The following is a 54,890-nucleotide window of genomic DNA, read 5'->3' on the forward strand; positions in this document are numbered from 1 at the left end:
CCCTGCTGGACACCTACCTGCCCGACCCGGAGGACCGCGCGGCGGCCTTCGCGGCGGTGGAGAACATCCCCTCGATCCGCGAGAAGGCGGAGTTCTGCTTCCGGTGGATGGACTCGGTGGAGAAGCTGGACCGACTGGAGTCCAGGGCCGACCGCCGCCGCTTCCTGCTCAACCTGGTCTGTTTCGCGGCCTGCATCGAGGGCCTGTTCTTCTACGGCGCCTTCGCCTACGTGTACTGGTTCCGCAGCCGGGGCCTGCTGCACGGTCTGGCCACCGGCACCAACTGGGTGTTCCGCGACGAGACCATGCACATGTCCTTCGCCTTCGACGTGGTCGACACCGTCCGCAAGGAGGAGCCGGACCTCTTCGACGACGAACTCCGGCGGCAGGTCACGGACATGCTGCGCGAGGCCGTCGAGGCCGAGCTGCAGTTCGCCCGCGACCTGTGCGGCGACGGACTGCCCGGCATGAACACCGAGTCCATGCGCCAGTACCTGGAGTGCGTCGCCGACCAGCGCCTGGTCCGCCTCGGCTTCGCCCCGGTGTACGGCTCGGAGAACCCCTTCTCCTTCATGGAACTCCAGGGCGTCCAGGAGCTGACCAACTTCTTCGAGCGGCGGCCGTCGGCGTACCAGGTGGCGGTCGAGGGCACCGTCGATCTCGACGAGGACTTCTGACGGCGCCCGTGTGGTAAGCCTGCGGGGTGATCGGTCGTCTTCCGCTCGACCAGCAACTCGACGCCCTGCGGGGGGTGTTGTCCCGCAACAGCGTGCTGACCCAGGTGCTGGAGCGGGGCGCGGCGATGGGGCTGCCCGGCTGGTATCTCACCGCCGGGTGCCTCTTCCAGACCGTCTGGAACGTCGTCACCGGACGGCCGCCCACCGAGGGCATCAAGGACTACGACGTCTTCTACTTCGACGCCGTCGACCTGTCCTGGGAGGCCGAGGACGCCGTGATCAGGGCCGGCCGGGAGGTCTTCGCCGGCCTCCCGGCCGAGGTCGAACTCCGCAACGAGGCGCGCGTGCACCTGTGGTACGAGCAGAAGTTCGGGGTGCCGTGTGCGCCGTACGAGTCCAGTGAGGCGGCGATCGACAGCTTCGCCGCGACCACGTGCTGTCTGGGCGTGCGGCTGGAGGCCGGCGGACGGTGGCGGGTGTACGCGCCGCACGGGCTGTCGGACGTGTTCGGTCTGGTCCTGCGCCCCAACCCGGTGCTCGCGCCGCGCTCGGTCTACACGGCCAAGGCCGCCCGGTGGCGGAAGCAGTGGCCGGAACTGACCGTCCTGGACTGGCCCATGGACCGTCCATAGAGCCTCCATCGCCCGTCCATGGACTTGCTATGGAGCGGCAAAGTTCTTCCGGCGCCTCTGTTCCGCTCTCGCGCATCCCGGCTACGTTCTGGCCGTCCTGTCATGTCCACACAACATCAGCGCAGGACACCTAAGTGTCATGCCCATGACGGTTCGCGCACCGCCGCCGCTACGCGCGTCACAGGCCTGCCACCCGCGTCGAGAACCCCACTCCAACGACGGAGGCAGTACCCCCATGCGTGAGAAGCCCCGCCGGAGTCTGCGAAGACTCCTGACCGCAGCCCTCCCCGCCCTCGCCCTCGGCGTCGCCGGACTCGTGGCCGCCCCGACCGTCCACGCCCAGCCCCAGGCCGGCGCCCCCCGCACCCGGACCGCGCAGAACGCCAAGGCGCTCACCTCCCCGGACCGCCAGACCTTCCACTCGACCGGCAGGGCCGGCCAGAAGGTGCCCACCACGCACCTGTGCGCCACCGCCGCCCCCGGTCACGCGGCCTGCTTCGCCCAGCGCCGTACCGACATCAGGCAGCGGCTGGCCTCCGCGGTGGCCGCCGCCGCGCCCTCGGGCCTCAGCCCGGCCAACCTGCACAGCGCCTACAACCTGCCCTCCACGGGCGGGTCGGGCCTGACGGTCGCCGTCGTCGACGCCTACAACGACCCGAACGCCGAGTCGGACCTGGCCACCTACCGCTCCACCTACGGCCTGTCGTCCTGCACCAAGGCCAACGGCTGCTTCAAGCAGGTCAGCCAGACCGGTTCGACGACCTCGCTGCCCACCAACGACAGCGGCTGGGCCGGAGAGGAGGCGCTCGACCTCGACATGGTCAGCGCCGTCTGCCCGAACTGCAACATCATCCTCGTCGAGGCCAACTCGGCCACCGACTCCGACCTCGGCACCGCCGAGAACGAGGCCGTCGCGCTGGGCGCCAAGTTCGTCTCCAACAGCTGGGGCGGCAGCGAGTCCTCGTCCCAGACCGGCGAGGACACCTCGTACTTCAAGCACCCGGGTGTCGCGATCACCGTCTCCGCCGGCGACTCGGGCTACGGCGCCGAGTACCCCGCGACCTCCCAGTACGTGACCGCGGTCGGCGGCACGGCCCTGTCCACCTCGTCCAACTCCCGCGGCTGGACCGAGTCGGTGTGGAAGACCAGCTCCACCGAGGGCACCGGTTCGGGCTGCTCGGCGTACGACCCGAAGCCGAGCTGGCAGACCGACACCGGCTGCTCCAAGCGCATGGAGGCCGACGTCTCCGCCGTCGCCGACCCGGCCACCGGTGTGGCGGTCTACGACACCTACGGCGGCTCCGGATGGGCGGTCTACGGCGGCACCAGCGCCTCCGCGCCGATCATCGCCGGCGTGTACGCCCTGGCCGGCGCGCCCGGTTCGGGCGACTACCCGGCGAAGTACCCCTACAGCCACACCAGCAACCTGTACGACGTCACCAGCGGCAGCAACGGCTCCTGCTCCACGTCGTACTTCTGCACGGCGGCCACCGGCTACGACGGCCCGACCGGCTGGGGCACCCCCAACGGCACCACCGCCTTCACCAGCGGCAGCACCTCCGGCAACACCGTGACCGTCACCAACCCGGGCAGCCAGTCGACCACCACCGGCGGCTCGGTCAGCCTGCAGATCAGCGCGAGCGACAGCGCGGGGGCCACGCTGACCTACAGCGCCTCCGGCCTGCCGACGGGGCTGTCCATCAACAGCTCCACCGGCCTGATCTCCGGTACGGCGTCCACCGCGGGCACCTACCAGGTCACCGTGACCGCGAAGGACTCCACCGGCGCCTCCGGCTCGGCCTCCTTCACCTGGGCCGTCGGCTCCTCCGGCTCCACGTGCACCTCGGCCCAGCTGCTCGGCAACCCCGGCTTCGAGTCGGGCAACACCACCTGGACCGCGTCCAGCGGGGTCATCACCAACTCCACCGGTGAGAGCGCGCACGCGGGCTCGTACTACGCCTGGCTGGACGGCTACGGCTCCAGCCACACCGACACGCTCTCGCAGTCGGTGACCGTGCCCAGCGGCTGCAAGGCCACCTTCACCTTCTACCTGCACATCGACACCGCGGAGACCGGCAGCACCGCCTACGACAAGCTGACGGTCAGCGCCGGTTCGACCACTCTGGCGACGTACTCGAACCTCAACGCCGCCTCCGGCTACGCGCAGAAGTCCTTCGATCTGAGCTCGTACGCGGGCTCCACCGTCACCCTGAAGTTCAGCGGTGTCGAGGACTCCTCGCTCCAGACGAGCTTCGTGCTCGACGACACCGCCGTCACCACGAGCTGAGCACCGCCCGACCCCGGAGCCCCGGACGCCGCCTTCGCGACCGGGGCTCCGGCCTGCCCGGGAGTGGATCCGAACATGTGGGTGACACGTCAAAGGGGAGAGGAGGCCCCCCATGCGTCGATCGATCCCCCACACGACCCTCGCCGTCACCGCGCTCGCCCTCGCCCTCGCCGGCTGCGGCGGCCAGACCGACAGCGGCAAGGGCGGCGACAGCGGCACCGTGTCGCCCTCCCCCACGTCCGCTCCTCCCAGTACCACGCCCACCCCCTCGGCGAGTACCACCGGATGCGCGCCCGCCGCCACGCTGGACGCCGAAGACAGCGGCCGTACGGTCTGTCTGTCGGTGGGCGACACGATCCGGATCAGCCTGGACGGGACGACCAAGAGGCCCTGGAAACCGGTCACCGTCAGCGGTTCCGGGCTGCAGGCCGTCAACAGCGGCTTCGTGCTGCAGCCGGGCGACGCGAGCGCCGCGTTCAAGGCGGTGGCCGACGGCAGGACCCGGCTTCAGTCCACGCGGCCGCTGTGCGCCACGCAGTCCGGCCGGGTCTCGTGCCTGGGCATTCAGGAGTGGTGGGTCACCGTCCTGGTGAAGTAGCGCGGGCGCGCCTCACGCGGCCCCGGTCCGGCGCCCTCCGCCCGGCGCGCGCGGTCGGCCTCGCGGATCTGCCGGTCGGCACGACGGTCGCGCGCGATGCCGAGCACGGACGGCAGGACCAGGAGAACGAGGATTGCGAGAACGGTCAGCATGCCGATCAGTCCTTCGATGTGTGCCGTATCCATAGACACCACTGTCGCGCCGTTGACTCCTTACCAACAGTGGCAGGACTGCCGTAGGCCCTCGAAATACTGCCAATGACGAGGCACACTGGAGGCATGCTGCAGAACGTTGCCGCCGTCGTGCTGGACGGTGTGAACCCCTTCGAACTGGCCGTCGTCTGCGAGGTGTTCGGCACCGACCGCAGTGACGACGGGCTGCCCGTGTACGACTTCGCGGTCGCCTCGGCCGAGGGACCGGTCCTCGGCACGCGCGCCGGCTTCTCCATGCACGTCGAGCACGGGCTGGAGCGGCTGGAGGAGGCGGACCTGATCGCCGTGCCGGCCGGGGCGCGCTTCGAGACGCGCGAATTCCCGCCGGAGCTGCTCGACGCGCTGCGCCGGGCCGTGGACCGCGGTGCCCGGGTGCTCAGCGTCTGCTCCGGCGTCTTCGTGCTGGCCGCGGCCGGACTGCTGGACGGCCGGCGCTGCACCGTGCACTGGCACCACGCGGACGAGCTGGCACAGGCCTACCCCCGGCTGACCGTCGAGCCCGACGTCCTCTACGTCGACGAGGACCCGGTGATCACCTCGGCGGGGACGGCCGCCGGTATCGACGCCTGTCTGCACCTCGTGCGCAAGGAGCAGGGCCCGGAGGTCGCCAACAAGATCGCCCGGCGGATGGTCGTGCCGCCGCACCGCGACGGCGGACAGGCCCAGTACATCGAGCGTCCGCTGCCGAAGAAGTCGTGCGACACCGTCGGCGAGGTCCTGGCGTGGATGGAGCGGCACCTCGACGAGGAGGTCACCGTGGAGCAGCTCGCCGAGCGCGCCCACATGTCGCCGCGCACCTTCGCCCGCCGCTTCCAGCAGGAGACGGGGACGACCCCCTACCGCTGGATCCTGCGCCAGCGCGTGCTGCTGGCCCAGCGGCTGCTGGAAGCGACGGACGAGACGGTGGACGCGATCGCCGGACGGACGGGGTTCGGCAACGCGGCCGCGCTGCGCCACCAGTTCGTCCAGGCGATCGGGACCACCCCGAACGCCTACCGGCGCACCTTCAGAGGACCCGAGGCGGCCGCCTGACCCCGCTCAGCGCGCCACGGGCCGCAGCCTCAGCCCGCGTGGACGCAGCGTGATGCCGATGCGGGTCCGGGCGTCGGAGTCCGGCGCCTGCTCCAGCCGGAAGGCACGGGCCACCTCCGCGGTGACGAGCGTCAGCTCGGCCATCGAGAAGTGGTCCGCCGGGCACTTGCGGTTGCCCACGCTGAACGGGCTCATCGCGTACTTCGGCACCTCGGCGGAGCGCCCGGGCAGCCAGCGGTCGGGGTCGAACTCCTCGTGCCGCTCGAACGACCGCGCGTCGCGCTGGATCGCATACGGGCTGTACACGATGTCGGCACCGGCCGGAATTCGGTATCCGCCCAGCTCGGTGTCGGTCACCGCGCGCCGGGTCAATATCCATACCGACGGATGCAGCCGCATTGTCTCGACCACCACATTCGCGGTGTACGTCAGCTTCCGTACGTCCTCGAATGCGATCGGCCCCTCGCCGGCGACGCTATTCGCCTCGTTCCGGATCTTGTCGGCCAGATCGGGGTGCTCGGTGAGCACCAGGAGCAGTGACATGACCATCGAGCCGATGGATTCGTCGCCGGCGGTGAGCATGGCGACGACCTGGTCGTGGATCTCCTGCTCCCCGATCGGCTCACCATTCTCGTCGCACGCTTCCAGCAAAGCCGTGAGCAAATCGTCCGGCTTTTGACCGGATGCCCTGCGCTCGGCGACGATCTCGTCCACCAGGAGGTGCAGATCGGCCAGCGCCCGGTTGAATTCGCGGTTGGCCGGAAGCGGCACCCGATAAAGCGGTCCGAGAGGTACGACCATGCGTTGGTACATACCTCGGAACAGGGTGGCGAGCGCACGGGAGATGCGTTCGGCGCGGATTTCGTTGCATGTGTCGTGCATCAGACAGCGCACCGAGATCCGCACGGCCAGCCGGAACGCCTCGGCGGTGGCGTCGACCGTCCCGCCGGAGCGCCAGCGGGCCACCAGCGCGCGGACCTCCTCCTCCATGACGGGGCCGTAGCGGGGGATGGCGTCGAGCCGGAACGCCGGCTGGACGGTGCGCCGCTGGCGCCGGTGCAGCGGCCCGTTGGCGGTGGCCACGCCCTCCTTTCCGAGCAGGCTCTCCAGGGACTCCCACAGCGGTCCGGCGATGATGTAGTCGGGGCTGAGGGCGAGCGCTCCGGTGAGTTCGGGGGCGGTGACGGCGTACACCGTCTTGGGGCCGAGCCGCAGGCGTACCACGTCTCCGTGGTCGCGCAGTCCGGTCAGGAAGGCCAGCGGGTCGCGGACCAGCTTCCAGCCGTGGCCGAGCAGCGGCATCGCGCCGTCGGCGAGCGGCGGCTCGACCGGCTCGGTTTCCGCGAGTATCCGCGGTTCGGGCGGGACGGACTCGACGGTCATTTCTCACCTGCCGCTTCGTTGTTGACGTACGGGGGCGTGGACCGGTCGTCCCAGCTGTCGACCATGTAACGGCCGGACTCGTGGTGGAACCAGTAGACGGTGGAGAACCAGTTGCGCATATTGCCGACGCAGGCCCGTACGGCGATACTCAGTTCTTTTCCGCGCACGGTGCCGTCGGCGAGGTCGTCGGCGAAACGCAGGGCGTGGCGTTCGACGAATACGAATTCGTTGATGCATTTCTCCACGCGCCGCCGCACTTCGGCTATCGCCTCTTCCAGAGTCAGCCCCTCGTGTTTGATGAGACTGATTCCGAGATTGTGGACCTCGTCGCCCGCTATTTCCTTGGGCAGCGAGCACAGGTCGTTGTACCAGGCGGCGAATTCCTGACTCAACAGGGCCGCCCGCCGATATGCCGGATGTTTCCGTACGGCGTCCGGGAGTTCGGACCCGGCGGCGGCCTCCAACAGGTCGGTCCAGATCCAGTGCGCGAAGGTGAGCCGGCGGAGTTCGAGGTACTCCTCGACCGTCGGGACGATTCCCTCCGTGCGGTTGCGGAACTCGCGGTCGTACGCCTCGACGACCGCGTGGAAGTGCCGCGCGAAGCGTGCGTTCCAGGTGCCCGGCAGGAACGAGTACAGGCGCACCATGCTGTCCGCGAAGGCCGCGACCAGCGGGTCCTGATGGCGCAGGTACTCCTGCGGGGAGTCGAGCGCCGCGTGCAGGCCGTGCGTGAGCCGGCGCCAGGCGTCCGGCCGGCGGTGGACGATGTCCCGGTCGTGACGGTCGTCCCAGACGAAGAACCACGCGCTGTAGTCGGCTATCGCCTGAAGGACCTCGTCCGGGGCGCCGAGGTAGTACCCCGCCATGAGGTCGGTGTAGCAAAGTCGGTCGGCATATTCCTCCACCTTGTCCGCAGGCATGAGCCGTTTTCGCAGCAGCCAGGTGCGCGTTGTCTCCTGGAGCCGAGGCCAATACGGGTGCAGTTGTCGGGGAAACGCTGCCTCGATCACCGGAAGGGAGAGTGATGGTGGGACCGCGGTCGGCGTCGCGGTCGACGTGGTGCTGTGTGGGAAAGCAGGCACGAACAAGCCCCTCTCAGCCGCCAGTTACGCACGCCCTCCCGCTGTGCCGGGCGTGCGCCGTTGCGTATCCCCGCACTGACTATTCAGCACCACAACTGACCGATCTGGGAACGCATTTGCTTCATTCACTACCCCCCGTGCCGGGATTCTCCCCTTGCGCGACTTGTTTCCGTTCGATAGAGGCACACCTCCGCCGGTCGGAGGTGCGACGGACACACGAACGGCGCCTGTTGGCGGTGAGGCTTGTGAACAGGCGCCGTGCGCAAGGGGATTGTGAGCCGTCAGTCGTTCGCGACCACCGGGTAGCGGGGCTCGTTCTCGGCCATCTGCCGCAGCGCGTCCTTGCGTTCGCGCTTGGAGAGGCGGTCGATGTAGAGGTAGCCGTACAGATGGTCGGTCTCGTGCTGCAAACAGCGAGCGAAGTAGCCGGTGCCGCGCACCTTGATCGGGTTGCCCTTCTCGTCCTGCCCGGTCACCTCGGCGTAGTCCGGCCGGGCGAGCGGCGCGTACGCGGTCGGCACGGACAGGCAGCCCTCGTTGCTGTCGTCCAGCCGGCGCCTGTCCGCGGGCAGGTCGACCAGCTTGGGGTTGCACACGACACCGACGTGCCGCTGTCCCTCGTCGTCCCCGCAGTCGTAGACGAAGACCTTCAGGTCGACGCCGATCTGGTTGGCGGCCAGGCCCACGCCCTCGGCGGTGCGCTGCGAGGCGAACATGTCCGCGACCAGCTGCTGCAGCTCCTCGCCGAAGTCGGTGACGTCCTTGCACTCCTTGTGCAGCACCGGGTTCCCGACGACCGTGATGGGCCGCGAGGTCCCGGCCTCGCGCCAGGCGGTCTCCCGCTCCTCGCAGTCCTGGGTGTCGATGACGAAACCCTCGTCGTCCACGGGGAGCACGCCCGCGTGCTGCTGATCGGTGTCCTGCTGCGCCATGCCGACGATGCCTTCCTCAAAACAGGGGTTCACTGCTGATACAGGGTACGTGGACGCGCCCCTCCAGGGGTGCGGGGAACTGCGCGACCAGCCACGTCCCGACCGGCACTCGGCAACGGCGCTAACAGACCTCCTCGAGATCCCGCCAGTCCCTCGACTCCGGACTGTCGGCGACCCACCCGTCCAGCAACCCCCGTACCAGTGAAGCCGGCGCGGCCACCCCGCACTCCCGCTCGGGCACCCACAACTGCCCGTCGGTCCGATGCCCCAGCGGCCCGGGATGCCCCGGCTCACTGTGGTCGTGCGGGTCGAGATGCTCCCCGTCGCCCTCGTCCGAGGGCATACGGGACTCACTGCACATCCGGCACAGCAACCGCACCGACGAGGACCAGTCCTCGGCGGCGAACCCCGCGTCCGCGGCCAGCTGCTCCAACGCGTCCCGGTCGGCCTCGGTCGCGGCCTCCAGCAGCACCACCCAGGTCGGTACCGGCGAGGGCGCCCACAGCTCGATCTCGTCGAAGACGGGGTAGGCGTGCCCGGCCGCCGTGGTGCGCTCGCCGTGGGGCACGCCGTCGTGCAGGACGACCTCGCCCCAGCGCCGGCCGGACGACGGCAGCGGAATCGACAGCACCTCGATGCGGGCGGGGTCCAGCCGCCGCCCCCACACCACCTCGGCCTCGCCCTCCGGCGACAGCCGCACGGCGGCGCTGCCGAGCTCCATCCCGACGGGCTCGCCGCCCGCCGTGACCGCACCCGGCACCCGCAGCCCGTAGGCCTGCCAGGCCCGCCGGGCCAGCGGCCAGTCCTGCAGGGCGGTGGCCGCGATGCCGACGTTCCACCAGTCGGGCGCGCCGGTCTCCCGGTCGAGCAGGGCGACGGCGCGCAGGCCGGCGGCGCGGGCCTGCTCCCAGTCGTGGCGGAACTTGTGCAGCAGGGCGAGGTTGAACCAGGACTCCGACAGCCAGGGCTCCAGATCGGCGGCGCGCGTCAGCAGCGCGCCCGCGTCCTCGTACCGGCCGTCGCCGATGAGCGTGAACGCGCGATCGGTGGCCTGCCGCCAGGAGGCGGAGGGCCGGTGTCGTCCCTTGCCGAAGATCCTCACGATTCCCGCCTGCCAGTTTTGTGGAGTGGGCCGGCCCGGAGTCTGCCCCCGGACACCCTCTCATTCGCATCCAACCATGTGGGGCTGGAAGGGCGCTCATTACCCATGGGTTACCCAGCCGAGGGGAGCGTCAGACAGTCCCTTGCCAGGACCCGGGCCAGGGATTCGACCACCTCGGGCGCGTAGTCCCCGGCCGTGGCCAGCCGCAGCTCCTCCAGTGCCCGCAGGGGTCCGCCGGGGCCGGTGTCGCGCACCTTCTCGTCGTAGGCGTTCACGGCCCGGACGATCCGCGCGGCGACCGGTTGCTCCCGGTAGGGGTCGGCCTGCCGCTCCACCACCACGGCGACCGCGGAGTCCACCCCGGTCTGCCGTACGACGGCACCGCCGAGCAGGGCTATCCGCCGCTGTTCGGTTCCGGGGAGGTCGGCGGTGGCGCCCGCGGGGACCGGGTCGACCAGGCTGAGCTGGCCGATGTCGTGCATGAGGGCCGCGGACTCCAGCACGGCCAGCTCGGGCCGGGTCAGCCCCAGCTCGCGGCCGACGGCCCGGCTGAGCTCGGCCACGCGTCGGGCGTGCCCGGCGGGGGTGTAGCCGGCGATCTCGGTGGCGCGGGCCAGGGAGGCGATGGTCTGGCGGTAGGTGGTGCGCACCGCCGCGTACCGCTTGAAGGACAGCTGGGTCAGCAGCAGGGGCAGCGAGAAGACCGGCAGCGCCCACAGTCCGACGACGGCCACCGCGAGCGCCATCACCGCGCCGGTCGCGCCCACGGCGGAGCCGATGCCGAGCAGTCCGCGCAGCTCGTCCCGGAGCAGGGGGCCGAAGGGCCAGCCGGTGCGGGAGTGCGCGAGGGCGGCGGCGAGCACGCAGTCGCACAGGGCGGTGAGGGTGAGGAGCGCGAGCAGGGCGAGGGCGTAGGCGGGGCCGCCCCACTGCTCGAACAGGCCCTGGTCGTAGAGGGGCTGGAAGCAGACGGCGGTGAAGCCGACGGTCAGCACGCGGCGGGCGAGATGGTCCGTCGTCGGCCCCCGGCCGCGCGCGGTGTGGGGCACGCTGCCGAGCAGGGAGGCGGCGAGGACGACGCTCACGACCTGGGTGACGCCGTGGTGGGAGGGCTCCCCGGCGTCCGCGCCGAGCAGCGCGTACGACAGGGCGCCGGCGGCCCCGAGCGGCGCGGCCTCCCGCACCCGGGCGCCGGTCCAGCGGCCGAGCTCGCCGACGCAGACGAGCAGGCCGAAGGCGAGGGCGGTGGAGCGTTCCTCCAGGCCGGTCCAGAGGGTGACGGCCAGGGAGACGCCGGCGAGGAGGGCGGCGGCACCGTGGATGAGCGCCTTCACGGGCGGGATCCGGAGCGGTCGGCGGTCTGCTGTGCCGGGACGAACGGGGCCGGTTCCTCCCCGGCGGTGACCACCGGATGCCATCCCTCCCGCCCCAGTGCCCGTACCAGCGCCGTCACCATCCGCGGGTCGAACTGCGCCCCGGCGCAGCGCCGCAGTTCCTCCAGCGCGGCCGGCACCGGCCGGGCCCGCCGGTAGGAGCGGGTGGAGGTCATGGCGTCGAAGGCGTCGGCGACCGCGACGACCCGGGCGGACTCCGGGATCTGGGCGCCCATGAGGCCGTAAGGGTAGCCGCTGCCGTCCAGCCGTTCGTGGTGATGGAGCACGGCCGCCCGGGCCTCCCCCAGGAACCCGATCCCGCGCACCATCTCGTGCCCGTACTCGGGATGCAGCTCGATGACCCGGCGTTCCTCCGGGGTCAGCGGCCCGTCCTTGCGCAACAGCCGGGTGGGGACGCCGAGTTTGCCCACGTCGTGCAGGATGCCGGCGAAGCGGAGCACCTCGACGCGCTCGTCGTCCAGGCCCAGCTCCCGCGCGATCATCATCGACGCCTGGCCGACCCGCTCGCTGTGTCCGCGGGTGTAGCCGTCCTTGATGTCGACGGCCTGGACGAGCGCCCGGATGGTCGCCTGGTGCGCGGCCCGCTCCCGGTGATACTGCGCGAACACCCACCAGGACACGCACATCGGCAGCAGCACGAGCAGCGCGGCGACCGGGCCGTACGGGCTGCGCCACAGCACGGCCATCATCAGTCCGGCCAGTCCGTGCACGGCGACGGGGGCGAGGGAGCGGACGAACAGCCCGCGCCAGGCCCGTCGCGCCGGGACGCGTTCGCCGAGCGCGCGGATGCCGCCGTCCAGGACCGTCAGCACCAGGCAGAAGGCGAGGACCGCGGCACCGGCCGGCACGAGGGCGTAGGGGAAGTCGCAGCCGGCGACCGCGTCCCGGCCGCCCAGCGCCCCGTGCACCGAGCTCGCGGCCCAGACGCCGAGCATGAGGTGCGCCGCGCGCCAGATCCGCCGCAGCGCGTACGGCCGTTGCTCGACCCGGGACGACAGCGCCCCCGGCAGCGGGACCAGCGCGGCGGCGGCCGGCGGCAGCAGGAAGGCACCGGCGAGGAGCACGGGGTAGAAGGTGCCGGCGAAGCGCCAGCGGGCGGCGGCCCGCTCGCACCCCGCGTACACGACGGCGAGCAGGACGACGGCCGACCAGGGCGGCGCGGGCGTCCGCGGCAGCGGGGCCGCACAGAGCAGGGCGCCGAGGACGACGCAGGCGACATACGCACGTGCCCGCGCCGGAATCGCCTCCATCACGCCCCTCCCCGGCCGAGACTGCTCTGCCCGACGAGCCTAGGGCGGGGCAGGGGAATGCGTGGGCTTATGAAAGGGTGATTAGCACGTTCGAGTGACCGAACACTTTTATGCAGCGCGTCAGTTCGAGACGGACACGGCCGTGCACCGGCTCACGCCGAGGACCGTCACGACTCCTGGGGAGTCGCCGGGGCCGCCGTCACGTCGTGCCCGGGGACCGCCTGGCCGGAGCGGATCAGATCGATCCGCCCCATCACCTTGGCGCGCAGGTCGGTCGGCACGTCGTCATGCCCGCAGCAGCGCTTGACGAGCTTCTTCACGGCCTGCTCCAGGCCGTACTTCTCCAGGCACGGCGAGCACTCCTTGAAGTGTCGCTTGAACTTGTCGCGATCGACTTCCGGCATCTCGCTGTCGAGAAACTCGTACAGGTGGTCGAGGACCTCACTGCAGTCCGTCTCGTGCGGCTCTCCGCAGCTCATGAGCCCGAGCCTTTCGCTTCGTTCGACTCTCCGGCGCCGGCCGGGACCAGCCCGCGCTCACGGGCGTAGTCCTCGAGCATGCCGCGCAGTTGACGGCGGCCCCGGTGCAGCCGGGACATCACCGTACCGATGGGTGTCCCCATGATGTCCGCGATCTCCTTGTACGCAAAGCCCTCTACGTCGGCGAGGTAGACGGCGATGCGGAACTCCTCGGGGATCGCCTGGAGTGCTTCCTTCACGTCCGAGTCCGGCAGGTGGTCCAGCGCCTGCGACTCCGCGGAGCGCAGACCCGTCGACATGTGCGACTCGGCGCGGGCGAGCTGCCAGTCCTCGATCTCCTCCGCCGCACTGCGCTGGGGCTCGCGCTGCTTCTTGCGGTAGGAGTTGATGAAGGTGTTCGTGAGAATCCGGTACAGCCACGCCTTGAGGTTGGTGCCCTCACGGAACTGGTGGAAGGACGCGTACGCCTTGGCATACGTCTCCTGCACCAGGTCCTCCGCGTCGGCCGGGTTGCGCGTCATGCGCAGGGCGGCCGAGTACATCTGGTCGAGGAATTCGAGCGCGTCCCGCTCGAAGCGCGCGCTGCGCTCCGAGGTCGACTCCGCGCTGACGCCCTGGCCCTCGGGCTGCTCCGCCTGGCCGTTGTCGGTCCCTGCGTCGATCCCAGTGACCGGACCCACCTCCTCAAAGTTCCGGGCAGCACCGAGACCGGTACCACCGGAATTGGAGGATAGACGACTACCCGTCCCCGCCGCCCCCCGAACAGGGGTCGTCTTGGCCGCGTGCAGCACCGTCCAGTCCAGGTCAGCGCTGCGATCACGGCTCGGGCAGATGGTCGAACCCATGCGGCGGACTTCCTCTCCGACGACGATCGGTGCTGGTGGTTCAGCACTTCTGTCCGCCACAACAGAGGCCGGGGCCGCAACATTCCCGGCCTCTTACCCGAGTGACCCGGCCCACTCCACCACCGCGTCCGTGACGAGCGCCACGGCCTGCTCCTGCGTGATGTCCGCCCTCTTCGGCACGGCGAAGCCGTGATCGCCGTGCGGGACCTCGACCAGTCGGTAGTCGCCGTCGGGGAACTCCTCCGGCCTGCCGAAGGGGTCGTTCCCGCCCTGGACGACGAGGGTGGGCACCCCGGCGCCGAGCAGTTCCGCAGCCCGGGACTTCTCCGGTCGCCCGGGCGGGTGGAGCGGGAAGCTCAGCGCCAGAACGGCACGGGCGCCGAGCTCGACGGCCGTACGGCAGGCCACCCGGGCTCCGGCGCTGCGTCCGCCGGAGATCACCGGCGGCCCGGCCTTCACCAGCGCGGGCCATACGCCCCGCCATCCGATGTCGAGCGTCTTCGGCGCCGGCGCCACCTTCTTGCCTGCCACCCGCCAGGGCTGCTCCACGAGGGCGACGCTCACTCCGTGGGCCGGGAGGGCCGCGGCCAGCGCCCGCAGGTCCCGGGCCTCGATGCCGCCGCCCGCTCCGTGGCTGACGGCCAGCACGAGCCGGGCGCGGTCCGCTGGGTGCCAGGTGATGCGGGCGTCGCCCGCCTCCGTAGCGATGATCTCGGTCGTCACGTCAGAAGAGTGTGCCCTCTTCGGGGCCCTCCAGCTCCTTCAGCAGCTCCGGGCCGTTGTTGCGGACGTTGCTGACGGCCGTGGAGACCGGGTAGGCGCGCATCAGGCCCGGCGGGGGCGGGGTCAGGAGGCCGCGCAGTTCCTCGGGGTCCGTGCGGGAGGGGTCGAGCCAGCCGTCCCAGCGGTCCGGGGTGAGCATCAGGGGCATGCGCGGGTGGATCTCGGCCAGGGACCGCGGGCCCTCGGCCGGGGAGACGGCCAGGGGCGTGGTCTCGGCCTCCGTGGTGATCACCGAGCAGGTGACCCACCAGGCCTGGGGGTGGTCGTCGGGGAGGGTCTTGTCGCGCCAGAACTCGTACAGGCCGGCCATCGCGAAGACCGAGCCGTCGGCCGGCAGCACGAAGTACGGCTGCTTGCGCGGCCGCTTCCTGCGGCCCTCGACCTCCAGGTCCCGCTCCTGCTCACCGGTGACCCACTCGTAGTAGCCGTCGGCGGGGACGATGCAGCGGCGGGAGGAGAAGGCCCGCCTGTACGACGGCTTCTCGTGGACGGTCTCCGCGCGGGCGTTGATCATCCGCGCGGCGCCCTCGGGCGACTTGGACCAGGACGGCACGAGGCCCCACTTGAGCCGGCGCAGCTGGCGCACCGGGCGCGGGTCCTCCACGTCCTTGAGCGGGCGGTCCAGGACGGCGTAGACCTCCTTGGTGGGAGCCACGTTGTAGTCCGGCGCGAACGTCTCCTCGGGCTCCTCCGACTTCTCTATCTCGAAGATCCCGGCGAGATCCTCCGGCCGCCGACTCGCCGCATACCGTCCGCACACCTCGAAACCACCCCTTCGACCTGCCTCACCGGCGTCCCGCCCCTGCCACCTTACGGAAGAGCGAGCCCCGGTCGGCCCGACTTCCGGCTGCCCGCAGTTCGGCCAATCCACCACACCGCCCGCTCCGGATTACACCCGGATCGCCGATCACGCGGAGCGGGAGGAACGAGATGGAGCGGACGTCGACGGACGCCCGGCACGGCTCACAGGGCAGGTCAGGGCATCGGGGGCGGACGGCCGTGGTGGGTTCCGGCGTGGGCGGGACTGACCGCGGCCCACATCCTGGGCCGCAGCCGTCACGTCACCCTGTACGAGGCCGACGACCGGCTCGGCGGCCACGCGCACACCCATGAGCTGGTCTCGCCGCACGACGGCCGGATGCACCGCTTGGACTCCGGGTTCATCGTGCACAACCGCCGTACCTACCCGCGCCTGCTGCGGCTCTTCGACGAACTCGGCGTCGCCACGCAGGTGTCCCGGGTTCCAGCCAGACCCGTAGGCCGACGTCCAGCCGGGTCCCCCTGCGGGGCAGCACCCGGGCGCGGCAGCGGGCGACGCCGGGCAGCTGGGCCGCGCGGGCCGACAGGGCGCCGGCCAGCGTCCGGGGACGCACCGTGGCACCCGGCGACGGCAGGGCGAGCGGACGGGCACGGCCGGAGTGCAGCTGCGCGAGGGCCCAGCACACGAACAGAACGGTCGACACGGTCGCCGCGGTCATGACGACCGGCGCCCACCACCCCTCACCGCGCAGCCGCGCCAACCCGGCCCGGTCCGGCAGGACGGGACCCCTCCCGGCGACGGGCCACCACGACGGCAACCGGGACGCGACGCCGGGATCCCCGCCGGCGAGCCAGAGCCCCGCACCGAGCAGCCCGACCCCCACCACACCGAGCACCACCCGGTGGACGACACCCCGGGACCACACCAACACCGATCACCTCCGGACACGACAGCGGGGACGGGTGCGTCGAGTGGCCGGGGGTCCGGTGCCGGGTTCGGGGGGCGCCAGACCGGGGCCGGGGTGACCTTGACGCGCAGTCGGGGGGTGCGGTGCAGGCTGGAGGCGGTCAGGGCGTCCTGGGCCGCGGCCGTGACGGCGGCGCGTGCCGCCTCGCGGTCGCCGAAGGCGAGGGTCGCCCGGACCGTCAGGCGTCGGCGTCGGGCCCGTACCCGCACGGCGGCAACGCCGTCGACGGCCGCCACCGCGTCGCGGACCAGGACCGCCGTCGCCGAGCGGTCCACCGCCACGGCCACGCGGGCCGCGGGAGTGCCGACGGTCCACTGGTGACGGCGGCCGGGTGCGAGGGCCAGCAGGATCATCCACGCGCCCGCGAGAGCGATCAGCGCGTCTGACGCGGCCACGGCCGGGTCACCGGGGCCGTGGGCCGACAGCCAGTGCACGGCACCGGTGCGCCAGGCGGCCGCCGGCCGGTCCGCGAGGTGCACCCGGAACAGGTCGAAGGCGAGCGCACCGCAGCTCACGGCGGCGACCCAGGCCAGGAGGGCGACCGGCACCCGGCGCCGCGACCACCACCGCCGGGGCGTACGAAGCCCACCGGGCACCGGAAGGTCCGCCCGCGCCGGAGAAGGGGCCGATGCCGTGAGTGCCGTGACGCCGACGCGCGGCAGCGGTACGTCCAGGCCCGTCAGCAGGCGGGTCCGCTCGGTGACGTGGGACTGCACGTCCCGCACGGTGTCGGCCAGCGGGGCCGGATAGGGCAGCGTCAGCTTGAGGGACACCTCGGCGCTCGTGCCCCGTACGGACGCCGCCGAGCCGACCACCCGGCCGGCCCGCGCCTCGGTGCCGCACGCTCGGCGATCCTGCGCACCGCCCGCTCCGAGACGGTGGTGGTCCCCCGTTCCGCGGCCGCGGTCATCGGCGGCTCCGCTCGAAGGCGTCCCGGACGTCCCGGACGCCGCCGCCCTCGGCCCACCGGCCCAGCGCCCACCCGAGGCCGCCGAGCGCGGCCACGAGCAGGAAGGCGCCGAACCCGCCGAAGCAGCCGGCGAACGCGAGGGCCATGCCCGCGATCATCCCCGTGAACGCTGTGCTCATCTCTCATCCCCTTTCACGGACCGGCCCGCCGCTACTCCACGCGGGCCGCGGCCGTGGTCTCGGACTCCTCCTCCTCGGGCAGCCGGACGTCGTTGACGGTGATGTTGACCTCGACGACATCCAGCCCGGTGATCCGCTCGACCGCGGAGATGACGTTCTCCCGCACGTCCCTGGAGACGTCCGTGATGGCGACGCCGTACTCGACGACGAGGTCGAGGTCGATGGCGGTCTGCCGCTCGCCCACCTCGACCTTGACGCCGCGGCCGATGTTGGGGCGCCCGCCGGGGACGCGGTCGCGCACCGCGCCGATGGTGCGGGAGAGGCCGCCGCCCATGTCGTGGACGCCGGGGATCTCGCGGGCCGCGATGCCCGCCACCTTCACGACGACCACGTCGGCGATCGACGTCCGGCCGCGGTCGGCGGCCGGCTGGTCGGCCCCGGTCACGCCGCCGGACACGGCCGTCGTCCTCGTCTGCGCCCCGCCCGTGCGCGGCGTGGACACGTCCTTGGCGGTGAGTGCGGTCTGGGGGGTCTGTGTGGTCATGGCGCGTTCCTTTCCTGGCCGTCTCTCTGTCTCGCTTCCTTGGACCCGCCGCGGCCGGCCCTGTGACGCGGGGAACCGAAAAAAGGGCCGGGCGCCACCGCGCGGGTGGTGCCCGGCCCCTGAGGAGGCGTCAGCTGGAGGGCATCAGGACGGAGTCGATGATGTGGACGGTGGCGTTGGCGGTCTTGACGTTGCCGCAGACGACCTTGGCGGAGCCGTTGACGGTGTAGGAGTCACCGGAGCCGGAGGTGGTGAGCTTGGACTTCTCCAGCGTCTCGTAGGAGCCCTTCTCCAGGTCCGCGGGGGTGAGCTGCTTGCCGACGACGTGGTAGGTGAGGATCTTCGTCAGCTGGGCCTTGTCGTTGAGGACCTTGTCGAGGGTGGCCTTGGGGATCTTCGCGAAGGCGTCGTTGGTCGGGGCGAACACCGTGATGTTCTCGGCGTTGTTGAGGGTGTCGACCAGGCCGGCCTTCTTCACCGCGGTCACCAGGGTGGACAGGGCGGGGTTGTTGGAGGCGGCGGTGGCCACCGGGTCCTGGGCCATGCCGTCGAAGGAACCGGCGCCGTCCTTCGGGACGGCCGAGCAGGCCGCTCCGAAGGGCTTGTCCGCCGAGGTGGTGCTGCCCGCGCCGGTCATGCCGTCGCTCGACGCGGAGGCCGAGGCGGACGCCTTCGGCGAGGAGTCGGACTTGGCGGAGTCGCTGCCGCTGTCGGAGCAGGCGCTCAGGGCGAACGGCAGGACGGCCGCGGCGGCCAGGGTGACGGCGGTACGGCGGATACGGGTGTTCATCATGATTCTCCTGTCGGGTTCCACGGCGGGAGCCGCGGTCGTACGGGGATCGGGAAAGGTGGCTGGAGGAACGGGTCAGTCGACGGTCACGACCACGGAGTGCCATCCACTGGCGCCGTCGGGGACGGTCCGGGTGCGTCTGTCGGTCTGCAGTCGTCCGGTGCGGTCGGTGGCGCGCACGGTGAGGGTGTGGCTCCCCTTGGTCGCCTCCCAGGGGAGGGACCACTGGCGCCAGGTGTCGCGGCTGTCCTCGGCGGCCAGGCGGGCCCGCTGCCAGGGCCCGTCGTCGACGCGGACCTCGACCTTGTCGATGCCGCGGTGCTGGGCCCAGGCGACCCCGGCGACCATGACCGTGCCGGCGGAGGGGCGGGCGAAGGGTCTGGGGGTGTCGATCCGGGACTGCGTCTTGACCGGCGCCCGGCGGGCCCAGCCGCGCCTGACCCAGTAGGGGTCGTAGGCGTCGAACGTGGTGAGTTCGACGTCCTCGATCCACTTGCAGGCGGATACGAAGCCGTAGAGGCCGGGCACCACCATGCGGACGGGGAAGCCGTGGGCGAAGGGCAGCGGCTCGCCGTTCATGCCGACGGCCAGGAGGGCGTCGCGGCCGTCCATGACGTCCTCGACGGGGCTGCCGATGGTCATGCCGTCCACCGAGCGGGCCACCAGCTGGTCGGCCGGCCCACCCCGGGAGGGCGGTCGCACCCCGCACTCGGCCAGCAGATCGGCCAGGCGTACGCCGATCCAGCGGGCGTTGCCGACGTAGGGGCCGCCGACCTCGTTCGACACGCAGGTGAGCGTGATGTCCCGTTCGATCAGCTCGCGCCGGAGCAGGTCGTCGTAGGTGAGCGCGCGGGGCCGGGTGACGCCCTTGCCGTGGATGCGCAGCCGCCAGGCGGTGGCGTCGATCTTCGGCACCACCAGGGCGGTGTCGACCCGGTAGAAGGAGTCGTTCGGCGTGGTGAAGGGGCTGACTCCGGGAACCCGCAGCCCCGCGCGGGCGGGTACGGCGGCCGCCGGGGAGGCGGGGGCGGGCAGCGTGACGTTCCGGCGGGAGGCCACCGCGTCCCGGCCCGCCGCACCGCCGAGCGACCGGCCCAGCGCACCGGCTCCGGCCGAGGCGAGGGCGGCGGCCGTCGCGGTGATGACGAACCCGCGCCGGTCCCACCCGGCGTCGCCGGGTGCTGCTTCCCGCTCGGTCGCGGCCGGACGCCGGGGCGCGAGGCGGCCCGCGAGGACGTGGAGCACCACCGCGCCGACGACGGCGCCGACGACCGAGGGCAGGGCGTCCGCCGCGCCGCCGGTGTCGGGGCGGCTCGTCGCCGCGGCCGCCCCGACCGCGCCGAACAGCAGCACACCGAGGGCGGCGGTGCGGCGGGCGCGCAGTGCGGCAATTCCCAGCAGCAGCGCGAAGACCGTCAGCACCGCGAGAATTCCCAGTTGCAGAACGAGTTTGTCGTCGGTGCCGAAATGACGGACCGCCCAGTCCTTCACGGCGGTGGGCGTGCGGTCGATCGCCGCGCCGCCCACCGCCACCACGGGACCGGCCTGCGGCCGGACCAGCCCCGCCACAGCCTCGGCGAACGCGAGCGCCGCGAAGCCCGCCAGCACACCGCTGAGGGCTCCCAGGGCCACCGCGGCGGCCCGGATCCGGCGTTCCTTCTCGTTCTCGGTCACGTGGGGAATCCGGCCCCCGAGCCCGGCCGGATTGGCCGTACGCACGATGGAATGAATTCTTTTTCCCGACCAATCCGAGCCCGGTCCGGCTACGGATAGAACGGAAATAACGCGGACTTTCGCTCCGAGAGATCGCTCCGCCCCGCTTCCGCCCGCGGTGGGCATCCGCAGGGGGTCCGCGCGCGGAAGTGCTCCGTAACAACGGGGGCCCGGCGCTGTCCAACCTTCGGAAGAACGGACGAGAGGAGAGGCCCCGTGGCGGGGTCCCGCACCCAGAGCACACCAGCGGCCGGCCGGGCGGGCACGGACGACGCCCTGCTGGCGGTCCGCGCCGCGGAAGGCGACGAGGACGCCTTCGCCCGGCTGGTGCGGCGGCACGCCCCGGCGCTGCTGCGGCTGGCCACCGGTCTGCTCGGCAACCGGGCCGAGGCGGAGGACGCCGTGCAGGACGCCTTCCTCAACGCCTGGCGGAGGCTGCCCGAGTTCCAGGGCCGCTCCGCGTTCGGCACCTGGATGTACCGGATCGTCACCAACCGCTGCCTGAACGTGCTGCGGGCCCGCAGGCCCGTGACCCCGCTGGACGCGGCGGGCGACCTGCCCGCCGCCGAGCACACCGCGTCCCCGGCCCGCATCACCGAGGCCCGCGAGGCGGTCCGGGAGCTGCGCGAGGCCCTCGGCCGGCTGTCGCCCGAACAGCGGGCCTGCTGGGTGCTGCGGGAACTGGACGGCCGCTCCTACGAGTTCATCGCGGACACGGTCGGAATCAGCCAGGATGCCGTCCGGGCCCGGGTCTTCCGCGCACGCCGTTGTCTGACACAAGCACTGGGGGCCTGGCGATGACCTCTCACACCGACCCGCCGAACAGCGCCGTCACCCCGGGAGACGACGACGAACTCCTGCCGTGCGGACGGCTGTTGTCGCACACCTGGCGCGCCTGGGAGGAACGGACCGGCGACGCCCACGCGCGGTCCTGCCCGTACTGCCGGGAGGCCGTGGGGGAACTCGACCGGCTGGAGTCCGCGGTGCGCGGCCTGCGCGACGACACGGCGGACGCCGCCGGGGACGCCGAGCCGCTGACCCGGCGCGTCATGGACGTCGTACGCCTCGAACTGCGTCCCGGCAAGCCGCTGCCCCTCGGGGAACCCGCGGAGGACCTGTGGGTCATGGAGGCGGTCGCGGCGCGGGTGCTGCGCGCCGCCGCCGAGACCGTCCCCGGCGTCCGGGCGGGCTCCTGCCGCCTCCTCGACGGCCGCGAGGACGGCACACGGGACGGCACGGTCGAGGCCCGTCTCGACATCCACGCCCCGGCCGACGCCTTCCTGCCGGACGTCGCCGACCGGGTGCGCCGGTGCGTGCGGGAGGCCGCGGACCGCGAGCTGGGCATGACCCTGGCGGCAGTGGACATCCGTGTCATCGATCTCGTCGCCGCCCCGGCAGACTACGACCAGGAAGGCCCTGTGCCATGACCACGCCCATCGCGCGCACGACGCTCGTCGAGGAGGCCGCCGCGGCGGCGGAGGGCGTGGCCGGGGTGGCCTTCCTCAAGCCGGGGCTCGCCGAGCGGCTGCGCTCCGCGCTGTCCCGTCCGGCGCCGCAGCCCGGCCGCGTCCGGTCCGCGGGAGTGCGGATGACCGCCGACGGGGACGACGGCTCCTGGCACGTGGAGATCCATGTCGTCGTGGCCCGGCAGGCCAGGGCGGTGGACGTGGCCCGGACCGTCCGCGCCCGGGTCCGCGACCGCCTGTCCACCCTGGCGCCGACCCGCCCCCCGCCAACCATCACGGTGACGGTCACGGGCCGCGTCTGACGCAGCCGATCAACCGGCCCACCGGGGAGCCGGTGCCGCAGAGCCGGCGCCACGGAGCCGGTACCACGGAGTCGGCGCCGCAGAGCCGGCGCCACGGAGCCGGTACCACGGAGCCGGTACCACGGAGCCGGTACCACGGAGCCGGTACCACGGAGCCGGTACCACGGAGTCGGTGCCGCAGAGCCGGCGCCAGGGAGCCGGTGCCGCAGAGCCGGCGCCAGGGAGCCGGTGCCGCGGAGCCGGTGCCGCGGAGCCGGTGCCGCGGAGCCGGTGCCGCGGAGCCGGTGCCGCGGAGCCGGTGCCGCGGAGCCGGTGGCGCAGAGCCGGCTCCAGGGAGCCGGTACCACGGAGTCGGCGCCGCAGAGCTGGCGCCGCGGAGCCGGTACCGCGGAGCCGGGGAGCCGGTCAGCCGATCAACCGGCAGCCGCTCAGCCGGGCGGCCGGTCGCCCAGTCGGCCGGACAACCGGACAGCCGCGGAGCCGGGGAGCCGGGGAGCCGGGGAGCCGGTCGCCCAGTCGGCCGGACAACCGGACAGCCGGGGAGTCGGTCACCCGAGAGCGGCTCGGCCGGTCGGCCGATGAGCCAGTCGGCCGGTCAGCCGGTCAGACCGGTCGGCCGATGAGCCAGTCAGCCGGGCCGCCCGTCAGCTGGGGAAGGACAGCAGTGCGACCGGGGCGGACGTGGGGTGTTTCGAGCCGCCGCCGGGTTCGACGGTGATGCCGATGCCCGACGCGCCGTCGACGGCGCCCCGCAGCAGGAGGGTCTGCTCGGCGCGGTGGGAGTCCATGAGGCCGGCCGACCGCATGGTGCCGGCGTCGTCGAACCACAGCTGGTAGACCTTGCCGCTGGGCGGCGCGGCCATCCCGGAGACCGCGAAGACGGCCCGGTCCCGGCTGCGGGAGACCACGACGGTTCCGGTGGCACCGCCGGTCAGCTCGGCGACCCTCGTCCTGGCGTCCGGCGCGGTCAGTACGGCGGCGATGTCGTCCGTCGCCTGCGTGGCGCGGCGCGCCCGGTCCTGGGCGTCCTCGGCCCGCTGGTGCTGCCATACGGCGGTGCCGCCCAGTGCCGTGGCGACCGCGAGGCAGGCCGCCAGCGCCCAGCGCGACACCGTCCGCGTGCGCGACCCGGTCCGGGTGACGGAGGACCGGGCCGGTTCGCCCGGGCTGTCCTGGCGGACGGTGCCGATGCGCCGCAGCACCTGCTCGCGCATCGCGGGAGCGGGCGTCGCGGCGGCGGCGAGCCCCAGGCGGGCGGCGGTCGCGCGCAGTTCGGCCGTCTCCTGCGCGCAGCCCTCACAGCCCGCGAGGTGCCGTTCGAACGCGGCGCTCTCCTGGTCCGAGAGGGCGTGCAGGGCGTAGGCGCCCGTCAGCCGGTGCAGGTCGGTGGTCGTCACGCGGTCACCCCCAGGCAGTCGCGCAGCCGGATGAGTCCGTCGCGCAGGCGGGTCTTGACGGTGCCCAGCGGAAGCGCCAGCGCCTCCGACACCTCCCGGTAGGTCAGCCCCCGGTAGTAGGCGAGGGTGACGGCCTGGTGCTGGATCTCGGTCAGCGTGCGCAGACAGCGCCGCACCTGTTCCCGCTCCAGCCGGGCCTCGACGTGCTCGACCACCTGGTCGTACTCGGGCACCCGCTCCAGCAGGGACGCCTTGTGGTCCCGCGCGGCCGCGGCCTCCACCGATCGCACCCGGTCCACGGCCCGGCGGTGCGCCAGCGTGAGGATCCAGTTCATGGCCGTGCCCCGGTCGGGCCGGTAGCGCGGAGCGGTCCGCCACACCTCCACCAGCACCTCCTGAACCACTTCCTCGGACTGCGCCCGGTCCCGTACGACGGCCCGGACGACTCCCAGCACTCCGCTCGCGACGGTGTCGTAGACGGCGGCGAACGCCTCCTCGTCGCCCAGGGCCACACGTCGGACCAGTTCCTGCAGATCAGGCTCATGTGCAGGATTTCTGCCGATATGCACCGCTTCCTTCACCGAGGGCCTCCGTGGTCTGGACGTGTCCGGGCGTAATCCGTTCCTGCCGGGACACCGGATTGGTTGCGGCGGTGACGAAAAAGGCGCAGGTGGCACTGGCGGAGTCGGCCACGCACAGGTATTTCCAAGGGGGCGCACAGTCGGCACGGGTAGAGCAGAGTGCTGGACGACTTCGTCACATCGACAGCGTGACCTGCGGGTTTGCTGTCAGGAACGATCCCTGCCAGGCCGGCGTCTCAGGTACCGTCCGCACCTACGCGCCACACCGCCGGATCCGCCGAGACCCATGGGAGCCACGCCCGCCAATGGACAGCACCGCATCCTCGCTCGCCTCCCTGTGGGACCGCGTCTTCGGCACCCAGCCCGACCCCGACCTGTGGGTGGTCCTCGCGACCCTGGTCGCGGCGCTGGCCGTCACGATCCCGCACGGCGTGTGGCGCATCGCGCGCAACGCCATCACCATCGCCCACGAGGGCGGCCACGGTCTGGTCGCCCTGCTCACCGGGCGTCAGCTGACGGGGATACGGCTGCACTCGGACACCAGCGGCCTCACCCTCTCCCGCGGCAAGCCGCACGGCATCGGCATGATCCTGACCGCGGCCGCGGGCTACACCGCGCCCTCGCTGCTCGGGCTGGGCGGCGCCGCCCTGCTGGCCGCGGGCCACATCACGCTGCTGCTGTGGGCGGCGACGGCCCTGCTCATCGCCATGCTGATCATGATCCGCAACGCCTACGGCGCGCTGACGGTCGTACTCACGGGCGGGATGTTCCTGCTGGTGTCGTGGCTGGCGGGCCCGCAGGTGCAGGCGGCGTTCGCGTACGCGGTGGTGTGGTTCCTGCTGGTGGGCGGCGTCCGGCCGGCGTTCGAGCTGCAGGCCAAGCGGATGCGGGGCGGCGCGGGCGACTCGGACGCGGACCAGCTCTCCCGGCTGACGCACGTGCCGGCGGGGCTGTGGCTGTTCCTGTTCCACGCGGTGTCGCTGTGCTCGCTGATCGGCGGCGGGCGCTGGCTGCTGGAGATGTGACCGGGCACCCTTGCGCCGGGTGCACGCGCATATATGCACGGCAATTCCCATGCCGTTCTTTCACCATGCTTTCGCCGCATTTGATCAAGATCTCCGGTCACACCCAGCCACTAAAGTGGGGCGCATGACCGTTAACCCCGCACACACCGCCCTCTGGCCCGCCCCGCACGCGAGCGGAGCCGTCGACGCGACGGTCCACGTGCCCGGGTCCAAGTCGGTCACCAACCGCGCCCTTGTACTGGCCGCCCTCGCCTCCGAGCCCGGCTGGCTGCGCCGCCCGCTGCGCTCCCGCGACACGCTGCTGATGGCCGGCGCCCTGCGCGCCATGGGCGTCGGCATCGAGGAGGGGGTCGGCCCGGACGGCACGGGCGAGGTCTGGCGAGTGCTGCCCGCGGGCCTGCGCGGTCCGGCCACGGTCGACGTGGGCAACGCCGGCACGGTGATGCGTTTCCTGCCCCCGGTGGCCGCCCTCGCCGACGGCCCCGTCCGCTTCGACGGCGACCCGCGGTCGTACGAGCGTCCCCTGCACGGCGTGATCGACGCCCTGCGCGTCCTGGGCGCCCGGATCGACGACGACGGCCGTGGCGCGCTGCCGCTGACGGTGCACGGCGGCGGGGCGCTGGACGGCGGTCCGGTGGAGATCGACGCCTCGTCGTCCTCGCAGTTCGTCAGCGCCCTGCTGCTGTCGGGCCCACGGTTCAACCAGGGCGTCGAGGTCCGGCACGTCGGCTCCGCGCTGCCCTCGCTGCCGCACATCCGCATGACCGTGGACATGCTGCGCACCGTCGGTGCCCAGGTTGACACGCCGGAGTCGGGCGGCGAGCCGAACGTGTGGCGGGTGACGCCGGGCGCGCTGCTCGGCCGGGACCTGACCATCGAGCCCGACCTGTCCAACGCCCAGCCGTTCCTGGCCGCCGCCCTGGTCACCGGCGGCAAGGTCGTCGTCCCCGCCTGGCCGGCGCACACCACCCAGCCCGGCGACAGGCTGCGGGAGATCTTCACCGAAATGGGCGGTTCCTGCGAACTCACCGAGTACGGACTGGAGTTCACCGGTTCGGGTGCCATCCACGGTATCGATGTGGACCTCGGCGAGGTCGGCGAACTGACCCCGGGCATCGCCGCGGTCGCGGCCCTCGCGGACTCCCCCTCGACCCTGCGCGGGGTTGCCCATCTGCGCCTGCACGAGACCGACCGGCTGGCCGCGCTCACCAAGGAGATCAACGAGCTCGGCGGCGACGTCACCGAGACCGCCGACGGCCTGCACATCCGCCCGCGCCGCCTGCACGGCGGGATCTTCCACACCTACGAGGACCACCGCATGGCGACGGCCGGCGCGATCATCGGCCTCGCGGTCGACGGCGTGCAGATCGAGAACGTGGCGACGACGGCGAAGACCCTGCCGGACTTCCCCGAGCTGTGGACCGGGATGCTCGGGGCGTAGGGACGTAAGGGAGATGCGCCGCTACGGCAAGCACACCGACGAGGACGACATCCGCGTCCGCCCGGGCCGCAAGGGCACCCGGCCCCGTACGAACATCCGCCCCGCCCACGAGGACGCGGCCGAGGGCATGGTCCTCACCGTCGACCGGGGCCGGCTGACCTGCCTGGTCGACGGCCGGACCGTGCTGGCGATGAAGGCCCGCGAACTGGGCCGCAAGGCGGCGGTGGTCGGCGACCGGGTGGCCATCGTCGGCGACCTCTCCGGCAAGAAGGACACCCTCGCGCGGATCGTCCGCATCGAGAAGCGGAAGTCCGTGCTGCGCCGCACGGCGGACGACGACGACCCCTTCGAGCGGGTGGTCGTGGCCAACGCCGACCAGCTCGCCGTCGTCACCGCCCTGGCCGACCCCGAGCCCCGCCCCCGCCTGATCGACCGCTGCCTGGTCGCCGCGTACGACGGGGGCCTGACACCCCTCCTCGTCCTGACCAAGTCGGACCTGTCCCCGCCCGACAAGCTCCTGGAGCTCTACGGCGACCTGGACATCCCGTACGTGGTCACCAGCCGTGAGGAGCTGGAGAGCGGCGAGGCGGTGGCCCGGGTGCGCGAGCAACTCGACGGCAAGGTCACGGCGTTCGTCGGCCACTCCGGCGTGGGGAAGACGACGCTGGTGAACGCGCTGGTCCCCCAGGACCGCCGCCGTCTGACCGGTCATGTCAACGCGGTCACGGGCCGCGGACGCCACACCACGACCTCCGCCCTCGCCCTCCCCCTCGGCGACGACGACGGCTGGGTGATCGACACCCCGGGCCTGCGTTCCTTCGGCCTCGCGCACGTGGACCCCTCCCGGGTCATCAAGGCCTTCCCGGACCTCGAACCCGGCACGGAGGGCTGCCCGCGCGCCTGCAGCCACGACGAGCCGGACTGCGCGCTGGACGAGTGGGTGGCCCAGGGCCACGCGGACCCGGCGCGGTTGTACTCGCTGCGCCGGCTGCTGGCCACGCGGGAGCACAAGGAGGGCGACTGACCACCGCGTTGTTTGCCTGTACGTCGGCCCGGTAAGTGCATAATCGCACCGAGCGGACATACGGGGAGGACAGCACATGGCGTGGCTGCTGGTAGTGGTGGCCGGTTTGCTCGAGACGGGTTTCGCCGTGTGCCTCAAGCTCTCGCACGGCTTCACCCGCCTGTGGCCCACGATCGCGTTCTGCGTCTTCGCCCTGGGCAGCTTCGGTCTGCTGACCCTCTCCCTGCGCAAGCTCGACGTCGGCCCCGCCTACGCCGTGTGGACCGGCATCGGCGCGGCGGGCACCGCGATCTACGGCATGATCTTCCTCGGCGACCTGGTCTCCACACTGAAGATCGTGTCGATCAGCTTCGTGATCGTGGGGGTCATCGGCCTGCAGCTGTCGGGCTCGGCGCACTAGACCGCGGCCCCCGCCCGGGTCGGTTCACACCAGCTGCCGGGGCAGGGCCGTGCGCACCAGTTCCCCCACGCCGCCGTCGGCCGGCGGCGCGGCCACGCAGGACAGCGCCAGCCTGACCACCAGTTCGCAGGAGCGGGCAAGCTCCGCCGTGTCCGTCCGGTGCGCGCCGGGCCCCGCGAGCACCGCCACGGCCCGGTCGCGGACGATCGCCACGAAGTCACCGGGCGAGGGCAGCGGGCCGTCGGCCCGGCGCTGGGCCGGCACGGCGGAGGAGGACGGCACGGCGGACAGCGTCGGCGAGGGCAGCCGCTCGCTCCAGCAGCCGGTCAGCATGGCCCGTACGAGCGCGTTCTCCCGGGCGGCCGACGCGGTCCACTCGGCGGTCGCGGTCAATCGCTCGCGGGCGTCGGAGTGTGTGGCGAGCGCCCGCTCCACGCCCGCGAGAAAGCCGTCCGCCTCCCTTCTGACCAGTGCCCGGGCGAGACCCTCCTTGCTGCCGAACTCGTTGTAGAGGGTCTGCCGGGACACTCCGGCCGCCGCGGCCACGTCCACCATCCGTACGGCGGACCACGGCCGGCGCGCCAGCGCCGTGTAGGCGGCGTCCAGTAGGGATTCCCGCGCTGCAGGCATCATCGCCTCCCTGGGGCGGAGCGACTCTGCGCCCAGATTTGACGCGTGCACAGGCACTGTCAAGGGTTCGCGGAAGCACGCGGGAGCGCCCTTCGGCCACCATGTGCCGCCAGACCGTGATCCGGGCCGTGTGGCCCCTCGTACACCTCGCCGGATAGCGTTCGTCCCATGCCGGACTACCTCGACGACCTCCGTTTCGCGCACGTCCTCGCGGACGCCGCGGACGCGGCGACCATGGACCGCTTCAAGGCCCTCGACCTCAAGGTCGAGACCAAACCGGACATGACTCCGGTGAGCGAGGCGGACAAGGCCGCCGAGGAGCTCATCCGCGGCCAGCTGCAGCGCGCCCGCCCTCGTGACGCGATCCTCGGCGAGGAGTACGGCGTCGAGGGCACCGGCCCCCGGCGCTGGGTGATCGACCCGATCGACGGCACCAAGAACTACGTGCGCGGTGTCCCGGTGTGGGCCACGCTGATCTCCCTGATGGAAGCCGGCGAGACCGGCTTCGAGCCGGTGGTCGGCGTCGTCTCCGCGCCCGCGCTCGGCCGGCGCTGGTGGGCCGCGCAGGGGCACGGCGCGTTCACCGGCCGCAGCCTCTCCTCCGCCTCCCGCCTGCGCGTCTCCCGCGTCTCGAAGCTGTCGGACGCCTCCTTCGCCTACTCCTCGCTGTCCGGCTGGGAGGAGCAGGGCCGCCTCGACGGTTTCCTGGACCTGACCCGCGAGGTGTGGCGCACGCGCGCGTACGGCGACTTCTGGCCCTACATGCTGGTCGCCGAGGGCGCCGTCGACATCTGCGCCGAGCCCGAGCTCTCCCTGTGGGACATGGCCGCCAACGCGATCATCGTGACCGAGGCCGGCGGCACCTTCACGGGCCTCGACGGCCGCCCGGGCCCGCACAGCGGCAACGCGGCCGCGTCGAACGGCCCGCTGCACGACGAGTTGCTGGGGTATCTGAACCAGCGCTACTGACCGGGTACCACGGGCCGGTGCTACGGGCCGGTGCTACGGGCCGCTGCCACGGGCCGGTGCTACGGGACGGCGCTTCTGAGGCACACCGGAACACGCAGATGAGCGTGCGCGCCCTCAATTGGCTGCCCGCGCCCTCTTGTTGACCCGTGCTTTACCTGCCACTCTGAGAGTCCCCCCACTTGTGAACTTGTGAATCCGTGAACTAGCGCTCCGGATTCCCTAGGAGGTGGCTCAAGTCCATGCTCGTCCGTGACGCCATGAGCACAGTGGTCCTCACCATCGGCCCCGCACACACCCTCCGTCAGGCAGCCGCCCTGATGGCCGCACGCCGCGTCGGCGCGGCCGTGGTCCTCGACCCGGACGCGGGCGGGATCGGCATCCTCACCGAGCGCGACATCCTCAACTCGGTGGGTCTCGGCCAGAACCCGGACGCGGAGCACGCCTCCGCCCACACCACCACCGACGTCGTCTTCGCCGCCCCGTCCTGGACCCTGGAGGAGGCCGCCCGCGCCATGGCGCACGGCGGGTTCCGCCATCTGATCGTCCTCGATCACGGCGAGACCGTCGGGATCGTCTCGGTCCGCGACATCATCCGCTGCTGGGCACCCGCCCGACAGCAGGTGGCCCTCCTGCACTGAGGACTATCTTGGACGAAGTCTAAAGTCACATTCATTCGCGTCCTGGTCCCCTTCTGTTAGGCTGGCCGTATGAGTGACCTTCTGGAACGGCTGCGCGGACGCGGATGGCGGATGACCGCGCAGCGGCGCGTCGTGGCCGAGGTTCTCGACGGCGAGCACGTCCATCTGACGGCCGACGAGGTCCACGCACGGGCCGTCGCGAAGCTGCCGGAGATCTCCCGGGCGACCGTCTACAACACGCTGGGCGAGCTGGTCTCGCTCGGCGAGGTGCTCGAGGTCGCCACGGACAGGCGCGCCAAGCGCTACGACCCGAACGCGCACCGCCCGCACCACCACCTGGTCTGCGCCCGATGCGGCGCGATCAAGGACGTCCACCCGACGGGCAACCCCCTGGCCGACCTCCCGGACTCGGAACGCTTCGGCTTCACGGTCTCGGACGTGGAGGTCACCTACCGCGGCGTCTGCCCGAACTGCGCGGCGTAAGGGCCGGCGGGCCCTTACGGGCCTCAAGGCCAAACGCCTCCGGGCCACACACAGAGGGCCGGAATCCGTTTCTGGATTCCGGCCCTCTGTCTTCAGTAGCGGGGACAGGATTTGAACCTGCGACCTCTGGGTTATGAGCCCAGCGAGCTACCGAGCTGCTCCACCCCGCGTCGATGAACAGAACACTACGTGAGGGACAAGGACAGAAGCAAATCGCTTCACCACCGGCCACTTTTCCGGCCTCGCCCACCCATCTCAGCCCGTCCGGCCATCTCAGCCCGTCCGCCACCTCAGCCCGTCCGCCACCTCAGCCCGTCCTGCGTTTGCGGACGAGGCCGTCCAGGCCCGAAGCGGGGGCCTGGGGGCGGGGGCCTGGGGGCGGCAGCCCCCAGCGACGCCCACGCCGACGCCCCGGGCGCCAAGGTCACTCGGCGTCACGCCGACAGTTCCTCCCGCAGTGCGTCCCGCAGCCGCGCCGCCCGCTCCGTGACCTCCGCCGGACCGAGGGACACGGCCCGGTCGGCCCACCGCTGCCCCTCCGCCAGCTCCCCCCGACGCGCGTAGACCAGGGCCAGCCGCAACGCCGCCCGACCGTGCCCGGCGTCGGCCGCCCGCGTCCACCACACCGCCGCCTCCGGCTCGCTCCCCTCCCGGGCCAGCAGCAGCCCGAGGTTGAAGGCGCCGTTGCGGGACCCTGCCTCGGCCGCCTCGCGGTACCACCGGGCCGCCTCCACCACGTCCCCGCGGGCCGCGGCCATCATGCCGACCCGCACCTGCGCGCGCCGGTGCCCCTGGGAGGCCGCCCGCTCGTACCACTCCTCGCACTCGGTCTTCTCGTGCAGCACCTCGCCCAGCTCGTGCGCAGGCTCCGGCGGCCGCCGCGCGTCGAGCACGGCCGCCAGCCGGTACGCCGCCTCGGCGCTCCCGCCCCCGGCCGCGCAGCGCAGATGCCGCTCCGCCTCGAGCTCGTCCCCGTCCCGCAGCCGCGCGATCCCGACCTGCAGCGCCGCCTCGGTGTGCCCGGCGGCCGCGGCACGCTCGTACCACCCAAGGGCGGCCTCGTCCTCGTCCCGCCCGGCGTGGAGGATGCCCAGGTTGAACGCGGCGTCCACGCTGCCGGCCTCCGCGGCCTTGGAGAACCACGGCTCGGCGCCGGCCGTGTCGCCGCCCTGCAGCAGCAGGATGGCCAGCGCGTTCGCCGCCTCCCGGTGCCCGGCGTACGCGGCCCGCCGGTACCACTGCTCGGCCTGCGCGGTCCGCCCCTGCTCGGCGCAGAGCAGCCCCAGGTTGTACGCGCCGTTGTCGTCCCCGGCGTCCATGGCCGCGCGGTACCACCGCTCGGCGGTCTGCGTCTCGCCGCGCTCGGCGTGCAGCGCGCCCAGCGCGTTGGCAGCGTTGCCGTCCCCGTCCTGTGCGGCTCTGAGCCACCACACGGCGGCGCTCTCGGTGTCGCCGGCGTCGCGCAGCAGGAAGCCGAGTGCGCAGGCGGCCCGTGCCTCGCCGTCCTTGGCGGAGGTCAGGTACCAGCGCCCGGCCTCCTTCAGCTCCCCGCGCTTCTCCAGGATCGCCCCGAGGTGCAGCGCGGCCCGCCGGTGTCCGCGCGCGGCGGCCTGCCGGTAGAACTGTTCGGCCTCGGCCAGCAGCTCGACACCGTTGTCGGCCCCGCCCTCGTCCGGGCAGGCCGCCTTGCGGTCGAGCGCGCGCGCCAGCCGGTACGCCGCCTCGCGGTGGCCCTGCTCGGCCGCGGCCCGCATCCACTTCCCGGCCGCGGCGTCCCCGCGGTGCTCCAGCAGGTCGGCGAGCGCGTACGCCCCCAGGGCGTGCCCCTGCTCGGCGGACTGGCGCAGCCAGTACTCGGCGGCCGGCTCGTCCCCGCGCTCGCGGTGGTGCCGGCCCAGGGCGTGAGCGGCCGCGGCCGACCCGGCGACGGCGGCGATCCGCCACCATCCGGCGGCCTCGTCGGCATAGCCGCGCTGATGCAGCAGGACGCCCAGGTTGTTGGCGGCGGCGCGGTCGCCGGCCGCGGTGGCGGCACGCAGATGGGGTTCGGCTCCGTCGAGATCTCCACGGCGCAGCAGCATGGCCCCGAGAACACTCATCGCCTCGACGTCGCCGGCCTCGGCGGCGAGCCGCTGACGCAGTTCCTCGGCAGCCTCTTCCGCGGCCTCCCCGGCGTCGGTCCCGCCCGGTTCGGAAGGCTGCACAAATCGCCCTGTCTCGAACAGAGTTGCCTTGTCCCCCATAACGTCCATCGTCGCACCACCTGCAACCTGGGTACACCTGGTATACCGCAGCCATTGAGGTCACTTCAGCGTTTTGTCGACATGCCCACAGAGAGACAAGTCAAACACAGATCCCCCAACTCCCCACCGCGCCACGTACACCCTGTGCTCGGCACATGCGTTCGCACACGTCGAAGGCCCGGATCCGTGACGGATCCGGGCCTTCGACCGCAGTAGCGGGGACAGGATTTGAACCTGCGACCTCTGGGTTATGAGCCCAGCGAGCTACCGAGCTGCTCCACCCCGCGTCGTTGTTCGCCAACCGTATCACGACGCGGGGCGGCCTTCGATCAACCGCTGCCGGAGCTGCCGCTCGGGCTCGGACTGCCGCTGGGGCTGGGGCTGCTGCTGCTCTTGCCGCTGCCGCCGGCGGTCTTGTCGGCCTTGGACTGCGCCTCCTCGGCCCTCTTCAGCGCGTCCTCGAGGTCCTTCTGCGCCTCGCCGTACGCCTTCCAGTCGCCCTTCTGCAGGGCCTTCTGGCCGGCGTCGAAGGCCTTCTGGGCGTCGTTGAGCGCCTGTTGGACCGTCGGGTTGCCGGACGTCGGCGGCGGCGTGGTCCCCTGGTCGGGCGGCGGAGTGGTCGAACTCTCCGCTCCGAAGACCTTGTTGAGCGCCTGGTCGAGGGTGTCCTCGAAGGCGGTCTTGTCGCCGTAGCTGACCAACACCTTCCGCAGCAGGGGGTACTTCAGTCCACCACCGCGTACGTAGACCGGCTCCACGTAGAGCAGTCCTCCGTCGAGCGGCACCGTCAGCAGGTTGCCGTACTCGATGTCGGAGTCGCCGCCCTTGAGCAGCTTGATCGACTCGGCGATGTCCTGTTCGGAGTTGAACTGGCTCTGCACCTGTTTCGGCCCGTCGACCGTCGTACTGGTCGGCAGTTTCAGGATTCTGATCCTGCCGTAGTCGTTGGAGTCCGCCTGGGCGTCGACCGACATGAACGCGCTCAGGTTGTCACGGCCGTTGGGCGTGAACGTCGTCGTCAGCGAGAAGGCCTGCGACGTCTGGTCGGGCATCTTCATGCTCAGGTAGTACGGCGGCACCGCGTTGCCCGACTTGTTGGTCGGGTCGTCCGGCACCTGCCACACCTCGCTGCCGGTGAGGAAGGTGGTCGGGTTGGTGACGTGGTAGCGGGTCAGCAGCTCGCGCTGGACCTTGAACAGGTCCTGCGGGTAGCGCAGATGGGACAGCAGCGACTTGGAGATGGCGCTCTTGGGCTGGACCGTGCCCGGGAAGGCCTTCATCCAGGTCTTCAGGACCGGGTCCTGGGTGTCCCACTGGTAGAGCTTGACCTGGCCGGTGTACGCGTCGACGGTCGCCTTCACCGAGTTGCGGATGTAGTTGACCTGGTTCTGCTGGGCCACCACCGCGCGCGAGTTGTTGGTCGCGGTCAGCGAGTCGGCCGTCGTGTCGCCCAGGGTCGTACGGGAGGCGTACGGGTAGCCGTTCGTCGTCGTGTACGCGTCGACGATCCACTGGATACGGCCGTCCACCACCGCCGGATAGGCGTCGCCGTCGATGGTCAGCCAGGGCGCCACCGCCTCGACGCGCTCCTTGGGCGTGCGGTTGTACAGGATCCGCGAGCCCTCGCCGATGGCGCCGGAGTAGAGGATCTGCGGCTCGCTGAACGCCACCGCGTACGCCGCCCGGTTGATCGGGTTGGCGAGGTTGACGCCGCTGTTGCCCTTGTAGCTGGTGGTCTTCTCACCGCTGTCGTCGGAGTAGTCGATCTCCTTCTGGGGACCGCCGACGATCGAGTACGTGGTGGTCTTCTCGCCGTAGTAGACCTGCTGCTCGTACGTCCCCAGGTCGCCCCGGGACGGCAGGTCGGACTCGGTGAAGACCGGCTGGCCGTTGGCGTCGGCCGCGGTTCCCTTGGCCGCCACCACGCCGTAGCCGTGGGTGTAGCGGAAGTGGTCGTTGATCCAGTTGTTCTTCGGGATGCCGTTGAGGTTCAGCTCACGCAGACCGATGACCGTGTCCTGGACCTTGCCGTCCTTGGTGTAGCGGTCGACGTCCAGGTTGGTCGGGAACGCGTAGTAGTTCCTGATCTGCTGGAGCTGCTGGAACGTCGGCGAAACGATGTTCGGGTCCAGGATGCGGATGCTCGCCGTGGAGTCGACGTCGTCGCGCAGCTTGGTCTTGTCGCTGGTCTTGCTGGTGCCCGAGTAGTCGCTGACCTTGGTGCCGTCGATGCCGTACGCCTCGCGCGTCGCTTTGAGGTTCTTCTGGACGTACGGGGCTTCCTTGGCCTGCTCGTTCGGCTGGACCTGGAACTTCTGCACGATCGCCGGGTACAGGCCGCCGATCAGGATCGCCGAGAGCACCATCAGGCCGAAGCCGATCACCGGCAGCTGCCAGGTGCGCCGCCACAGGGTGGCGAAGAACAACAGGGCGCAGATGACGGCGATGCAGAACAGGATGGTCTTCGCCGGCAGATAGGCGTTCGCGTCGACGTACCTCAGGCCGGTCCAGTTGTCCGTGGCCTTGAAGTCGCTGGACTTCACCGCCAGGCCGTACCGGTCGAGCCAGTACGCGACCGCCTTCAGCGCGACGAAGACCCCGAGCAGCACCGACAGGTGCCCGGTCGCGGCGGCGGTGGCACGCGCGCCCGGGGAGGTGATCCTGAGGCCGCCGTACAGGTAGTGGGTCAGCGCGGCGGCGATCAGCGCGAGGATCGTGGCGGCGAAGCCGAAGCCGAGCAGGAAGCGGTACCAGGGCAGGTCGAAGGCGTAGAAGGAGACGTCGAGGTGGAACTGCGGGTCCTTCTGGTGGAAGGGCACGCCGTTGACCCACATCAGCCAGGTCCGCCACTGACTGGACGCCGAGGCGCCGGCGATCAGGCCCACCAGGGAGGTGATCGCGAGCAGCAGCCACCTCTTGTAGGGCGCGATGCCCATCCGGTAGCGGTCGAGGCTCTGCTGCTCCATGGACATGGCGCTCAGCGGCGGCCGCAGCCGGTGCGCGAGCCAGATGTTGAGGCCGACCGCGAGGGCCATCAGCAGGCCGAAGACGAAGAACAGGCCGATCTTCGTCCACAGGGTGGTGGTGAACACGGACGAGTAGTGCACCGACCGGTACCAGAGCCAGTCCGTCCAGAAACCCGCGAACATGGTGAACGCCATGCCGAGCACGGCAAGGACGCCCAGTGTCATGAGCAGGGTCCGGACGCGCCGGGACGGGCGGCCCACTCTGATCCGTGGCCCCGTCGGGCCTCCGCCGCGGTCCGGCATCTGGAAAGCCAAGGTGCGCACCTCGAAGTCGCTGTCGGTCCGTCAGGCCCGCGGTTTCACGGACCTGCCGTGGCCCCCCGTGATCGTGGGCCCACACCTATGCAACTTACTCACCGTTTACTCGGTTCCCGATTCCGGCCATGAACGAGGCAGGATTGTGACCATGTCCAACACCCCCATGGCGGCGAACCCGCTCACCCGGGCCGTGCTCGAGATCGACGAGTACGCCTCCGGCCTCGGCTGGGACCAACCCGCCCGCCTCTTCGCCCTCGTAGACACCGCTCGGCTGCGCGCCCAGGAACCCGCCCTCGCGGCGCAGCTCGGCCTGGAGGAGGAGCAAGAGTCCGCCGGTCTGACCCCGATCGAGCAGGACGAGATCCCGGCGGGCAAGCCGCTGGACGAGTTCCTCGCCACGATCGCCTGGCCCGACGCGGTGGCCGGCTGCGCGCTGACGGTGGAGCGGATGATGCTGCCGCCGTCCGCCGAGGCGGCCGTGCCGGAGGGGCTCAACGAGAAGACGCTCGCGAAGTGGGTCGCCGAGCACCCGGACCGCCAGGAGGTCCGTATGACGGTCGCGGTGCTGCGCGACGGCACCCGCGAGTCGGCCCTGCGGCTGCGCGAGAAGGACACCCCCACGGAGGTCCTCACGGGCGGCGACCTGGTACCGGGCCTGGCCGAGGCCCTGTCGGCGACCTTCGAGGACTGAACTCCTCCGGTACAACAAAGGGGGCGCCCCGCATCGGCGAGGCGCCCCCTGGTCGTGTCCGAGCCGGTGCGTCAGCCCTTGGTTCCGGGCCCGTGCGTCAGCCCTTGGTCGTGCACTTCGGCAGGTCGGCGGTGTCGCCGCTGCGGATGTCCTTGAGCGCGGACAGGGCGTCCTTGATGGTGTCGACCTTGACCAGCCTGAGTCCGCCGGGGGTGTCCTTGGCGGCGGCCGAGCAGTTCTCGGCCGGGGTCAGGAAGTACTGGGCGCCCTTGTCGCGGGCGCCGACCGTCTTCATCTCGATGCCGCCGATCGGGCCGACCTTGCCGTTGTCGTCGATCGTGCCGGTGCCGGCCACGAACTTGCCGCCGGTGAGGCTGCCCGGGGTGAGCTTGTCGTAGATGCCGAGCGAGAACATCAGACCGGCGCTGGGCCCGCCGACGTCGGCGAGCTTGATGTCGATCGTGAACGGGAAGGTGTGGTCGGTTCCGGCGGAGATCCCGACGATGGCCCGCTTCGCCCCGCTGTCGTCGGACGTGGCGGTCGTGATCGTGATCTTCTCGGTCTTCGTCGCCGTCTTGTGCGCCTTCTCGGCGGCGGCCTGCTCCTTGGCCGGCACGATGGTGAAGACCACCTTCTGGCCCGGCTTGTGCTTGGTCACGAGCTTGGCGACGTCGGCCGGCTCCTTGACCGCGGTGTCGTCGACGGCCTTGATGACGTCCCCGGCGTGCAGCTTGCCCTCGGCGGGCGAGTCCTTCACGACCGTGGAGACGATCACCCAGGACGTCACCGGGATGCCGAGCTGCTTCAGCGCCGCCACCTTGGCGCTCTCCTGCGACTGGCTGAACTCCTCGGCGTTCTCCTGGGTCGACTGCTCCTCGGTCTTGCCGTCCGGGTAGAGCGTGTCGTGCGGCACGACCTTGTTGTCGTGCGCGAGCCACCCGTACACGGCCTCGACGAGGTTCATCCGGTAGTCGGCGCTGGTGACCCGCACCGTGGTCATGTTCAGGTTGCCGCTGGTGGCGTACGTCCTGCGCCCGGAGATCTGCAGCACCGGCTCGCCGTCGTGGTTCCCCAACGTGTTCACCGTCGGGCCCGGGGACATCTCCGAGTACGGCACGGGGATGAAGACTCCCGCGCACAGGAGCGCGATCAGCATCAGGGTGGAGGCGAGCATCGTCGCGGTGCGGCGTGGCATGCCACGACAGTACGGGACGCGTCTGTCAGAGGGCCGTCAGCCCCACCCTCTGTCATGTACCGGAGTGGGACTTCTCCATCGCCTCGCGGAAACGCGCGTACCCGTCGAGCTCCGGCCCGTCGCCGCGCACCTTCCGGGTGCGGTTGGCCCAACTGCCCCACAGACCGGCGCCGATCGCGGCCACCAGCGGAATCAACAACCACACGAGCGCACCCATGCCGACCTCCCAACCCCGGTGAGCGTCCGCAAACTGACTGATCAGCAGATTAACCGCCGCCACTGACAACGCTCACGCCAGGGGTGCGGTTACGCAACCCGGAGCCGACGGACGGAGTCGGCGGACACCCATCGGGTGCTCAGCAGGCGCCGACCCATTCCTCCGTGCCGTCGGAGAAGGTCTGGTGCTTCCAGATCGGCACCTCGTGCTTGAGGTCGTCGATCAGCTTCCGGCAGGCGTCGAAGGCCTCGCCACGGTGCGGGCACGACACGGCGACGACGACGGCCAGATCCCCGACCGCGAGGTCGCCGACGCGGTGCACCGCCGCCAGCGCCCGCACGGGGTACTCCGCCACCACCTTCTCGGCGACCCGGCGCATCTCCGCCTCGGCACTGGGGTGGCACGAGTAGCCGAGCCGGTCGACGTCCGCGCCGCCGTCGTGGTTGCGCACGGTGCCCACGAACAGCGCGGTCCCGCCGGCCGCGGTGTCCCCGACGGCCCGGAAGACCTCGTCGACGGACAGGGGCGTCTCGCGGACGCTGATGAGCTTGACGGGGTCGTCCGCGGCCCGCTCGCCGGGGTGGTCGTGGGTGTCTGCCATGCGTCCATCGTGCCTCACGCTCGTGACAACACGGAATACGACTTTCACCAGGCACACGCGCGTGCGGTTTTGGCGACTCCTACAGGGCCGTCGTGTCTTGCGGGGCCGCCGGCCGCTCAGATCCGGCGCCGGGCCTTGCGGGCCCGCCGCACCACGGCCGCCGCGCCCAGCAGGGCCACCGTCGCCCCCGCCGCGCCCGCCGCGGTCGCGTCCTTGCGCCCGAGCCGCCGCCCGGCGACGGTGTGCCGCCCGGAAACCTCCTCCAGCAGCTCGGCGAGCACCTCCTCGTTGGTCCACTGCGGCCGCCATCCGGCGTCATGCAGCCGGCTGCCGCTCACCACCCAGGGGTACATCGTGTAGGCCAGGTCCCCGGCCGGCGACGGCGTCAGGCCGATGCGGTGCAGCCTGGCCGCCGCCCCGAGCGCCACGGCCGACGGCAGCTCCATCCGCCGGATCCCGCTGAGCTCCTCGACCTCCTCCTGCTCCAGCCACCCCTCGCACCCCACGGCGAGCTCGCCCTCGACCTTCTCCAGGACGGCGTACTCCAGGGCGCTGCACAGGTCCTCTACGTGGCAGAACTGCCAGGCGGGCCGCGACCCTGCCACGACCAGCAGCCGAGGCGACTCGAAGTACCTGGTGAGCGCGGTGTCGGTGCCTCCCACCAGCACGGCCGGGCGGACGACGGTGACGTTCAGCCCGGGGTGCGCCCGGGGCGCGCGCCGTGCGAGCCGCTCGACCTCCAGCAGATCGCCCACGCCGGTGGCCTCGGCCGTCGCCCGCAGCTCGGCGTCCTCCGAGAGGGGCAGCTCGTTGTCCGGCAGCGCCCCGTAGACCATCGAGGACGTGCACAGCACGACCCGGTGGACCCCGGCCGCGGCGGCCGCCGTGAGCACGGTCTGCGTCCCCCGGACGTTGTACGCCGTCCGTGCGGCGGCATCGGTCTCCAGGTCGAGGTCGAGCGCCAGATGGACCACCACGTCGGCCCCGCGCAGCTTGTCCGCGATGGCCGGATCCCGCACGTCGAGGATGTGCCACTGGGCCGCCGCGCACTCGCCGCGCCGCTCGTCGATGGCGATGACCTGCTTGATCTCGTCGGACGCGGCCAGCCGCTCGGTGAGCAGCGCGCCGACGCCGGTCGCGGCGCCGGTGACGGCGACGACGGGCCCGCGTACAGTCGGCGGGGTTGACTCGTTTCGCGCTGCGCGAACCTGCGGATCTGGGGAACTCACCGGGCGTCTCCAGCGGTTGTCTTCAGTAAGAACGCGAGTGACGCGTCCGTACCAGGTGGCATCCATCCTGCCGCAGGCCATGAGTCGGCGAAGCACCGAGGCCCGAACCGCCCATGGTGTCTACGCTGGGTGGTGTCATCGGGCAGCCGCGCCGTCGGGGACAACCGGCGGCCTTACCAGCCGAGGAATCCCGTGAGCGACACCCCATTCGGATTCGGCCTTCCGCCGGAGGAGCCGGAAGACGGCGACGAGGGCAAGAAGAAGGACCAGCAGAGCGGTGGTGGTCAGGACCCGGCCAACCCGTTCGGTTTCGGGCTGCCTGGCGCCGGCGGCTTCGGCGGTGACAACCCGCTCGCTGCCATGTTCGGTTCGCTGAACCCCACCGACCTGGGCGCCGCCTTCCAGCAGCTGGGCCAGATGCTCTCCTATGAGGGCGGCCCGGTGAACTGGGACATGGCGAAGCAGATCGCCCGCCAGACGGTCTCGCAGGGCACCGCGGACGGCGTGAAGGACGCGAGCGTCGGCCCCGCCGAGCGCAACGCCGTCCAGGAGGCCGTCCGTCTGGCCGACCTGTGGCTGGACGACGTGACGTCCCTGCCGTCCGGCGCCGGCACCGCGGTGGCCTGGTCGCGCGCGGAGTGGGTGGAGGCGACCCTGCCCGCGTGGCAGGAGCTCGTCGACCCGGTCGCCGAGCGCGTCGGCACCGCGATGGGCGACGTCCTGCCGGAGGAGATGCAGGCCATGGCGGGCCCGCTGATCGGCATGATGCGCTCGATGGGCGGCGCCATGTTCGGCACGCAGATCGGGCAGGCCGTGGGCGTGCTCGCGGGCGAGGTCGTCGGTTCCACCGACATCGGCCTGCCGCTCAGCCCGGCCGGCAAGGCGGCGCTGCTGCCGGTGAACATCGAGACCTTCGGCAAGGACCTGGGCGTCCCGAAGGAGGAGGTGCGGCTGTATCTCGCCCTGCGCGAGGCCGCCCACCAGCGCCTGTTCGCGCACGTGCCGTGGCTGCGCTCGCACCTGTACGGCGCGGTCGACGGCTACGCGCGCGGGATCAAGGTCGACACCGCCAAGCTGGAGGACGTCGTCGGCCAGTTCGACCCGCAGAACCCGGAGCAGCTGCAGGACGCCCTGCAGCAGGGCATGTTCCAGCCGGAGGACACGCCCGAGCAGAAGGCGGCCCTGGCCCGTCTTGAGACGGCTCTGGCGCTTGTCGAGGGCTGGGTGGACGCGGTGGTGCACGCGGCCGCGAAGCCACGCCTGGGGTCCGCCGACGCGCTGCGCGAGACCCTGCGCCGCCGCCGCGCCTCGGGCGGCCCGGCGGAGCAGACGTTCGCCACCCTGATCGGCCTGGAGCTGCGCCCGCGCCGCCTGCGCGACGCCTCCCGTCTGTGGGCCTCGCTCACGGACGCGCGCGGGATCGACGGCCGCGACGCCCTGTGGTCCCACCCGGACATGCTGCCCACGGCCTCCGACCTGGACGACCCGGACGGCTTCGTGCACCGCGAGCAGCTGGACTTCTCCGAGCTGGACAAGATGCTGGGCGAAGCGGCGGACAAGCCCGACCTGCGCAAGAAGGACGACGACAAGGGCGACGACAAGGGCGACGACACCGAGTGAGCCTGTACGACGACGCGGTCCTCGTGCTGAAGGGGTACGAGGGCCAGGAAGAGCTGCGCCAGGCCTACCTCGACCATCTGGCGGCCCACCCGGACGGCCTGTGGAAGGCCTGCGGGGCCGGCCACATCACGGCGAGCGCGCTGGTGATCGACCCGTCGCGGGGGCGTGTGCTGCTCACCCTGCACAAAAAGCTGCGGATGTGGCTGCAGATGGGCGGCCACTGCGAGCCCGAGGACACGTCGCTCGATGCGGCGGCGCTGCGCGAGGCCACCGAGGAGTCCGGCATCACCGGGCTCGCACTGCTGCCGGGCGGCCCGGTCCGTCTCGACCGGCACCCGATCCCGGCCCCCTGCCACTGGCACCTCGACGTGCAGTACGCGGTCGTGGCGCCCCCGGGCGCGGTCCAGGAGATCAGCGACGAGTCCCTCGACCTGCGCTGGTTCGGCTACGACGAGGTGGCGGACGTGGCGGACGAGTCGGTGGTACGACTGCTGGAAGCGGCCCGCGCCCGACTCTGACGGGTAAGGGGTGACCACCCTGGCGGTCACCCCTTACCGGTGCTAGCTCCAGACGTTGCCCTGGTTCTGGGCCCGGGCCCCGTGCTGGCCCATGCCGTACTGGGCGGCGAGGCCCTGGCCGATCTGGGCGTTCTGCGGCGGCAGCAGCTCACTCGGCTGGACCAGCGCGAAGCCGCTGCCCATGAAGCTGAGCTCCCAGCCCTCGCCGGTGTTGCCGCGGCGCCGCCACACCCCGGAGGAGTGCGTCTGGGCCTGCATCTGCACCCGCAGGCCCGTGGACCAGGCGACGATCGCGTCGGCGTCGCAGTTGACGTACTTGTCGGGCGTGACCTGCAGCATGAGCGGCGCGCCCGAGGTCATCAGCGCGACCTTGCCGCGGCCGGTGATGTTCAGCTGGTACTTCCCGGAGCCGGAGATGCCGTAGAGGCTGTCGACGGCGATGACCTCGTGGTGCAGCGAGGAGTCCATCGCGAGCACGTAGCCGCTGTCGACGGTCAGACCGTCCTGTTCCACGTCCACCACATGGATGTGCTGGGCGAGGTTGGCGAAGTACACCGTGCCCTGGCCGTGACAGCGCATGAGGCTCAGGCCCTCGCCTGTGTAGGCACGCGCGCGTGACTGCTGGTTGCTCTGGTACTCGGCGTCGAACTCGACGAGCCCCTGGTAGGCGACCATGGTGCCCTTGCGGGCCAGGATGTCGTCATGACCCTCCAGGCTGACGCGCAGCAGCTGCTTGTTCTGCAGGCTGTAGCGCTCCTGGGACTGGGAGTCGTTGTAGGTGAAAAGCGGACTCTGCATGGCGTTTCTGGCTCCCCCTCAGCCCCGGAACCGGAGGCGGTCGGTGCTGTCCTCGCTGGGCTGGACGACGACGATGCCCTGACCGGAGAAGCCCATCTGGTAGGCCTCGCCGCTGCCACGGCCGATCAGCGACTGCGCCTTGAAGCTGCGCTTGCCCTTCACCTTGAGGTTCGGGGACCAGGCGACGAGCGCGTCCGGGTCGACGTAGGTCTCGTCCTCGCCACCGCCGCAGTCGACGACGATCGGTGTGCCCCGGGAGGTCAGCGCGACCCAGCCCTGCCCGGAGATCTTCGTGTTCCACAGGCCCTGTCCGGCGAACTTCGCCAGTCCCTTGACCCGCTCGACGCCCCAGGTGAGGTGGGCGTCGAAGGCGAGCAGGTTGGTGGCGTTGACGGAGATGCCGTCGCCGTTGAGGTTGATGACGACGACGTTCGCGCCGTAGTCGGCGAGGTAGAGCAGTCCGTCGCCGGAGCACTTCATCAGGGGCGCGCCCTCGCCCGTGATCCAGTCGCGGGCGATCTGCCGCACGGCCGGCGGGTTGGGCTCGTACTGGATGAAGCCCTCGTAGGCGATCATCGAGCCCACGCGCGCGAAGAGGTCCTGCCCGCTCTGCATGGCGACCTTGAGCATGTGCTCGCCGTGGTTCTCCATGCGGGCGGTGACGGGTGCGGGGGCGTAGCCCGCGAGCGGCTGGTTCATGACGGGCTCCCTCAGACCTCGTACGGCTGGACGACGATGAAGTTGCCGGGGGCGCCCCGGAACTGCAGGTTCACGCTCTCCCCGGTGTCGCCGGGGTAGGCGTTGCGGCGCATCCGGACCTGGCTGGAGACGATCACCTGCGAGGCGGCCGACCAGGCGACCACGGCGTTGGCGTCGGCGAACGTCGTGGGCGTGACGGGCAGCACCACCGGGGTGCCGTGCGTCTTCACGACGAGGGTGCCGGTCCCCTGGAACTGCATCGTGAACAGCGCGCCGCCGGGGATGCCGTGCCCCTCGATGCGCCGGACCTCGTACTGCAGGGTCTCGTCGAAGGCGAGGACGTTCTCGGCGGAGACGCAGATCGCGTCGCCCTGGAGCTCGATGGGGTGCAGATGCGTGGCGTTCTCGGCGAGGAACACCTGGCCCTGGCCGGTGCAGCGCATCAGCTGCATCTCCTGGCCGGTCGCGTTGCCCACGATGCGGCCCGCGAATCCGGCGCCCTTGTAGCTGAAGTCGACCTTGCCCTGGTAGAGCACCATGCTGCCCTGCCGGGCGAGCACGGGCTGGCCGCCCATGCCGAGGTCGACCCGGATGAGCTTCTTGTTCTGCTGCGTCCAGCGCTGGCCGGTGGGCGTCTCCTTGAACACCGACAGCGCGGCACTCACGCCGGCACCACCCTGGGGAGCGCCCTGCGGGACGCCGTAGCCGCCGGCCTGCTGGCCCGGGACCTGGCCGAAGGGCGGCTGCTGGCCGTATCCGGGCGGCGGGGTCGGCTGACCGTAGCCGGGCGGCGGGACGGGGGCCTGCGGCGCCTGCGGCTGCGCGTATCCGGGCGGCGGGGCGCCGTGGCCGGGGGGCTGGCCGTACGGCTGCTGCTGGGGCGGCTGGCCGTACGGGGCCGGTACGGGACCCGGGGGTGGCACCGGGGCGCCGCCGGGCGGGCTCATCGGCGCGACGATGGTGGGCGCGGCGTGCACGTTCGGCACGGGCGCGGGTGCCCCTGGCGGGGGCGGGGTCGCGCCCGGGGGCGGAGCGAAGCCCTGGGCGGGCTGTGGCACCGGTGCCGGAGCGGGAGGAGCGGCCGGGGCGGCGAACGCGGGCGGCGCGAAACCGGGAGTGGCGCCGGAGGCCTGCGGCTGCTGGGGAGCGGCGGGTGCCTCCTCCTCGGCGACCTCGCCGCCGAAGTTCTTCAGCAGCGCCTCCAGCCCGCCGTCGAAGCCCTGGCCGACGGCCGCGAAGCGCCACACGTCCTTCAGATAGAAGTCGCCCAGCATCACGGCCCGCTCGGTGGTGAACTCCGAGCCGTTGAACGCGTACCGGGCCACCTCCTCGCCGCCCGCGACGATCCGCAGGTATCCGGGGCCGACCTGCGACATCTGGCCGGAGCCGTCGATGGTCGCCGTGAAGGACAGCTTCTGGATCTGCGGCGGGATCCTGTCCAGCGTGATGCGGAAGGACTCCGTGTCGCCGGCCTGCGCACCCAGGAGCTGGATGGACTCCTCGGGGGACTTGGGCTGGTTGAAGAAGATGAAATAGCGGTCGTCCGAGAGCCGTTCGTCGGCGTCGAGACCGAAGCAGCTGATGTCGAACGTCAGCCCGGGTCCGCCGATCTGCACGCCTACGTACAGATCGGTGCCCGCGGTGAGGTCACTGATCTTGGCCTTGTGGCCGCGTTGGAATTCCCTGGCCATGCGTAACGACCGTCCCCCATCCCGAATGTGAGTGCGTCGCGCCAGGCTAACGGCTAACTCCGACATCGGAAGAAGCCGGTACAGACCCGGTACACAACCGCGTCCCGGCGGCCGGGGCGGCCGTCACTCCTCGCGGGCTCCCGACAGATGCGGCAGCCGTTCGGCGGCGACCACTCCTTCGAGGTAGCCGCGGGCGCGCTCGGTGCGGGGATAGGCCTCCAGGAGCCGCCAGAAACGGGGCCCGTGCCCGGGTACCAGCAGATGCGCCAGCTCATGGACGAGGACGTAGTCGATGACGTAGTCGGGCATGCCCTGCAGCCGGTGCGACAGGCGGATGCTGCCCTCCGACGGGGTGCACGAGCCCCAGCGCGTGTTCTGGTTGGTGACCCAGCGCACCGAGAGGGGCCGGGCCCGGCCGTCGAAGTACTGGGCGGACAGCCGTGCGGCGCGCTCCGCCAGCGCGTCGTCGCCGAGGATCCGTTTGCTCTCCTGGGCGGCCAGTTTGTCGAGCATGACGGTGACCCAGCGCTGCTCCTCCGCCTCGGACATCCGGGCAGGGATGAGCACGACGGTGCGATCGCCCTCGCGGTACGCGGAGACCGTCCGGCGTCGCCGGGCGCTCCTGCGGACCTCGATCGCGCTCGCCCCCGAGCCGCTCGGCGGCTGACTCGTCGTGCTGCGCTGTGGCGTTCCGGCGCGGTGCAGTGGGTCGGCGGGCACGCCCCGACGTTACCCGCTGCACATGGGGAAGTCCCGACTCCCGGACGGTTCCGTCCCGATCCCCCACCGAGCGTTTGATTTGTACGACGAATATCCACTGCCTGTGGACAACTTTCGGCACGCTCCGCCGGGTCCGTGCATGCTGGATCTCACCGCGGAGGCCGATCTGCCTTTGTCGGCCGACGGGATTGTTCTCTCAGGGCTACGGGGGCCTGCCGATGAATGCCATGAATACGCCGTGTGCCACATATGCCGGGAATGCGATGAATGCGGCTGATGCGGTCGCGCCTGTGGTGAAGCCCGCGCTCAGGCGCGGCTGGCGTGATCTCAACACGGTGCAGTTCGGAATGACCCCGGCACACGCGCTGACGCTGGGCCCGATGGACTCCGCCACGGGCAGTTTCCTTGACCTGCTCAACGGCACGCGCGGCCTGCCGCTCCTGCGTGAGGAGGGGCGCCGCATGCACCTGCCCGACGGCCACGTCGACAAGCTGGTGTCGCGGCTGGCCGGGGCCGGCCTGCTGGACGACGCGAAGGGAGGCGGACCGGCCGCCGACAGCCTGCGCGGAAAGAAGGACGTCCTGGACCGGCTGCGCCCCGACCTCGCCTCACTGTCCGTGTTCACCGCCGAACCGGGCGACGCGATCGCCCGCCTGGCCGCCCGTCGTGCGATGCGCGTGCAGGTCCGGGGAGCGGGCCGGGTGGGGGCACTGCTTGCCTCGCTCCTGGCGGCGGCGGGCGTCGGCGAGGTCGACGTCCGGGACATCGGCCGGGTCGAGCGCTGGGACGTCTCGCCGGGCGGTCTGCCCCCGGAGTCGGTCGGCGCCCGCAGGGACGAGGCCGCCCGGCAGGCGGTACGCCGCTCCGCACCGGACCGCCCGCCGCGCCACGGTCCCACGGCACCGCCGTCGGACGGTGACCCCGGATTCTCGCTGGTGATCCTGGCTCCACGCGACGACGTCGCCGTCCACGCCCCCGCGCCGACCACCGCCGAACCCCTCATCACTTCGGGTACGCCCCATCTCTACGCCGGGGTGGTCGAGGCGACCGGTGTCGTCGGGCCCCTCGTACTGCCCGGCGAGACGGGCTGCGCGGGCTGTCTGCACGAGGGGCGTACCGACCGGGACCCGGCCTGGCCCCGCCTGGTCGCCCAGTGGCGTTCGGGTTCGAGCAGGTCACGGCAGGTGCGGCCGTGTGATGTGACACTGGCCACGGCGGTCGCCGGACTGGCCGCGGCCCACGCGCTCGCCTTTCTGGACGGCCGCCTCCCGGCGACCGCCGGGGCCCGTTGGGAGGTCTCCCTACCGGCCCTGAACTGGCATTCCCGGCCGGTCTGGCCGCACTCCGCATGTCCGTGCGGAGCGGGGGAGAAGGTAAGGAAGGGGGAACACACCGCTGAGGACGCGGAGCGGCACGAGACAATGAGGGGGCAACGGTCGCCGATGAAGTTGTGCCGTGAGGCAGAGGCGGCGCGGCCGGCAGGGACTTGGAGGGCGCATGTCTGATCTTCCCCGCAAGGCGGTCACCCGGACCGCCAAGCTCGCCGCGCTCCCGCTCGGCTTCGCCGGGCGGGCCACCTGGGGACTGGGCAAGCGGATCGTCGGCGAGTCGGCGGAGATCGTCGGCCGCGAGCTTCAGCAACGCACGGCGGAGCAGCTGTTCAAGGTGTTGGGCGAGCTCAAGGGCGGTGCGATGAAGTTCGGGCAGGCCCTGTCCGTCTTCGAGTCCGCGCTCCCCGAGGAGGTCGCCGGCCCCTACCGGGCGGCGCTGACGAAGCTGCAGGAAGCGGCCCCGCCGATGCCGACGCGCACCGTGCACACGGTGCTCGGCGAGCGACTCGGCGCAGACTGGCAGAAGCTGTTCCTGGAGTTCGAGGACAAGCCTGCCGCGGCGGCCTCGATCGGCCAGGTGCACCGGGGAGTGTGGCACGACGGCCGCGAGGTGGCGGTCAAGGTGCAGTACCCGGGAGCCGGTGACGCCCTCCTGTCCGATCTGAACCAGCTCAGCCGTTTCGCCCGTCTGCTGGGTCCGCTCATTCCCGGTATGGACATCAAGCCGCTGATCACCGAACTCCGCGACCGTGTGTCGGAGGAGCTCGACTACGAACTGGAGGCCCAGGCCCAGCGGGCCCACGCCGAGGAGTTCACGGGCGACCCGGACGTGGTGGTGCCGACGGTGGTCCACCAGTGCGACCAGATCCTGATCACGGAGTGGATGGACGGCATCCCGCTCTCGGAGATCATCGCGGACGGCACCCCGGAGCAGCGCGACCGCGCCGGCCAGCTCCTGGCCCGCTTCCTCTTCTCCGGTCCGGCCCGCACCGGCCTGCTGCACGCCGACCCGCACCCGGGCAACTTCCGTCTGCTGCCCGGTGCCCCGGAGGGCGAGGGCGACTGGCGACTGGGCGTGCTGGACTTCGGCACGGTCGACCGGCTCCCGGGCGGCCTGCCCACCCCGATCGGCGACTCCCTGCGGATGACCCTCGACGGAGACGCGGAGGCCGTCTACGAACTCCTCTGCGAGGAGGGTTTCGTCAAGGAGTCCATAGAGCTGGACCCGGCGGCGGTCCTCGACTACCTGCTGCCGATCATCGAACCGGCCCGGGCGGACGAGTTCACCTTCACCCGCGGCTGGATGCGCAGCCAGGCGGCCCGTATCGCCGACCCCCGCTCACCCGCCTACCAACTCGGCAAGCAGCTGAACCTGCCCCCCGCCTACCTTCTGATCCACCGGGTGACGCTGAGCACGATCGGCGTGCTGTGCCAGCTGGGGGCCACGGTGCGGCTGCGCGAGGAGTTGGAGGAGTGGCTGCCGGGGTTCGTCCTGGAGGACGCGGAGGAGGACGAGCCGGCCGCGGAGGCCTGACCTACCACCAGGCCGAGTCCAGCCGGCCCTCGATCGCCCTGAGATGCTCCCGGGAGCAGGTGTCGCAGTAGTGCCGGCGGACGCCGTCCTCCACCGAGAAGGTCCAGGTGGGCTGCGACCCCTCGGCGCGGGCGCCGCAGCGGGCGCACACCAGCGGCCGGGGCTCCGCCGCGGAGCCCGAGTCGTCACGGTTCCCGGGAAGACGCATCATCCGGTGACGATACCTCCGGGACCGAAGCTCGGGCGGGTGCAACGCACCTCGGGGGCCGGTCCGTGCGAACGGACCGGCCCCCGAGGGGAGCCGGCGCCTCCCGGGCTCGGGAGGCGCCTTCTTCGAATGGGCGGCTACTGCATGACCGCCATGGCGAGCGCACGGCGGGCGAGCCGCGAGGCACGCTCGGCCCGGCGCTGCATCCGGCGGGCGGCCACCACGCGCGCGGCCGGGCGTTCCCGCTCGGCCTCACGCAGCCGCTCGTGCATATGCGCACGTGCCAGGGCTTCTGGAATGAGTTGCATCTCTCGGGTCCTGTTCTGACGCGAACCGGTCACGCCGGTCGTGGTGGTGGAGTCTTCGATCGCGGAGCCGGTGGGCTCAGTGGTGGACGGCTTCATCGGGGCCTGCTTCTTGGGGTCGTGCGTGAAGGGACGGTCGATCGTGCCTGCGGTGTTCATGCCGTGACCGGGTTCTTGCGCGGGCGGCCACGCGGCCGCTTCCGGGCGACGACGACACCCTGGACGAACAGCTCGCCACCCCAGACGCCCCAGGGCTCACGCCGCTCCTTGGCGCCGGCGAGGCAGGCCTCGATCAGCGGGCAGGTGCGGCAGAGGGACTTGGCGTACTCGACGTCGGCCGGCGACTCGGCGAAGAAGACCTCCGGGTCGTAGGAACGGCAGGGGACGGGTACGCCGAGGTTCTCGATGGCGTCGTCGAGCGCGGTGAGCGCGGTGAGCGGGGTCAAGGTGGAGTCCTCCGTGAGGCCGGGCGGGGGGATCGTTTCGGAAGGCGGTACGGACGGGGCGTGCGCTTCGAGTTGCACGGGTCGTCTTCCTCGTCTGTTCGTTTCCGGCCCTGTTGGGCCGGGAGGCGGTTGGTACCGGGTTCTGCTGTTGTCCCGAGGCCCCTTCACTCCGTCGTCCCCGGTGGGGGGACAAACAGAAGGGCCGCGGATCCCGGATGGGGTTCCGCGGCCCTGAAGGCGCCGGCCTGATCGGCTGTCAGGCTGGATCACTCCAGGGTTCTGGCCCACGGAAGGCCCACATCAGGTGGTGCTGCGTCTGCTTCCGGCTACCGGCACCGGCCGCCGTAAAGGCATAGGCCTGCGCCTGTGCCGCTACTGCTTCCAGTGCCTTGGTCGGTCGCTCATTGCGCTCACGGATGGGAAGACCCGCGAGAGACACGGGGGACGCCGGACGCACGGCACGGATGCCGGACAGACCGGTGCCCGGGTTCGAGGCGCCGAGCATGCACAGGGAGACGACGACCGAGCGATCGGTCATTTTGACGGTGCTGGTGGAGCTGGTGTTGATGCTGATCACTGGACTCGCCTCCTCTCGGCGCTTCGGGGACTGGGGTGAACCAGCCCGACGGATATGCAAGTAGAACACGGAATCAGGGCCTCCGAGAAGGCCTCCGTTTCCGTGGACAAGAACCTATGGGGATTGCTGGGGCATGCGCAAACTATTTTTCCGACGAGTTGGAATCAGTCTTTCTCGTCGTCTCCCGCGAGGTCCTGGCCTGCGCAGAGGGCCAGTACGTCCGACCCGTAGCGGTTGAGCTTGCGCTGTCCGACCCCGGGGATGCGTGCCAGCTCGTGCGCGTCGTCCGGGACGGCTTCGGCGATGGCCATCAGCGTCTTGTCGGTGAAGACGCAGAAGGCGGGCTGTCCGCTGCGCCGCGCCTGGTCCGCACGCCACTCGCGCAGCCGCTCGTACAGGCCCTCGTCCATGTCGGAGGGGCAGTCCTCGCAGCGCATCAGCTTCATCTCGCCGGCGTCCGTGAGCGTGCGCCCGCAGACCCGGCAGCGGGCCGGGGTGCGCTGGGTGCGTCGCGGGGCGACGGACTCCGGTCTGCTGGTGTGGCCGCGCTCGACGCCCCCCGCGCCGCCCGTCGCGCCGCGGCCGGCGGTGCCGGTGGAGCCGGGGCGCAGGCCGTCCAGGAAGCGGCTGGGGCGTCGGTTCGGGCGGCCGCCGGGCGTGCGGGACAGCGCCCAGGAGACGTGCAGGCGCTCGCGGGCGCGGGTGACACCGACGTAGAGAAGGCGGCGCTCCTCCTCTACCTGCTCGTCGGTCTTCGCATAGGTGATCGGCATCATGCCCTCGGCGACGCCGACCAGGAAGACGACGTCCCACTCGAGGCCCTTGGCCGAGTGCAGGGAGGCCAGGGTGACGCCCTGCACGGTCGGGGCGTGCTGCGCGTTCGCCCTCTCGTCGAGCTCGGCGACGAGGTCGGCCAGGGTGGCGCCCTGCTTGGCGGCGGTGAAGTCGTGAGCCAGGTTCACCAGGGCCGCCAGGGACTCCCAGCGCTCCCTGACGGCGCCGGAGCCGGCCGGGGGCTCGGTGCTCCAGCCCTCTCCGGAGAGCACGGCGCGCACCTGGGAGGGCAGGTCGACGGCGTCGTCCAGCCGGGAGTCGTTGCCGCCGAAGCGGGCCGCGCCCCGGAGGTTGACGATGGCTCTGCGCACCTCGGGCCGGTCGAAGAACCGCTCGGCGCCGCGGAGCTGGTAGGGAACTCCGGCGTCGGCGAGGGCCTGCTCGTAGGTCTCCGACTGGGAGTTGGTGCGGAACAGGATCGCGATCTCGCTCGCCGGGACCCCCGCGTCGATGAGTTCGCGGATGCGTCGGGCGGCGCCCTCGGCCTCGGCGGGCTCGTCGGTGTACTCGGTGTAGCGGGGTTCGGGGCCCGCGGCCCGCTGGGAGACCAGCTCCAGGCGGTGGTCTGCGGCACGTCCGCGGGCCTGGGCGAGGAGGCCGTTGGCGAGATGGACCACCTGGGGGGTGGAGCGGTAGTCGCGGACGAGCTTGACGACGGTGGCTCCGGGGTGGCGGGTACGGAAGTCCAGAAGGTGGTCGGGCGTTGCTCCGGTGAACGAGTAGATCGTCTGGCTGGCGTCGCCGACGACGCACAGGTCGTCCCGGTCGCCGAGCCACAGCTCCAGCAGGCGCTGCTGGAGGGGGCTGACGTCCTGGTACTCGTCCACGACGAAGTGCTGGTACTGGGCGCGGACCTGTTCGGCGATGTCGTGCCGGTCCTGCAGGACGGCCACGGTCAGCAGCAGGACGTCCTCGAAGTCGATGACGGAGCGGTCCCGCTTGAGGTCCTCGTAGACGGAGTAGAGCTGGGCGATCTCGGCCGGGTCGCGGGGGGACTCACGGCCGGCCTTGGCGGCGGCCGCCGCGTAGTCGGCGGGGACGGTCTGGGTGACCTTGGACCACTCGATCTCGCCGGTGACGTCCCGCAGCTCGCCCCGGTCGAGGCGGATGCGGCAGGCGGCGGCCGCGTCCGCGACGAGCTGGATCTTGCGGTCGACGAGCCGCGGCATGGAGCCACCGACCGCTTTCGGCCAGAAGTACTGCAGCTGGCGCAGGGCCGCCGAGTGGAAGGTGCGGGCCTGGACGCCGACGGCGCCGAGCTGGCGCAGTCGGCCGCGCATCTCCCCCGCGGCACGGTTGGTGAACGTGACGGCCAGCACGCTGGACGGCTGGAGGATCCCGGCCCGCACCCCGTAGGCGATGCGGTGGGTGATCGCCCGGGTCTTGCCCGTGCCGGCGCCCGCCAGCACGCACACCGGACCGCGCAGGGCGGTGGCCACCGCGCGCTGCTCGGGGTCGAGCCCCTCGAGCACCGCGTCGGCCGAGTCCGGTACCCGCGGGAAGAGCGTGGAGTGCGTTGCTGCTGTCACACAGCCATGCTGCCAGGTCGCCGGAGACGGGTGCTCCGGTTGTCCACAGGCAGGCACCTCTTGTCGTACTAATGCGGCAGGCGTCACGTGGGGCCCGGCACCGCGTGCGGGAATGGTGGCTCTTTCAAGTACGTTCCCTCTCTGCGACCACCGATCCCCGAGCAGCTGAGGAGCCGAGAGAGATGCAGGGCACTGTGACGATGTACAGCACCACGTGGTGTGGCTACTGCCGTCGGTTGAAGAGCCAGATGGACCGCGAGGGCATCACGTACGACGAGATCAACATCGAGCAGGACCCGGCGTCCGCGGCTTTCGTCGAGAAGGCGAATGGCGGAAACCAGACGGTTCCGACCGTGCTGTTCCCGGACGGTTCGACGCTGACGAACCCGTCGCTGGCCCAGGTGAAGCAGAAGATCGGCGTGTGACGCCAGGCCCCCTCGTGCTCAGGGCGATACCCGAGATCGACTCGGGTATCGCCTTTTCGCGTCCTGCGCTGTGTCGGCTCGCCCGTCACACGCTCCTCGTCGGCAGCGGCTTGCCGTACCAGAGCTCGATCAGACGGGCCGCGATCGAGATGCCGTAGGGCGGGAGCACCTCGCCGGACTCGAAGGCGGCGCCGAGTTCGTCGCGGGAGAACCAGCGGGCCTCGTGGATCTCGTCGCCGTCGACGTTGACCTCGGTGGAGGTGGCTTGGGCCATGAAGCCGAGCATCAGGCTGGACGGGAACGGCCAGGGCTGGCTGGCGACGTACTCGACCTGCCCGATGCTGATGCCGGCCTCCTCGAAGACCTCGCGGCGCACCGCCTGCTCGATCGACTCGCCGGGCTCCACGAAGCCCGCGAGCGTGGAGAAGCGGCCCTCGGGCCAGTGGACCTGGCGGCCGAGGAGGATGCGGTCCTCGGTGTCGGTGACCGCCATGATCACGGCGGGGTCGGTGCGCGGGTAGTGCTCGGCCCCGCAGGCCGGGCAGCGGCGGATGTGGCCGGCCGCGGCGATGACGGTGCGCTCGCCGCAGCGGGAGCAGAAGCGGTGGGTGCGCTGCCAGTTCTCCAGGCCGACGGCGTGCACCATCAGGCCCGCGTCCCGGGGCGACAGCAGCAGGCCGGCCTCGCGCAGGCCGGCCGGGCGCGCGGACTGGTCGATCCGGCCGGGCAACGCGTCCTTCTGGAGGGCGAAGTAGCTGACGCCGTCCTCGTCGGTGCCCAGGAAGTAGCGGTGCGCCTCCGTCAGGGGGGCCTCGAAGGAGGGGGTCATGACGAGTTCGGTACGGCCGTCGGGCGTCTCGTCGATGAGGACCTGACCGCCGGAGACCACGAAGCAGCGGGTCGTGGGGTGGCTCCACGCCGCCGCGAGCCAGGCCTCGTCGAGCCGGTGGTGGGCGGCGCGGTCGATGCCGCTCGGAGCGGTGAGCGAGATGGGGCGGTCGGCGGTGTGGTCGGTCCAGGTGGTCACGGGTGCTTCCAACTCCCCCTGTGGAACGGGCTGGTTCGGCGGGCGGTTCGGCGGGACGTAGGGCGGGAGGTGACCGGTTCCGGTGGGGCTGGGCGGTGCGAGGCGTTCCCTCCAGTGTGCCCCTCGCAGCCTGCCCGTCCGGGCGGCGCGGGACGCTCAGGGCGCATGACGCCAGGTCCGGGCGAGGTCGCCCCACAGGTACGCGGTGGTCTCGACGCCCTTGAGGAGCAGGTCGAGCTCGACCTTCTCGTTCGGCGCGTG

57 protein-coding genes, 2 tRNA genes and 1 pseudogene (2 of these 60 only partly in view) are annotated in these 54,890 nt (G+C 71.6%); 22 read left to right on the top strand and 38 right to left on the bottom strand.

Annotated features, from left to right (window positions below; translation table 11 throughout):
- From ACQF4J_RS17160 to ACQF4J_RS17175, 4 genes are all read left to right on the top strand, one after another.
- Positions 1 to 677, top strand: partial view of a ribonucleotide-diphosphate reductase subunit beta gene (locus tag ACQF4J_RS17160; protein WP_351561094.1) — the 3' portion only. The gene continues 337 nt to the left of window position 1, outside the view; the window shows 677 of its 1,014 coding nt (coding positions 338-1,014); its start codon lies beyond the left edge, outside the window; it ends in the stop codon at positions 675 to 677.
- 26 nt (positions 678 to 703) lie between these two features.
- The gene (locus tag ACQF4J_RS17165) at positions 704 to 1,309 is read left to right on the top strand and encodes a nucleotidyltransferase family protein (protein WP_427166026.1); all 606 of its coding nucleotides are present in this window, start codon (positions 704 to 706) and stop codon (positions 1,307 to 1,309) included.
- 235 nt (positions 1,310 to 1,544) lie between these two features.
- The gene (locus ACQF4J_RS17170) at positions 1,545 to 3,596 is read left to right on the top strand and encodes a putative Ig domain-containing protein (RefSeq protein ID WP_427166028.1); all 2,052 of its coding nucleotides are present in this window, start codon (positions 1,545 to 1,547) and stop codon (positions 3,594 to 3,596) included.
- 112 nt (positions 3,597 to 3,708) lie between these two features.
- Positions 3,709 to 4,194, top strand: coding sequence for a hypothetical protein (locus tag ACQF4J_RS17175; protein ID WP_351561086.1), 486 nt, complete (start codon positions 3,709 to 3,711; stop codon positions 4,192 to 4,194).
- On the opposite strand, the gene ACQF4J_RS17180 is transcribed toward ACQF4J_RS17175, so the two are convergent.
- The gene (locus ACQF4J_RS17180; RefSeq protein WP_351561084.1) at positions 4,161 to 4,379 is read right to left on the bottom strand and encodes a hypothetical protein; all 219 of its coding nucleotides are present in this window, start codon (positions 4,377 to 4,379) and stop codon (positions 4,161 to 4,163) included. The two genes, ACQF4J_RS17175 and ACQF4J_RS17180, sit on opposite strands and share 34 nt — an antisense overlap.
- A 93-nt stretch (positions 4,380 to 4,472) precedes the next feature.
- Here ACQF4J_RS17180 and ACQF4J_RS17185 point away from each other — a divergent pair, with 93 nt between their 5' ends.
- Positions 4,473 to 5,438, top strand: a complete 966-nt coding sequence (locus ACQF4J_RS17185) for a GlxA family transcriptional regulator (RefSeq protein ID WP_351561082.1) — start codon at positions 4,473 to 4,475, stop codon at positions 5,436 to 5,438.
- A gap of 6 nt (positions 5,439 to 5,444) precedes the next feature.
- Here the strand turns inward: ACQF4J_RS17185 and ACQF4J_RS17190 are convergent, their stop codons facing one another.
- From ACQF4J_RS17190 to ACQF4J_RS17235, 10 genes are all read right to left on the bottom strand, one after another.
- Positions 5,445 to 6,821, bottom strand: coding sequence for a cytochrome P450 (locus tag ACQF4J_RS17190; protein ID WP_351561080.1), 1,377 nt, complete (start codon positions 6,819 to 6,821; stop codon positions 5,445 to 5,447).
- A complete protein-coding gene (cyc1, locus tag ACQF4J_RS17195; RefSeq protein WP_427166030.1) occupies positions 6,818 to 7,903 on the bottom strand; it encodes an epi-isozizaene synthase in 1,086 nt (361 codons plus the stop codon). The genes ACQF4J_RS17190 and cyc1 overlap by 4 nt, the downstream gene beginning before the upstream one ends.
- Before the next feature lie 281 nt (positions 7,904 to 8,184).
- Positions 8,185 to 8,835, bottom strand: coding sequence for a peptide deformylase (gene def / locus ACQF4J_RS17200; protein WP_351561076.1), 651 nt, complete (start codon positions 8,833 to 8,835; stop codon positions 8,185 to 8,187).
- Positions 8,836 to 8,956: 121 nt separating this feature from the next.
- On the bottom strand, positions 8,957 to 9,937 hold the full coding sequence (locus tag ACQF4J_RS17205; protein ID WP_351561074.1) for a tetratricopeptide repeat protein: 981 nt from the start codon (positions 9,935 to 9,937) through the stop codon (positions 8,957 to 8,959).
- 110 nt (positions 9,938 to 10,047) lie between these two features.
- The gene (locus ACQF4J_RS17210) at positions 10,048 to 11,355 is read right to left on the bottom strand and encodes an HD-GYP domain-containing protein (RefSeq protein WP_427166033.1); all 1,308 of its coding nucleotides are present in this window, start codon (positions 11,353 to 11,355) and stop codon (positions 10,048 to 10,050) included.
- A complete protein-coding gene (locus ACQF4J_RS17215; RefSeq protein WP_427166034.1) occupies positions 11,268 to 12,581 on the bottom strand; it encodes an HD-GYP domain-containing protein in 1,314 nt (437 codons plus the stop codon). Before ACQF4J_RS17215 ends, ACQF4J_RS17210 begins: the two co-directional genes overlap by 88 nt.
- A gap of 167 nt (positions 12,582 to 12,748) precedes the next feature.
- On the bottom strand, positions 12,749 to 13,060 hold the full coding sequence (gene rsrA, locus ACQF4J_RS17220; RefSeq protein ID WP_351561065.1) for a mycothiol system anti-sigma-R factor: 312 nt from the start codon (positions 13,058 to 13,060) through the stop codon (positions 12,749 to 12,751).
- A complete protein-coding gene (gene sigR / locus ACQF4J_RS17225; protein WP_058923321.1) occupies positions 13,057 to 13,740 on the bottom strand; it encodes an RNA polymerase sigma factor SigR in 684 nt (227 codons plus the stop codon). The genes rsrA and sigR overlap by 4 nt, the downstream gene beginning before the upstream one ends.
- Positions 13,741 to 13,998: 258 nt before the next feature.
- Positions 13,999 to 14,628, bottom strand: coding sequence for an alpha/beta hydrolase family protein (locus ACQF4J_RS17230; protein ID WP_351800578.1), 630 nt, complete (start codon positions 14,626 to 14,628; stop codon positions 13,999 to 14,001).
- A gap of 1 nt (position 14,629) precedes the next feature.
- Positions 14,630 to 15,448, bottom strand: coding sequence for an SOS response-associated peptidase (locus ACQF4J_RS17235; protein WP_351800581.1), 819 nt, complete (start codon positions 15,446 to 15,448; stop codon positions 14,630 to 14,632).
- Positions 15,449 to 15,618: 170 nt separating this feature from the next.
- On the opposite strand from ACQF4J_RS17235, the pseudogene ACQF4J_RS17240 reads away from it, so the two are divergent.
- Positions 15,619 to 15,926 (top strand): annotated as a pseudogene (locus ACQF4J_RS17240) (NAD(P)-binding protein); the annotation flags it as partial.
- Between the two features lie 236 nt (positions 15,927 to 16,162).
- Here the strand turns inward: ACQF4J_RS17240 and ACQF4J_RS17245 are convergent.
- The 5 genes from ACQF4J_RS17245 to ACQF4J_RS17265 all read right to left on the bottom strand — a co-directional run bounded on the left by ACQF4J_RS17245 (position 16,163) and on the right by ACQF4J_RS17265 (position 20,512).
- Entirely contained in the window at positions 16,163 to 17,188 is a 1,026-nt protein-coding gene (locus ACQF4J_RS17245; RefSeq protein ID WP_427166037.1) for a DUF6286 domain-containing protein, read from the bottom strand.
- 133 nt (positions 17,189 to 17,321) lie between these two features.
- On the bottom strand, positions 17,322 to 17,504 hold the full coding sequence (locus tag ACQF4J_RS17250; RefSeq protein WP_427166038.1) for a hypothetical protein: 183 nt from the start codon (positions 17,502 to 17,504) through the stop codon (positions 17,322 to 17,324).
- Positions 17,505 to 17,535: 31 nt separating this feature from the next.
- Entirely contained in the window at positions 17,536 to 18,048 is a 513-nt protein-coding gene (locus ACQF4J_RS17255) for an Asp23/Gls24 family envelope stress response protein (RefSeq protein ID WP_351561058.1), read from the bottom strand.
- A gap of 130 nt (positions 18,049 to 18,178) precedes the next feature.
- Positions 18,179 to 18,838: a fasciclin domain-containing protein gene (locus ACQF4J_RS17260; protein WP_427168592.1), complete on the bottom strand. Its 660-nt coding sequence runs from the start codon at positions 18,836 to 18,838 to the stop codon at positions 18,179 to 18,181.
- Between the two features lie 75 nt (positions 18,839 to 18,913).
- Positions 18,914 to 20,512 carry a sulfite oxidase gene (locus ACQF4J_RS17265; protein WP_351561056.1) on the bottom strand — a complete coding sequence of 533 codons (1,599 nt, stop codon included), beginning with the start codon at positions 20,510 to 20,512 and terminating at the stop codon, positions 18,914 to 18,916.
- A 255-nt stretch (positions 20,513 to 20,767) separates the two neighbouring features.
- Between ACQF4J_RS17265 and ACQF4J_RS17270 the strand changes: the two genes are divergently transcribed.
- Genes ACQF4J_RS17270 through ACQF4J_RS17280 form a run of 3 tightly spaced genes read left to right on the top strand, consistent with a single transcriptional unit; the run spans position 20,768 to position 22,319 of the window.
- Complete coding sequence (locus tag ACQF4J_RS17270) at positions 20,768 to 21,352, top strand: RNA polymerase sigma factor (protein ID WP_427166040.1); 585 nt, start codon at positions 20,768 to 20,770, stop codon at positions 21,350 to 21,352.
- Positions 21,349 to 21,978, top strand: a complete 630-nt coding sequence (locus ACQF4J_RS17275; protein ID WP_427166042.1) for an Asp23/Gls24 family envelope stress response protein — start codon at positions 21,349 to 21,351, stop codon at positions 21,976 to 21,978. Before ACQF4J_RS17270 ends, ACQF4J_RS17275 begins: the two co-directional genes overlap by 4 nt.
- Positions 21,975 to 22,319: a hypothetical protein gene (locus ACQF4J_RS17280; RefSeq protein WP_351561050.1), complete on the top strand. Its 345-nt coding sequence runs from the start codon at positions 21,975 to 21,977 to the stop codon at positions 22,317 to 22,319. Before ACQF4J_RS17275 ends, ACQF4J_RS17280 begins: the two co-directional genes overlap by 4 nt.
- Positions 22,320 to 22,963: 644 nt before the next feature.
- Here the strand turns inward: ACQF4J_RS17280 and ACQF4J_RS17285 are convergent.
- Together ACQF4J_RS17285 and sigK are read right to left on the bottom strand one after the other, a co-directional pair.
- Entirely contained in the window at positions 22,964 to 23,716 is a 753-nt protein-coding gene (locus tag ACQF4J_RS17285; RefSeq protein ID WP_351561048.1) for an anti-sigma factor, read from the bottom strand.
- Positions 23,713 to 24,297 carry an ECF RNA polymerase sigma factor SigK gene (gene sigK / locus ACQF4J_RS17290; RefSeq protein ID WP_427166045.1) on the bottom strand — a complete coding sequence of 195 codons (585 nt, stop codon included), beginning with the start codon at positions 24,295 to 24,297 and terminating at the stop codon, positions 23,713 to 23,715. Before sigK ends, ACQF4J_RS17285 begins: the two co-directional genes overlap by 4 nt.
- Before the next feature lie 305 nt (positions 24,298 to 24,602).
- On the opposite strand from sigK, the gene ACQF4J_RS17295 reads away from it, so the two are divergent.
- The 4 genes from ACQF4J_RS17295 (at position 24,603) to ACQF4J_RS17310 (ending at position 28,187) form a co-directional block, all read left to right on the top strand.
- Positions 24,603 to 25,322 (top strand): M50 family metallopeptidase, encoded by a 720-nt coding sequence (locus ACQF4J_RS17295; protein WP_351561044.1) that lies wholly within the window; start codon positions 24,603 to 24,605, stop codon positions 25,320 to 25,322.
- A 124-nt stretch (positions 25,323 to 25,446) separates the two neighbouring features.
- Positions 25,447 to 26,763, top strand: coding sequence for a 3-phosphoshikimate 1-carboxyvinyltransferase (gene aroA / locus ACQF4J_RS17300; protein WP_385228072.1), 1,317 nt, complete (start codon positions 25,447 to 25,449; stop codon positions 26,761 to 26,763).
- Between the two features lie 13 nt (positions 26,764 to 26,776).
- A complete protein-coding gene (rsgA, locus tag ACQF4J_RS17305) occupies positions 26,777 to 27,787 on the top strand; it encodes a ribosome small subunit-dependent GTPase A (protein WP_351561040.1) in 1,011 nt (336 codons plus the stop codon).
- Between the two features lie 76 nt (positions 27,788 to 27,863).
- Positions 27,864 to 28,187 carry a DMT family transporter gene (locus tag ACQF4J_RS17310; protein WP_200702402.1) on the top strand — a complete coding sequence of 108 codons (324 nt, stop codon included), beginning with the start codon at positions 27,864 to 27,866 and terminating at the stop codon, positions 28,185 to 28,187.
- 24 nt (positions 28,188 to 28,211) lie between these two features.
- Here ACQF4J_RS17310 and ACQF4J_RS17315 read toward each other — a convergent pair whose 3' ends face one another.
- On the bottom strand, positions 28,212 to 28,817 hold the full coding sequence (locus tag ACQF4J_RS17315) for a TetR/AcrR family transcriptional regulator (protein ID WP_351561609.1): 606 nt from the start codon (positions 28,815 to 28,817) through the stop codon (positions 28,212 to 28,214).
- 168 nt (positions 28,818 to 28,985) lie between these two features.
- Here ACQF4J_RS17315 and hisN point away from each other — a divergent pair, with 168 nt between their 5' ends.
- The 3 genes from hisN to ACQF4J_RS17330 all read left to right on the top strand — a co-directional run bounded on the left by hisN (position 28,986) and on the right by ACQF4J_RS17330 (position 30,907).
- Positions 28,986 to 29,786 carry a histidinol-phosphatase gene (gene hisN, locus ACQF4J_RS17320; protein WP_385228064.1) on the top strand — a complete coding sequence of 267 codons (801 nt, stop codon included), beginning with the start codon at positions 28,986 to 28,988 and terminating at the stop codon, positions 29,784 to 29,786.
- 239 nt (positions 29,787 to 30,025) lie between these two features.
- Positions 30,026 to 30,424: a CBS domain-containing protein gene (locus tag ACQF4J_RS17325; protein WP_351561036.1), complete on the top strand. Its 399-nt coding sequence runs from the start codon at positions 30,026 to 30,028 to the stop codon at positions 30,422 to 30,424.
- Between the two features lie 69 nt (positions 30,425 to 30,493).
- Positions 30,494 to 30,907: a Fur family transcriptional regulator gene (locus ACQF4J_RS17330; RefSeq protein WP_351561034.1), complete on the top strand. Its 414-nt coding sequence runs from the start codon at positions 30,494 to 30,496 to the stop codon at positions 30,905 to 30,907.
- Between the two features lie 96 nt (positions 30,908 to 31,003).
- Here the strand turns inward: ACQF4J_RS17330 and ACQF4J_RS17335 are convergent.
- From ACQF4J_RS17335 to ACQF4J_RS17350, 4 genes are all read right to left on the bottom strand, one after another.
- A tRNA-Met gene (locus ACQF4J_RS17335) sits at positions 31,004 to 31,077 on the bottom strand.
- A gap of 264 nt (positions 31,078 to 31,341) precedes the next feature.
- A complete protein-coding gene (locus ACQF4J_RS17340) occupies positions 31,342 to 33,159 on the bottom strand; it encodes a tetratricopeptide repeat protein (protein WP_351561032.1) in 1,818 nt (605 codons plus the stop codon).
- Between the two features lie 204 nt (positions 33,160 to 33,363).
- Positions 33,364 to 33,437, bottom strand: a tRNA-Met gene (locus ACQF4J_RS17345).
- A 42-nt stretch (positions 33,438 to 33,479) separates the two neighbouring features.
- Positions 33,480 to 36,419, bottom strand: a complete 2,940-nt coding sequence (locus tag ACQF4J_RS17350; RefSeq protein WP_351584077.1) for a UPF0182 family protein — start codon at positions 36,417 to 36,419, stop codon at positions 33,480 to 33,482.
- Positions 36,420 to 36,582: 163 nt separating this feature from the next.
- Between ACQF4J_RS17350 and ACQF4J_RS17355 the strand changes: the two genes are divergently transcribed.
- A complete protein-coding gene (locus tag ACQF4J_RS17355) occupies positions 36,583 to 37,125 on the top strand; it encodes a PPA1309 family protein (protein WP_351584040.1) in 543 nt (180 codons plus the stop codon).
- Positions 37,126 to 37,222: 97 nt separating this feature from the next.
- Here the strand turns inward: ACQF4J_RS17355 and ACQF4J_RS17360 are convergent, their stop codons facing one another.
- The 4 genes from ACQF4J_RS17360 to ACQF4J_RS17375 form a co-directional block, all read right to left on the bottom strand.
- Positions 37,223 to 38,320: a YlbL family protein gene (locus ACQF4J_RS17360; protein WP_351800597.1), complete on the bottom strand. Its 1,098-nt coding sequence runs from the start codon at positions 38,318 to 38,320 to the stop codon at positions 37,223 to 37,225.
- A 52-nt stretch (positions 38,321 to 38,372) separates the two neighbouring features.
- Positions 38,373 to 38,537 carry a hypothetical protein gene (locus tag ACQF4J_RS17365; protein WP_200702410.1) on the bottom strand — a complete coding sequence of 55 codons (165 nt, stop codon included), beginning with the start codon at positions 38,535 to 38,537 and terminating at the stop codon, positions 38,373 to 38,375.
- A gap of 139 nt (positions 38,538 to 38,676) precedes the next feature.
- A complete protein-coding gene (locus ACQF4J_RS17370; RefSeq protein WP_351584046.1) occupies positions 38,677 to 39,138 on the bottom strand; it encodes a molybdenum cofactor biosynthesis protein MoaE in 462 nt (153 codons plus the stop codon).
- Between the two features lie 116 nt (positions 39,139 to 39,254).
- Entirely contained in the window at positions 39,255 to 40,367 is a 1,113-nt protein-coding gene (locus ACQF4J_RS17375) for an SDR family oxidoreductase (RefSeq protein WP_058923354.1), read from the bottom strand.
- Between the two features lie 192 nt (positions 40,368 to 40,559).
- On the opposite strand from ACQF4J_RS17375, the gene ACQF4J_RS17380 reads away from it, so the two are divergent.
- Positions 40,560 to 41,987, top strand: a complete 1,428-nt coding sequence (locus tag ACQF4J_RS17380; RefSeq protein ID WP_351584054.1) for a zinc-dependent metalloprotease — start codon at positions 40,560 to 40,562, stop codon at positions 41,985 to 41,987.
- Positions 41,984 to 42,505 (top strand): NUDIX hydrolase, encoded by a 522-nt coding sequence (locus ACQF4J_RS17385; protein WP_351584057.1) that lies wholly within the window; start codon positions 41,984 to 41,986, stop codon positions 42,503 to 42,505. Before ACQF4J_RS17380 ends, ACQF4J_RS17385 begins: the two co-directional genes overlap by 4 nt.
- Before the next feature lie 42 nt (positions 42,506 to 42,547).
- On the opposite strand, the gene ACQF4J_RS17390 is transcribed toward ACQF4J_RS17385, so the two are convergent.
- The 4 genes from ACQF4J_RS17390 to ACQF4J_RS17405 form a co-directional block, all read right to left on the bottom strand.
- The gene (locus ACQF4J_RS17390; protein ID WP_351584059.1) at positions 42,548 to 43,303 is read right to left on the bottom strand and encodes an AIM24 family protein; all 756 of its coding nucleotides are present in this window, start codon (positions 43,301 to 43,303) and stop codon (positions 42,548 to 42,550) included.
- 18 nt (positions 43,304 to 43,321) lie between these two features.
- Positions 43,322 to 44,002 (bottom strand): AIM24 family protein, encoded by a 681-nt coding sequence (locus ACQF4J_RS17395; RefSeq protein WP_142142345.1) that lies wholly within the window; start codon positions 44,000 to 44,002, stop codon positions 43,322 to 43,324.
- 11 nt (positions 44,003 to 44,013) lie between these two features.
- Positions 44,014 to 45,693, bottom strand: coding sequence for a TerD family protein (locus ACQF4J_RS17400; RefSeq protein WP_351584062.1), 1,680 nt, complete (start codon positions 45,691 to 45,693; stop codon positions 44,014 to 44,016).
- A 123-nt stretch (positions 45,694 to 45,816) separates the two neighbouring features.
- Complete coding sequence (locus tag ACQF4J_RS17405) at positions 45,817 to 46,413, bottom strand: M48 family metallopeptidase (protein ID WP_427166049.1); 597 nt, start codon at positions 46,411 to 46,413, stop codon at positions 45,817 to 45,819.
- Between the two features lie 263 nt (positions 46,414 to 46,676).
- Here ACQF4J_RS17405 and ACQF4J_RS17410 point away from each other — a divergent pair, with 263 nt between their 5' ends.
- Entirely contained in the window at positions 46,677 to 47,918 is a 1,242-nt protein-coding gene (locus tag ACQF4J_RS17410; RefSeq protein ID WP_351584068.1) for a TOMM precursor leader peptide-binding protein, read from the top strand.
- Positions 47,911 to 49,278 carry an ABC1 kinase family protein gene (locus ACQF4J_RS17415; protein WP_427166051.1) on the top strand — a complete coding sequence of 456 codons (1,368 nt, stop codon included), beginning with the start codon at positions 47,911 to 47,913 and terminating at the stop codon, positions 49,276 to 49,278. Before ACQF4J_RS17410 ends, ACQF4J_RS17415 begins: the two co-directional genes overlap by 8 nt.
- Position 49,279: 1 nt before the next feature.
- On the opposite strand, the gene ACQF4J_RS17420 is transcribed toward ACQF4J_RS17415, so the two are convergent.
- The 5 genes from ACQF4J_RS17420 to ACQF4J_RS17440 all read right to left on the bottom strand — a co-directional run bounded on the left by ACQF4J_RS17420 (position 49,280) and on the right by ACQF4J_RS17440 (position 53,177).
- The gene (locus ACQF4J_RS17420) at positions 49,280 to 49,489 is read right to left on the bottom strand and encodes a hypothetical protein (RefSeq protein ID WP_351800609.1); all 210 of its coding nucleotides are present in this window, start codon (positions 49,487 to 49,489) and stop codon (positions 49,280 to 49,282) included.
- A 134-nt stretch (positions 49,490 to 49,623) separates the two neighbouring features.
- Positions 49,624 to 49,950, bottom strand: a complete 327-nt coding sequence (locus ACQF4J_RS17425) for a hypothetical protein (protein WP_351582852.1) — start codon at positions 49,948 to 49,950, stop codon at positions 49,624 to 49,626.
- The gene (locus tag ACQF4J_RS17430) at positions 49,947 to 50,315 is read right to left on the bottom strand and encodes a WhiB family transcriptional regulator (RefSeq protein WP_019072119.1); all 369 of its coding nucleotides are present in this window, start codon (positions 50,313 to 50,315) and stop codon (positions 49,947 to 49,949) included. Before ACQF4J_RS17430 ends, ACQF4J_RS17425 begins: the two co-directional genes overlap by 4 nt.
- A 178-nt stretch (positions 50,316 to 50,493) precedes the next feature.
- Positions 50,494 to 50,814, bottom strand: coding sequence for a hypothetical protein (locus tag ACQF4J_RS17435; protein ID WP_351582849.1), 321 nt, complete (start codon positions 50,812 to 50,814; stop codon positions 50,494 to 50,496).
- 164 nt (positions 50,815 to 50,978) lie between these two features.
- Positions 50,979 to 53,177, bottom strand: coding sequence for an ATP-dependent DNA helicase UvrD2 (locus ACQF4J_RS17440; RefSeq protein WP_427166053.1), 2,199 nt, complete (start codon positions 53,175 to 53,177; stop codon positions 50,979 to 50,981).
- Positions 53,178 to 53,359: 182 nt separating this feature from the next.
- Here ACQF4J_RS17440 and ACQF4J_RS17445 point away from each other — a divergent pair, with 182 nt between their 5' ends.
- Complete coding sequence (locus ACQF4J_RS17445) at positions 53,360 to 53,602, top strand: mycoredoxin (RefSeq protein ID WP_351582843.1); 243 nt, start codon at positions 53,360 to 53,362, stop codon at positions 53,600 to 53,602.
- 85 nt (positions 53,603 to 53,687) lie between these two features.
- Here ACQF4J_RS17445 and nudC read toward each other — a convergent pair whose 3' ends face one another.
- Together nudC and ACQF4J_RS17455 are read right to left on the bottom strand one after the other, a co-directional pair.
- On the bottom strand, positions 53,688 to 54,629 hold the full coding sequence (gene nudC, locus ACQF4J_RS17450; protein ID WP_351582841.1) for an NAD(+) diphosphatase: 942 nt from the start codon (positions 54,627 to 54,629) through the stop codon (positions 53,688 to 53,690).
- A 156-nt stretch (positions 54,630 to 54,785) separates the two neighbouring features.
- Positions 54,786 to 54,890, bottom strand: the final stretch of a protein-coding gene (locus tag ACQF4J_RS17455; RefSeq protein WP_427166056.1) for a dipeptidase. 1,299 nt of this gene lie beyond the right edge of the window; the window shows 105 of its 1,404 coding nt (coding positions 1,300-1,404); the start codon falls outside the window, past its right edge; its stop codon occupies positions 54,786 to 54,788.

The sequence above is a fragment of the Streptomyces sp. C1-1 genome, from assembly GCF_050214755.1.
Classification (GTDB): Bacteria; Actinomycetota; Actinomycetes; order Streptomycetales; family Streptomycetaceae; genus Streptomyces.

Bases quoted from the DNA above. Each gene is read 5' to 3' on its own strand.
- ACQF4J_RS17170 (WP_427166028.1), top strand. From the start codon at position 1,545: ATGCGTGAGAAGCCCCGCCGGAGTCTGCGAAGACTCCTGACCGCAGCC.
- ACQF4J_RS17175 (WP_351561086.1), top strand. From the start codon at position 3,709: ATGCGTCGATCGATCCCCCACACGACCCTCGCCGTCACCGCGCTCGCC.
- ACQF4J_RS17180 (WP_351561084.1), bottom strand. From the start codon at position 4,379: ATGGATACGGCACACATCGAAGGACTGATCGGCATGCTGACCGTTCTC.
- ACQF4J_RS17185 (WP_351561082.1), top strand. From the start codon at position 4,473: ATGCTGCAGAACGTTGCCGCCGTCGTGCTGGACGGTGTGAACCCCTTC.
- ACQF4J_RS17190 (WP_351561080.1), bottom strand. From the start codon at position 6,821: ATGACCGTCGAGTCCGTCCCGCCCGAACCGCGGATACTCGCGGAAACC.
- def (WP_351561076.1), bottom strand. From the start codon at position 8,835: ATGGCGCAGCAGGACACCGATCAGCAGCACGCGGGCGTGCTCCCCGTG.
- ACQF4J_RS17210 (WP_427166033.1), bottom strand. From the start codon at position 11,355: ATGGCATCCGGTGGTCACCGCCGGGGAGGAACCGGCCCCGTTCGTCCC.
- ACQF4J_RS17215 (WP_427166034.1), bottom strand. From the start codon at position 12,581: ATGGAGGCGATTCCGGCGCGGGCACGTGCGTATGTCGCCTGCGTCGTC.
- rsrA (WP_351561065.1), bottom strand. From the start codon at position 13,060: ATGAGCTGCGGAGAGCCGCACGAGACGGACTGCAGTGAGGTCCTCGAC.
- ACQF4J_RS17250 (WP_427166038.1), bottom strand. From the start codon at position 17,504: ATGAGCACAGCGTTCACGGGGATGATCGCGGGCATGGCCCTCGCGTTC.
- ACQF4J_RS17255 (WP_351561058.1), bottom strand. From the start codon at position 18,048: ATGACCACACAGACCCCCCAGACCGCACTCACCGCCAAGGACGTGTCC.
- ACQF4J_RS17260 (WP_427168592.1), bottom strand. From the start codon at position 18,838: ATGAACACCCGTATCCGCCGTACCGCCGTCACCCTGGCCGCCGCGGCC.
- ACQF4J_RS17275 (WP_427166042.1), top strand. From the start codon at position 21,349: ATGACCTCTCACACCGACCCGCCGAACAGCGCCGTCACCCCGGGAGAC.
- ACQF4J_RS17280 (WP_351561050.1), top strand. From the start codon at position 21,975: ATGACCACGCCCATCGCGCGCACGACGCTCGTCGAGGAGGCCGCCGCG.
- ACQF4J_RS17295 (WP_351561044.1), top strand. From the start codon at position 24,603: ATGGACAGCACCGCATCCTCGCTCGCCTCCCTGTGGGACCGCGTCTTC.
- aroA (WP_385228072.1), top strand. From the start codon at position 25,447: ATGACCGTTAACCCCGCACACACCGCCCTCTGGCCCGCCCCGCACGCG.
- rsgA (WP_351561040.1), top strand. From the start codon at position 26,777: ATGCGCCGCTACGGCAAGCACACCGACGAGGACGACATCCGCGTCCGC.
- ACQF4J_RS17310 (WP_200702402.1), top strand. From the start codon at position 27,864: ATGGCGTGGCTGCTGGTAGTGGTGGCCGGTTTGCTCGAGACGGGTTTC.
- ACQF4J_RS17315 (WP_351561609.1), bottom strand. From the start codon at position 28,817: ATGCCTGCAGCGCGGGAATCCCTACTGGACGCCGCCTACACGGCGCTG.
- hisN (WP_385228064.1), top strand. From the start codon at position 28,986: ATGCCGGACTACCTCGACGACCTCCGTTTCGCGCACGTCCTCGCGGAC.
- ACQF4J_RS17325 (WP_351561036.1), top strand. From the start codon at position 30,026: ATGCTCGTCCGTGACGCCATGAGCACAGTGGTCCTCACCATCGGCCCC.
- ACQF4J_RS17330 (WP_351561034.1), top strand. From the start codon at position 30,494: ATGAGTGACCTTCTGGAACGGCTGCGCGGACGCGGATGGCGGATGACC.
- ACQF4J_RS17340 (WP_351561032.1), bottom strand. From the start codon at position 33,159: ATGGACGTTATGGGGGACAAGGCAACTCTGTTCGAGACAGGGCGATTT.
- ACQF4J_RS17350 (WP_351584077.1), bottom strand. From the start codon at position 36,419: ATGCCGGACCGCGGCGGAGGCCCGACGGGGCCACGGATCAGAGTGGGC.
- ACQF4J_RS17355 (WP_351584040.1), top strand. From the start codon at position 36,583: ATGTCCAACACCCCCATGGCGGCGAACCCGCTCACCCGGGCCGTGCTC.
- ACQF4J_RS17360 (WP_351800597.1), bottom strand. From the start codon at position 38,320: ATGCCACGCCGCACCGCGACGATGCTCGCCTCCACCCTGATGCTGATC.
- ACQF4J_RS17365 (WP_200702410.1), bottom strand. From the start codon at position 38,537: ATGGGTGCGCTCGTGTGGTTGTTGATTCCGCTGGTGGCCGCGATCGGC.
- ACQF4J_RS17370 (WP_351584046.1), bottom strand. From the start codon at position 39,138: ATGGCAGACACCCACGACCACCCCGGCGAGCGGGCCGCGGACGACCCC.
- ACQF4J_RS17390 (WP_351584059.1), bottom strand. From the start codon at position 43,303: ATGCAGAGTCCGCTTTTCACCTACAACGACTCCCAGTCCCAGGAGCGC.
- ACQF4J_RS17395 (WP_142142345.1), bottom strand. From the start codon at position 44,002: ATGAACCAGCCGCTCGCGGGCTACGCCCCCGCACCCGTCACCGCCCGC.
- ACQF4J_RS17400 (WP_351584062.1), bottom strand. From the start codon at position 45,693: ATGGCCAGGGAATTCCAACGCGGCCACAAGGCCAAGATCAGTGACCTC.
- ACQF4J_RS17410 (WP_351584068.1), top strand. From the start codon at position 46,677: ATGAATGCGGCTGATGCGGTCGCGCCTGTGGTGAAGCCCGCGCTCAGG.
- ACQF4J_RS17415 (WP_427166051.1), top strand. From the start codon at position 47,911: ATGTCTGATCTTCCCCGCAAGGCGGTCACCCGGACCGCCAAGCTCGCC.
- ACQF4J_RS17420 (WP_351800609.1), bottom strand. From the start codon at position 49,489: ATGATGCGTCTTCCCGGGAACCGTGACGACTCGGGCTCCGCGGCGGAG.
- ACQF4J_RS17425 (WP_351582852.1), bottom strand. From the start codon at position 49,950: ATGAACACCGCAGGCACGATCGACCGTCCCTTCACGCACGACCCCAAG.
- ACQF4J_RS17445 (WP_351582843.1), top strand. From the start codon at position 53,360: ATGCAGGGCACTGTGACGATGTACAGCACCACGTGGTGTGGCTACTGC.